Consider the following 51,774-nt stretch of genomic DNA (forward strand, 5'->3'; position numbering starts at 1 on the left):
GGCTTGACCATCCATAGGAGCATCTTGGGGCCCCTCGCGGCGTGGTGGGGCCGGCTCCGCCGGCAGGAAGAGCACCTGCCGGCCCGATAGGGGTACCACGCCGCACCCCAAGTCAAGGCCCAATCGCGCGGTGCCCACCACCCCGCACACTGCCGACGCGCACACTCCTTGCCTGATCACACCTGCCCGCCTGCCGCCGGGCCCGCCTTCCGTCGGTACACCGACCCACCTGCCGTCGGACTCGCCTTCCGCAATCACACCAGCCCACCTGCCGTCGTGCCCGCCTTCCGTAGACACCGACCCGCCTGCCGTCGGCCTCACCTTCCGTCGGCACACCGACCCACCCGCCGCCGGGCCCGCCAGCTCGACCCACCCGCGGCTGGGCCCGCCAGCTCGACCCACCCGCGGCTGGGCCCGCCTTTCGCCCGATGCGACACACCCCTGGCCCTGCGGGCCGCCGCTCGCGGCCGCGTCCCAGGCTCGCGCGGGCGTCCCCCGCGCACGAGAACCCCCCGAATCGATGCTCCCAGCCAGCACCGACAATCCCCGGCCCCACAGACAGGTCAGCCACGAACCGGGGGGTGCGGAAGCCCGCAACTTCCACGGCGCAGCGTGGACCCCGCGAGCGAAGCGAGGCCAGCACGCCAAGCAACCCACCACGAAACCGGCAGAAGCAAAGGCGACCCACACCCCAACCGGCACGAACCAAAGGGGCACCGACCAAACCGGCAGGCACCAAGAGAGCAGGGCGAAACCGGCAGGTACCAAGGAAAGGAGCGCCCGCCGCACTGGCGAGCACCGCACCGCCCAACGGGCGCGGCCCAACTACGGAACCGGCAGCCGACCGTTCCTCAACACACTTCGGCCCCAGCCCGGCCCCGCTCCCAACCCCCGGAGCCACAGCCCCAGAGACGAGCAGCTACAGCTTCGTCATCGGCACACCGCCGATGAGCATGAGCCGAACAGTCCCGGCCGAGCCGAAGTCGATGGTCGCGGTGGCCCTGGGCCCGACGCCGTCGACGGCTACGACGGAGCCGAGGCCGTACTTGTCGTGCGTGACGCGGTCGCCGACATCCAGCTTCATCGCCGGGGTGTCCTGCCAGCCGCGTGAAGGCGCGGGGCGGGAGCCCAGGCCGCCGGAGGCGGTGGATCCGCGGCGCCAGGTGGTGGCTGTCGTGGGAGCCGCGCGCGTGGGTTCGACGCGGCGCCAGTCGAGCAGGTCGGCTGGGATCTCGCCGAAGAAGCGGGATGCGGGGTTGGCCGACGGCTGGCCCCACGCCGAGCGGACGAGTGCGCGGGACAGGTACAGGCGTCGCTGCGCGCGGGTGATGCCTACGTAGGCGAGGCGGCGTTCCTCGGACAGCTCCTGGGGGTCGCCCAGTGCGCGCATGTGCGGGAACACGCCGTCTTCCCAGCCGGTGCAGAACACGACCGGGTACTCGAGGCCCTTGGCGGTGTGCAGGGTCATCAGGGTGACCACGCCGTCGGACTCGGCGTCCGGGATCTGGTCCGCGTCCGCCACCAGCGACACGCGCTCCAGGAACGCGGCTAGCGAGCCCTCCACCACGACCGTGTCCTCCTCGGACGCGGGGGGCTGCTCGGTGAACTCGCGGGCGACGGTGACTAGCTCGTTCAGGTTCTCGATGCGGGTGTGGTCCTGCGGGTCGTCCGACGCCTCCAGCTCGGCGCGATAACCCGTGCGGGACAACACTTCTTCGAGGATGTCCGCCACGTCGTCGCCGCGGGTGACCATCTCGCCGAGTGAGTCCATCAGCTCGACGAAACCGGCGATCGCGTTGCGGGAGCGGGGGTTCAGCATCGGCACGCGGTCGTGCACGGCCTCGCGCAGGGCGGCGGCGAAACTGATGCGTTCGCGTTCGGCGTAGGTGGAGACGCAGGCCTCTGCGCGGTCGCCGATGCCGCGCTTCGGCACGTTGAGGATGCGGCGCAACGACACCGTGTCCTCGGGGTTCGCGAGGGTGCGGAGGTACGCGAGTGCGTCGCGGACCTCGCGGCGCTCGTAGAAGCGCACGCCGCCGACCACTCGGTACGGCAGGCCGAGGCGGATGAAGATCTCCTCGAACACGCGCGACTGGTTGTTCGTGCGGTAGAAGACGGCGATCTCGCTGTTGTTGAACTCGCCGCTGTCGATCAGGTGGTCGATCTCGCGTGCGACGAACGCGGCCTCGTCGTGCTCGTTGTCCGCGACGTAGCCGACGATCTTCTCGCCCTCGCCGAGGTCGCTCCACAGGCGCTTGTCGCGGCGGTTCGGGTTGCGCGAGATGACGGCGTTCGCGGCCGTCAGGATGTTCTGCGTCGAGCGGTAGTTCTGCTCGAGCAGGATCGTGGTCGCCTGCGGGTAGTCGCGCTCGAACTCGACGATGTTGCGGATCGTCGCGCCGCGGAACGCGTAGATCGACTGGTCCGCGTCGCCGACGACGCACAACTCGGCGGGCGGGACCTCGCCGCCCGCGACGCCGACGAGCTCGCGCACCAGCGTGTACTGCGCGTGGTTCGTGTCCTGGTACTCGTCGACCAGCACGTGCCGGAACCGGCGGCGGTAGTGCTCGGCGACGTCCGGGAACCGCTGCAGCAGCTCGACCGTCTTCATGATCAGGTCGTCGAAGTCCATCGAGTTCGACTCGACCAGGCGCCGCTGGTACACGGCGTAGACCTCGGCGACGCGGCGCTCCAGGTCGTTGGTCGCGGCGTCGGCCGCTTCCTGCGTGGAGATCAGCTCGTTCTTGAGGTTCGAGATGTGCACGGCGAGCGTGCGGGCCGCGTAGCGCTTCGGGTCGAGGTCCAGGTCTCGCGCCACGAGCGTGATGAGCCGCCGCGTGTCGTCGGAGTCGTAGACCGAGAAGTTCGACGACATGCCAAGGGTTTTGGCCTCGCGGCGCAGCACCCGGACGCACATCGAGTGGAACGTCGACACCCACATCGACCTGGCGCGGCCGCCGACCATGTCGGAGACGCGCTCCTTCATCTCCGCGGCTGCCTTGTTGGTGAACGTGATCGCCATGATCTGGCCGGGGTGCACGTCCCGTTCCGCCAGCAGGTAAGCGATTCGCCTGGTGAGCACACGGGTCTTGCCCGAACCGGCACCGGCGACCACGAGCAGCGGTGCACCGCTGTGCTCGACGGCACGGCGCTGCGCCGGGTTCAGGTCGGCGAGCAGGTGATCGGACCGGGAAGGGGTGTGACTTGCGGGCAAGTCGAACAAGGCGCTCATCGTGGGTCCACGTTACCGGGCGGCACCGACAGTCCGGTGCCACCCGGCGACGAGCACGTCAGACGCGAGTGTTGGTCTGGAACGGGACGCCTTCGTGCGCCGGCCCGAAATCGCCAGTGGTGGCGTACACGTCGATCGAACCGACGTCGTCCATGTGGTCGTGCACGTACAGGTGGACGGTCAGCGTCGGCCACGCCTCGCCGGGCACCATGAGCTGCGGGTTGTGGCACTCGATGCCGCCGTCGACGTCCCAGCAGTCCCAGTCGTCGCCGCTGTAGTCGGCCACCTCGACCGCGTCCGGAACCGACACGAACACGGACACCTCGTCGAGGTTCTCGTCGGCGGCGTCGCTGAGGTCGACCGTGAAGTAGCCGAACGTGTTAGCCGTCCAGGTGCCTTCGCGGTCCACCCCCATCCCCATCCCGCGGTCGAGGTCGATCGACACCGGTGACGGCTCGTCAGAGGCGTGGGCGAGCGGTGACGCAGCAAGAGAAAGAGCCGCGGCAGCGCACACGGCAGCAGCAGTCTTGAACATCGAAAATCCCCCAAAGCGAAAAGAATCGGATCAGACGGTCTGGAACGGCACGCCTTCGTGCGCGGGCCCGTACTCGCCGGTCGTGGCGTACACGTCGATCGAGTCGGGCGCGTCCATCTCGTCGTGCACCCTGGCGTAGATCAACAGGTCCGGCCACGACTCACCGGGAACCATCAGGCGCGGGTTGTGGCACTCGACGCCGCCGTCGACGTCCCAGCACTCCCACTCGGCGGAGATGGTGAACAGCTCGATCTCGTCGGGAATCGAGACGAACAGCGTCAGCTCGTCCAGGTTCTCGTCACCGGCGTCGCTGGTGGACACCCTGAAGTAGAAGTCGTCCTGGTCGGCGATCCAGGTGCCGTCCTCGTCCACCCGGAGCCCGTCGCGGGGTGTCAGCTGGATGGCCACCGGCGACGGCTCGGACGCCTGGGCGGCTGGTGAGACAGCGAGAGAAAGGGCCGCGGCAGCGCACACGGCGGCGACAACCTTGAACATGGAAGATCCCCCAGTGGTCTGAACAACTTACGCCCCAAGGGACGTACCACTGGGGGATCGGTTGCGTCAGGTGCTGGTGTTCGTCTTGAACGGAACCCTCTCGCCCGCCCAGCCGTACCGGCCGGTGGTCACCCAGACCTCGATGGCGCCCGGCTCGTTCATGTGCGAATGAACCTGGTTGCGGACCGTCAGCGTCGGCCACGCCTCACCCGGCACGACCAGGTGCCCGGTGTGGCACTCGATGCCGCCTTCAACGTCCCAGCAGTCCCAGCCCTCGCCGCTGAAGCCGGTCACCTCGACCTCGGCGGGGACGAAGACGTAAGCGTCCATCTCGTCCAGATCACCGTCTCCCTTGTCGGTGACCTTGACCGAGAACTCGGCGGACGACCGGGCCTCCCAGTAGCCGTACGTCTTGTTGATCGCCACACCCTTGCCGGGCGTGAGCTCGATGGACACCGGAGGTCTCTCACCCGATTCGGCGAAGGACGGTCTTTCGGCCGCGCTCGCCGGTAGTACCGCGACGGCCAGGCAAGCTGCGGCTGCCAGCACGGCGCTGGTGGTTTTCACGTTGTGTCTCCTGTTGGCCACGTTCTGTAGTTGACATGGACCCCCACGATCTGGTGATCGTATGGCACACTGTCGACGTGCGCGCGACTCACTTCGAGTTTTTCTACGGGATCCGGACTCCGGCTCCCGTGGTCGCGTAGCGCAGACAAGCCACCACGAAGCCCCGGAGTCCTCGGACACCGGGGCTTCGCTGCTGCCGGGCCAGGACTCGCAGAGTCGAAAGGTTCACCTCCATGAGCACCACCGCGCCGGACATCGACGAGCTGCGCCAGGAGATCGACCACCTGGACGCCGAGATCCTGCGGCTCGTCGCACGTCGCGTCGAGGTCTCCAAGATCATCGGAGCCACCCGCATCGCCAACGGCGGCACGAAGATCGTGCACAACCGCGAGATCGACGTGCTGAACCGCTACAAGTCGCTCGGCCCCGAGGGCAAGGACCTCGCGATGATCCTGCTCAAGATGGGTCGCGGTCCGCTCGGCCGCTAGAGGACGCCTGGCCAGTGCGGGCCCACCGCGGCCCGCACCAGGTCGAGATCTCGGTCGACGAGCTGGCTGTCATCCGGGACGTAGGCGAGCGGGTCGGTCAGCAGCGAGAGCCCGAGCAGCCCCTCGACCAGCGCGTGCAGGCACAGCGCCGAGTACCCGCGCAGGTAACCGCCCTCCTGGGTGAGCACGACGCGCGTGCCGAACGCCGCGACCCTGCGGCCGATCTCGCGGTAGCCGGCCGCGGTCAGGTTGTGCCGCCCGTTCGGGTCGAACGCCGAGCCGTCGAACCCGGAGGCGCACACCAGCAGGTCCGGTGCGAACTCCCGCAGCACCGGGAACGCGATCTCGTCCAGCGCGCGCAGGTAGGCGGTGTCCCCCGCCCCCAGTGACAGCTCGATGTTGACGTTCACGCCCGCGGCGCCTACTTCGGACGGCGCGCCCGTCTGCGGGTGGTTGGGCCCCCACGAGCCGTGCCGCATGTGCACGGACACCGTCAGCACGTCCGGCTCGGCGAAGAACACCTCCTGGGTGCCGTTGCCGTGGTGGACGTCCCAGTCCAGCACCGCGACGCGCAGGCCGGACCGCCGCGCGGTCTCGGCGACGAGCGCGGCGTTGTTCACGAAGCAGTACCCGTCCGCCATGGTCGGCTGCGCGTGATGCCCAGGCGGCCTGACCAGCGCGTACGCCAGTGGCGCCCCGGACTCCAGCGCCGCCAGCGCCGTCCCGGCGGCGGCCAGCACCGAACGCCACGTCGACGGCCCGGCGACCGTGTTGACCTCCAGCGCCACGCGCGAGGACACCCGCAACGTGGACAAGTAGGAAGCGGAGTGCACGCGCAGCAGCTCGTCCAGGACGGCGTGCCTGCCCTCTCGCCACGTCAGGTGAGGTGCGACGGGCCCGTGGCGCAGCGCGTGGCGGAACGTCCGCAGCCGCGCCGCGTTCTCCGGGTGCGGTTCGAGCACGTCGAGCCACGGCCAGGAACCGGGGATCTCCCACAGGCCGGCACCCGCGTCGTGCTCCAGGCAGTCGTCATGCCAGAAGATCTCCACGTTCCCATTAGATATCAGGGGTGTCACCGATGGTCCCCAGCGGAAAATCGCAGGCACACTGGACGCATGGTCATCGGTCTCATCGCGGCACTCATCGCCATCGTCGGGCTGCTCGCCGCGCTGGCGCACGACGGATACCTCGCCATGCTCGGCTCCGCGGCGAAGAACAAGCGCGCCGCGGGCGCACCGATCGCGAACTACGTGCGCAGCCGCTGGACGGTCGCGGGTGTCACCACTGCGGGCGCACTTCTCGGGTTGTTGATCACCACGGGTGACAGCACCACCGCGGACGTGCTCGGCGCGCTCATCGCGGGCGGCAGCGGTCTCGCCGCCACGCAGGCGCTCCAGACGGAGCGCAAGAAGCTCAACAGCGGAACCTGAAAGTTCACACTTACGGGTGTCACTCGTCTTGAAACCACCCTTCCGGTTGGTTCGACACCGCTGAACGGCCCTACTCTGAGGAGGTCGCAGAGGGGTCTTTCGGAATGGACGAACAGCCGGGCAAACACCGCCTGGACGCGGGGGCGGCGGCCCCGGTCGCCGGTGGTGGGAACGAAGTGCCGCAGCCGCGCCGCCGTCCGGTCGATCCGCTGTCGGACACCGATGGCCTGCGCAAGTTCAACATCGGCCTCGTCCCCGCCTCGGTCACGCCGCCGCGCACCTGGAAGCGCGCCGCGTGGTTCGCCGTGCTCTCGTCGGCGGGCGTGCTGATCGGCCTCACGATCGCCGCGGCCAAGCTCGTCGGCGCGAACGGCCCGGTGGAGCGCATCGGCCTGCCCGGCTACCCGTCGGACATCCCGATCATCACCGGCATCCGGGAGAACAACCCGCCCGCGTCGACGGCCGGTCAGCGGCCGACGGGCACCCGCGCGCCCGCCTCGGCGCCCGTTCAGGGCACCGGCGGGTCGTCGGCCGCGCCGGACCGCACGGGCGGTGCGACGGCGCGCCCGACCACCCAGCCGCCGATCGTCACCACGCTGCCCGGCGGCCAGGTGCCCGTCGTGGACGGCGGCAAGATCGCCGAGCGGACCGAGAAGTTCTACCGGGAGATGGCGACCAACGCGGACACGGCGATGGCGCTGACGACGGACAACTTCAAGGCGAACACCGAGGCGCTGCTGGAGGGCAGGCTCGCGGACGTGTCGCTGATCGAGGTCAAGGAGATCGCGGTCGACCCGTCGCAGGGCCTGACCGTGAGCCTGCTCCAGGTCACGAAGAAGGACGGCTCGGTCAGCACCGAGAAGCGCGAGCTCCGGTTCACGCTGACCGACCTGCCGCTCATCAACGGCGAACGTCTCTCGTCCGGCGGCTAAAGGTCAGCACCGCATCAACCGACAGTAGTTATCGACACCATCAGGCGATGTTGAGCGACCGCTGACCGCCACGAACGACTGAAGTCCGCCAACGAGCTGGCGTTGACGCGTGAGGTCACGGTACGTCTTCTGGTGACCACGAAGAGTACGGAGGCCAGGCCAGTGCAGCGTCCCGCGACGACCGGCAGGCGGCACACCCGCGCCGGATCGATCAGCGTGGCTGAGCTCATCAAGCAGCAGCCGACCCCGATCCGCATCCCCACCCCGGACGAGGCCGCGACCGAGACGCTGGTCCTCGACCTGCTCGGCCCGCGCGAGCCGGAGAACAACCGCCGTCGCCGCAAGTCGAGCGGCCGGGCAGCCAAGGCGGCCGGCCTGATCACCGGCGGCGTCGTGCTGTTCGCGTCGGTCGCCGCCGCCGCGATCCTGGCGGGCAACCGCCCGGTGAACACCGGCGTCCCGCACACCGAGCGCCCGGTCGCGCTGTCCGGCGCGAGCGCGCTGCGTCCGGACGTCCTCGCCGCGAAGCTGCCAGGTGACCACCAGCAGTCGCTGCCGACCAGTCAGCTGCCGCCACCCCCGGCGCTGGTCATGGAGCCGTCGGCCGCGCCGGCCACGGACATCTCCGCACCGCTGGTCTCCACCGGCCCGCAGCCGCAGATCGACGTGGTGCGCCGGTTCTACGAGCTGCTCACCACCGCGCCCGCGTCGGCGACGAAGCTGCTGTCGCCCGACCTGGTCGGCGCGGACCCCGAGGAGTTCGTCCGGTCCTGGGGCATGATCCAGGCCGTCAACGTGGACCAGACGGTCCTCCGGCAGGACGGCTCGGTGCTCGCCGTGGTGTCCATGCAGGAGCGCGACGGGAGCTGGCTGAGGCTCGAGCAGCTCTTCTGGCTGACTGACACATCGACACCGCGCATCATCGGCACCGAGGTCCTTTCAGCCCAGCGCAGCTGACCATTCGCAGTCGAACGGTGACCGCTCGTCGCCGAAACGCTGTTTCTTTCGAGAAAATTGCCCCAAAGGGGTTACGCCCAGGGTCACGATTCGGTATCCATGATCCCGCCAGTGCGCAGACGCAACCTGGAAGGGTGAACGAGCGGTGCCGAACGAGGACAAACGACGTCGGCTGGATGGTGCCACCACCACACAGCTGTCGGTCGCAGAGTTGATCGCCCGGCGCGAGGCCGAGACCCAGGAGATCCCCGTCATCACCGACGCGGTGATCGCGGACATCGAAGACGACACGAACGAGCCGACCATCCGGTTCACCGCGGTCACTCCGAAGCCCCGCAAGGCCACCACTCCCGGTGGTCGCGAGCTGCACATCACCGAGCTCCTGCGCCGCGAAGGCCGCGCTGAGGACGCCGCCGAGACCGGCGGTTTCGCGGTCGGCAAGCTCGTCGCGGCGGCCAGCGGTGGCGTCGTGCTCTGCGGCACGGTCGCGTTCGGCGCGTCCAGCTGGCTGTCCTCGCCGGACGAGCGCCCGCTCGCCGAGGTGCGCTTCGACGAGCGCGTCCAGGCCCGCGGTTCCAGCGACAACGGCGTCGTGAAGATCCCGACGAAGACGCAGGACCAGCAGGTTCCCGGCACCGAGAGCGCGGAGGAGACGCAGCAGGCCCAGCCGCGCGTCGCCCCGTACACGCAGCAGCAACAGCAGCAGAAGCCCGGCACGCAGACGCCTGCTCCCACCGAGGAGCAGACCTCGAACCAGACGCCGAGCGAGCCCTCGACGCCGCCGGCCACCACCACGCCGCCGTCGAGCGAGACCCCGACGCCGCCGAGCAGCACCAGCCCACCGCCGCCGCAGTCGAGCAGCACGCCGACCCCGCCGCCCTCATCGTCGACGCCGCCTCCGAGCAGCACGCCGACCGCGCCGGTCAAGGTGGACCTCGGCGTCCTCGACCCGCTCCTCGGCGGTTTCGACTTCTTCGCCCCCGCCTAGTAGCGGGTACGCCTACGATGCGGTGACGCCGGGCCCGGAGACATCTCTGGGTGGCGTCACCGCAGGGGTACTCTTTGCGGGCACATCGCCCGAGACCACCGCACGAGGAGCCACAAGCGTGAAATCTGCTGCCGCAGCCGCAGTCACGCTGCCCAGCTCAGAGTTCATCTCTTCCGAGGTGGTCGAGTGACGACCTCCGACGGCCGGCTGGTCGCTGATCGCTACCGCTTCCTCGACCGCATCGGCTCCGGCGCCATGGGCGTCGTGTGGCGCGCGCAGGACGAGCGCCTCGGCCGCGTCGTCGCGGTCAAGCAGCTGCTCCTCCAGCCCGGACTGGACGCCGCCGAGAAGGACGAGGCCATCCAGCGCGCCATGCGCGAGGGCCGGATCGCCGCGAAGCTGCACCACCCGAACGCCATCGCCGTGTACGACGTCGTCGAGGAAGACGGCGTCCCGTGCCTGGTCATGGAGTACCTGCCGTCGTACAGCCTCGCCGACGCGCTGTCCGAGGGCGGCCCGATGGACCCGGTCGAGGTCGCCCACATCGGTGCCCAGGCCGCGGCCGCGCTGTCCGCCGCGCACGCGGCCGGGATCGTGCACCGCGACGTGAAGCCCGGCAACGTCCTGATCGCAGAGAACGGCGTCGTCAAGATCACCGACTTCGGCATCTCCCGCGCCAGCGACGACATCACGGTCACCAAGACCGGCCTCATCGCGGGCACGCCCGCCTACCTCGCGCCGGAGATCGCCAGGGGCGCGGACCCGACGCCCGCGTCGGACGTCTACTCGCTCGGCTCCACGCTGTTCGCGGCGATGGAGGGCGAGCCGCCGTACGGCGTCAGCGAGAACACCCTCGGCGTGCTGCACGCGGTCGCCGCCGGCCGGATCAACCCGCCGACCGTCGACCACCCGCTCGCCGACGCGCTGCTCTACCTGCTCAACTACGAGCCGGACGACCGGCCGACCATGGGCCAGGCCCGCGACCTGCTCAACGCGGTCGCGGCGGGCCGGGCGCCGACGTTCACCGGGCTGCCGGCGCCGGTGGGTCCCGCGGCGACGACCGTGATGGACGCGGACCGCACGCGCGTCGTCCGCCCGACGCCGCGCACGGCACCGCCGATGCCGCCGGTCGCGAAGCCGTCGAACAACCGGCCGCTGGTGATCGCCGCGATCTTCCTGGCGACGCTGCTGGCGCTGGGTGGCCTGCTGTTCGCACTGGGCGTGTTCAACGGCAAGCGGAACGACACGCCGCCGGTCACGAACAGCTCCACCTCGGTCACGACCACCGACGCGACGCCAAGCTCACAGGTGACGACGACCACGTCCGAATCGACCCCCACCAGGGAAACGACGACGACCACCACGACGACTACAACCACGACAACGACCACAACCACCACGACGACGACTACGACGACCACGACGAAGCCGTCCGTGTCGACGCCCCCCACGACGACGAGCGTCGTGGTCGGGCAACCTACGGGGCGTTGATTCTCGTAAGGTGGGTAACCGCACTGTTGGGTGAACTGAACCCGGCAGCGTGATGAGACGTTGAACAGAGAGCCAGATTCCGTACGACTTGGAGCAACCGTGACCGACGATGGCCGCTTGGTCGCTGGTCGCTACCGATTGGGTCAACGAATCGGTAGCGGCGCCATGGGCATCGTCTGGACCGCTCACGACGAACGCCTGCACCGGACGATCGCGATCAAACAGCTGCTCCTGCAGCCAGGGCTCGCCGCGGCGGACACCGACGAGGCGAAGCGCCGTGCCATGCGCGAGGGCCGGATCGCCGCGCGCCTGCAGCACCCGCACGCGATCGCGGTCTACGACGTCGCGGAGGACGACGGCCAGCCGTGGCTGGTGATGGAGTACCTCCCGTCCAAGAGCCTCTCCACGGTCCTGTCCGAGCGCGGCACGCTGCCGCCGCTGGACGTCGCGTCGATCGGCATGCAGGTCGCGTCCGCGCTGGCCGCCGCCCACATCGCGGGCATCACGCACCGCGACATCAAGCCGGGCAACGTGCTGCTCGGTGACGAGGGCACCGTCAAGATCACCGACTTCGGCATCTCCCGCGCGACCGGTGACGTCACGGTCACCGCGACCGGCATGCTCGCCGGCACCCCCGCGTACCTCGCTCCCGAGGTGGCCAAGGGCTACGACCCCGGCTCGCCGTCGGACGTGTTCTCGCTGGGCTCGACGCTGTACGCGGCCGTCGAGGGCACCCCGCCGTTCGGTCTGAGCGAGAACACCATCGCGCTGCTGCACCAGGTCGCGGCGGGCAAGGTGACGCCGCCGCGCAACGCCGGTCCGATGACCGCGCTGCTCATGCGCCTGCTGCGCGCCGACCCCGAAGAGCGCCCCACGATGGCCGAGGCCCGCGACGGCCTCGCCGCGGTCGCGAACGGCAAGGCCGCACCCGCGTTCACGCCGGCCGTGGTCGCGCCGATGAACCCGCCGTCGTGGCGCGGTGCCCCGGTGTCCTCGCCTGCGGGCCCGACGCGCGAGATCCTGCCGCCGAAGCCGCACCACCAGCCTCAGCCGCAGCACCAGGGCAACATGCCCAACCCGACGCGCGTCGACCTGCGCACCCCGCCGCGTCCGACGCCGCAGCCGATGAACGGCCGTCCCGCCGCGGCGCCGCAGTACTCGTCGTCGCGGCCCGGCGGCAAGGAGCCCAAGAGCAAGCGGTCGACGATGGTCACCGCGCTGGCCATCGTGATCGCGGCCGCGGTGGGCATCATGATCGCGAGCCTCATCTCGGGCAACGGCGACGACAACAACAACACGGCGAACGGCAGCACGCCGACCGGGTCGGAGCAGACCCAGCAGCAACAGCCGTCGTCGAAGTCCAAGCCGGCGGGCCCGAAGGCCGGCGAGTGGACCACGCAGCCGACTCCGGACGACATGGAGAACATGCTGCGGGAGTACTTCCAGACCGTGACGGACAACCCCGAAGAGGGCTGGACCTACCTGAACGAGTCGTTCCAGGGGAAGGTCAGCGGCGGCTTCTCCGGTTACCAGAACTGGTGGAAGAACATCGACAAGGCCGAGATCGTCAACGCCCAGTACGACGGCAACTTCTACTGGAACGTCGAGGTCAAGTACACGAAGAAGGACGGGTCGTCGACGGTCGAGCCCAAGGGCTACTCGTTCCAGTGGGCGAGCCCGAACCTCCTGATCAGCGCGGAGAGCTCGCTCGGCCCCGCGCGGCAGGGCTGAAGGCTCAGCCGAGCGCGGCCGCCTGGAGCGCGGTGATGAAGTGCCGCACGGCCGGGTTCTCGCTGATGTCCTCGCGGACCAGCGCGTAGATGTTCCTGATGGGCTCGGGCCTGCGCAGCTTGCGCACCACGACGCCCGCGTGCGGTGAACCGAGTCCGAGCTTCGGCACGATCGAGACGCCCAGGCCTGCGGCCACGAAGCCCTGCGCGGTCAGGTAGTCGTCGCTCTCCACCACGAACTGCGGGCTGAACCCGGCCGCGGCGCAGTAGTCCAGCACGATCTGGCGGCACGGCCCCGGCGGCAGCATCGAGTCGACCCACGGCCGGTCGGCCAGGTCGCCGAGGTCCAGCACGCGCTTGCGAGCCAGCTCGTGACCGCGCGGCAGCACCGCGAGGTACGGGTCGGCGAGCAGGTGGATCAGCCGCATGCCCTTCGGCGACGCGGCGTCGCGCGGCAGGACGGTGATCGCCACGTCCGCGCGGCCGCACTCGATCTCGACCAGCGGGTCCGTCGGCTCGGTGAGCTTGAGGTCCAGCTTCACGGACCCGTGCGCGGCCTGGAACGCGGCCACGGCGGGCGGCACCAGCGCGGCGCCCGCGGTGGCGAAGTAGCGGACGCGCAGCCGTCCGGTGCGACCGGCGCGCAGGTCGGCGAGCGCGGTCTCGGCCAGGCACAGCTGGTCGGCGATGGTGGCCGCGTGCTCGGTCAGCAGCCGTCCGGCCGCGGTGGGCCGCACGCCCCTGCCGACGCGCTCCAGCAACGGCAGTCCGGCCTGCTTCTCGAGACCGGCCACCTGCTGGCTCACGGCCGACGGCGTGTAGCCGAGGTTGGTCGCCGCGGCGGTGATGGAACCCGTGGTCACGACCGCCCGGAGCACCTGCATGCGTCGCACGTCCAACATGACCCGACCTTACAGCTGGGCTTAAAGGTTGTGCAGATCAATTAAATTGTTTTTACGCGTTTCCGGACGCATGGTGGACGTGTGAACAAGCCAGGCACGCTGATCAGGATGGGTGTACTCGCCCTGCTGTGGGGATCCAGCTTCCTGTGGATCAAGATCGCGCTGACGAGCTTCAGTCCTGTTCAGATCTCGCTGATCAGGACCGTTCTCGGCGCCGTGGTGCTGCTCGTGCTCCTGCGCACCATGCGGCAGTCGCTGCCGCGCCAGGCCGCCACGTGGCGGCACATGATCTTCGTCGCGACGTTCGGCTGCGCGATCCCGTTCACGCTGTTCGCCGTCGGCGGCCAGACCGTCGACTCCGGCGTGTCCGGTGTGCTCAACGCCACAACGCCGCTGTGGGCCGTGTTCATCGGCCTGACCCTGGGCTCCGAGAAGTGGAGCAACCCGGTCCGGCTGATCGGACTGGTGCTCGGTTTCGCGGGCGTCCTGCTGATCTTCGCGCCGTGGGAGAAGAGCGGTCTGGCCAGCTGGGGCGCGGTGTGGTGCCTGGTCGCCGCCGCCTCGTACGCGATCGCGTACACCTACGTCGGCCGCTACATGGACAAGACGGGCCTCTCGACGCAGCAGCTGTCCGCGATGCAGCTGGTCAGCGGCGCCGGCCTCATCACGCTCGCACTGCCGGCGGGCGGGTTCCAGCCCATCACGCCGCACTGGTCCGGCTTCGTGGCCGTCGCGATCCTCGGCATCTTCGGCACCGGCGTCGCGTTCATCCTCAACTACCGCGTCATCGCGGACGAGGGCGCGACCACGGCGACGACCGTCGGGTACCTGCTGCCGGTCGTCTCGGTGCTGCTGGGCGCGGCGTTCCTCGGCGAGCAGCTGAACCTGCGCGTGGTCGCCGGAATGCTCGTGGTGCTACTCGGCGTGGCCATGACCCGTCGGCAGACGGCCCAGTCCAAGGCGGATGCCGTCTCACCAAACGAGATGCATGACCTGGTAAAACGCTGACAAGTGAGACGGCCGTCTCCCCCAATAGGATGGTTCCAAGACAAATCGCGTCCGTATCCGGTCACTTGGCCGTCTCCTCATGTGAGAGCGGTTCGAACGGCTGGGAAGGACAGTGACAATGAGCAACGAAAACCTGACGGTTCGTGCTAACACCACGTTCCACCTGCTGGCCCCCGGCGTGGCACCCGCACCGGTCGAGGCTGAGCTCGTCTACGACCCGGAGGACCCCTACGCCGTGGCCGTCGTGTTCCACACGGGCCAGGGCAGGGTGGAGTGGATGTTCGCACGGGATCTGCTGGCCGACGGCCTGCTGACGCCGTCCGGCGAGGGCGACATCCTGGTCAGGCCGGCGACCGACGACCCGGAGCGGGTTCTGGTCGAGCTGAACGCGCCGACCGGCTTCGCGATCCTGAGCGCCGTCGCCGAGGAGGTGGCCGAGTTCCTCGACCAGTCCTACGACGTCGTTCAGCCCGGCGAAGAGGATCTGTGGATCGACTTCGACCGCGAACTGCAGAAGCTGGTCTCGACCATTGATTAGTCTGCGTGTGTGACACCTGTTGGGGGCCGCTACTCGCTGCTGGAACGCATCGGCAGTGGAGCGATGGGGGTGGTCTGGAGGGCGCGGGACGAGGTGCTGGGCCGCGAGGTAGCGGTGAAACAGCTCGTCACCCCAGATCACCATCGGGCGATGCGTGAGGCGCGGAACGCCGCGCGACTGCACCACCCGCACGCCGTAGCCGTGTACGACGTGCTCGACGACGACGAGGCGTCGTGGCTGGTCATGGAATACCTCCCGTCCCGCAGCCTCTCCGCGGTCATCGCGGAGGACGGACCGCTCACCCCGGAGGAAGCGGCGCGGATCGGCGGCCACGTGGCATCGGCACTGGCCGCCGCGCACGAGGCGGGCATCGTGCACCGCGACATCAAGCCGGGCAACGTCCTCATCGGACGGGACGGCACCGTCAAGATCACCGACTTCGGCATCTCCCGCGCGACCGGCGACGGGACGCTGACCGAGACGGGCATGATCGCCGGAACCCCCGCCTACCTGCCACCCGAGGTCGCGCGCGGCGAGCAGCCGAACACCGCGTCGGACGTGTTCTCCCTGGGTGCGACCCTGTTCGCGGCGGTCGAGGGCACCTCGCCGTTCGGGCACAGCGACAACAGCTTCGGCCTGCTCTACCGGGCCGCCAGCGGTCTCGTGCAGGAGCCCAAGAAGGCGGGCCCGCTCACCGACACGCTCAAGCGCCTCCTGTCCGTCGACCCGGCCGCACGGCCGAGCGCGCTCGAGGCCGCCGTGCTGCTGACACCCGAGCAGATCTCCCAGCCGCTGCCGGTGCCCGCCAAGCCCCGGAGGAAGCTGCCGCGCACGCGGACCCTCGTGGTGCTCGGCGCGGTCGCGCTGCTGGCGATGTCCGGCACGGCGGCAGCGGTGTGGTGGCCCGAGCACACCGCCTCCACGTCCTCGGGTGCCCAGTTCCCGACGACGGCGCCGGAGGACAGGTTCTACTCCCCGGCCGAGGCGTCTCAGTTCGTGGCCGAGCACTACGCCCTGCTGCCGGAGAACCCCGACCGGGCGTGGGAGAACCTCGCCCCGCAGGGCCGTCAGTCGCTGGAGGACTACCGGGCCGTGTGGAAGATCTACGACTTCGTGGGGTGCACCGACCCGAAGACGGTGCGCAGCCACGGCCCCAACTGGGTGGTCCAGGCGAACCTCACGATGACCACCAAGCAGGGCACGGAAAAGGGCCTCTTCGAGATCGAGGTCGCGCGGATCGACAACAAGATGAAGATCTTCACGACCCCGACAAGAGTTGGTTGAGCGCCCAGAAGCTGCCGCCGCCCACGACCACGCCCATGACCGAACCGGCGAGAACCTGCGCGGTCGTGTGATCGCCGAGCTCCACGCGTGACCACGCCACGAACGCCGCGGGCAACGCGATCAGCAGCAGCCACGGGCCGTAGATCAGGGCGAGCGTGACGACCGCGGCGAACGCGACCGCCGCGTGCAGCGAGATCTTCCACTTCGCGCCGAACGTGATGGCCATGCTGACCAGCAACGACGCGAACATGCTCCCGGCGAGCGCGAGCATCTGGTGCGGCGCTCCGCCGAGCACGAGGATCACCATGCCCGCCGTCAGCGACGCCCCGGCCACGAGGAGCGGGACGAGCCTGCCCTCGCGGTTCGTGACGTGGTGGCCGTCCCACTTGCCCTGGCGTGCGCCGCGCACGATGACGGCCATCGGGATGACGCTCGCGGTCATCGCCACGACGAGGCCCCACAGCAGCGTCTGCCAGAGCCCTTCGGTGGCGGCCGCGACGGCGAACGGCAACGTGAGCACCCAGACCCACGGCGCGAGCACCTCGGTGGCGCCGCGGGCGATTCTCTTGATCAACGTCAGACCAGCCTGCGGTCCGTTGCCCAGCGGGACAGCTCGTAGCGGTTGGACAGCTGCGTCTTGCGCAGCACGCTCGACACGTGCGTCTCGACCGTCTTGACGCTGATGAACAGCTCGGACGCGATCTCCTTGTACGCGTACCCGCGCGCCAGCAGCCTGAGCACGTCCCGCTCGCGCGGCGTCAGCAGGTCGAGCTCGGGGTCGCTGATCGGCGCCGCACCGGGCCGGTCCGCGAACGCGTCCAGCACGAACCCGGCGAGCCGCGGCGAGAACACCGCGTCGCCTTCGCTGACCCGCACGACGGCCTTCACCAGCTCCTGGCTGGAGATCGTCTTGGTGACGTAGCCCCGCGCACCGGCGCGGATGACGTTGATGACGTCCTCGGCGGCGTCGCTGACCGACAGCGCGAGGAACACGACCTCCTGCTTGGAGGCGCGGATCTGCCGCAGCACCTCGGCGCCGCCGCCGTCCGGCATGTGCACGTCGAGCAGCACGACGTCCGGCTTGTGGTGGTTGATCCCGGCCACGGCCTCACCGACACTGCCCGCCTCACCGACGACTTCGACCTCGTCGGTGATGCTGTCGAGCTCGGCGCGCACCCCGGCGCGGAACAACGCGTGGTCGTCCACCAGGAACACCCTGACGCTCACGTCCTGGCCTCCGTCTTCCTCGGCATCTCGAGCTGCACCTCGGTCCCCTCTCCCAGGGCCGTGCGCAACCGCACCTCCCCGCCGTGCCGGTCCATCCTCCCCCGGATGGACCCGGAGAGGCCATGCCGGTCCTCCGGAACGGCGTCCGGGTCGAACCCCTTGCCCCGATCCCGCACGAACACGGTCACCTTCTCGGGCTCGACCTCGGCGTACACGCTGACCTCACTGACCCCGGCGTGCTTCGCTGCGTTGACCATCGCCTCCCGCGCGGCCTGCACGAGCGCGAACAACCCGTCCTCCAACTCGCAGTCCCCGACCACGACCTGCGGCACCGCGATGGCGAAGTCGTCCTCCACCTCGGCACAGGCCTGCGCGATCGCCAAACTGATCGTCTGCGGCTGCTCCCCCACCTCACGCCCGTACAACCAGCTGCGCAACTCCCGTTCCTGACTGCGCGCCAGCCGCTTCACCTCACGCGAACTCTCCGCCTGCTTCTGAATGAGCGCCAACGTCTGCAACACCGAGTCGTGCAGGTGAGCCGCGATCTCCGCCCGCTCCTCGGTGCGAATGCGCTTGGTGCGTTCCTCCCCGAGATCCCGGACCAACCGCATCCACAGGGGCACCGTCAACACCGCAACCCCGATGAGCGTCGCCACCACGGCCACCAACGCACCGGGCAACACGTCGAAGCTGATGTTGTTCAACAGGAACGCGGCAATCCCCACACCCACCAGCAGCGCTCCAGCGACGGCCCGCACGATCCCCGCCCTTCCCCGGCTGAGAGCACCGTCGGTCCACCTCCTCCGCTGCGCTTCGTCGGCCTCGCGCCACACCACAGCCGCACCGACCAGCGCCACAGCGATGGGCCCGGTGATCCACGCACTGGCAGTGTTGGCCAGCAACCCGGTGAACACCGCGATCCCGAGCCCCAGCGCCGCGAGCCCAACGGCCTGCTGCCACTCCCGCCGATCGGTGACCGGCTCGGCCTCCGTGACCGGCTGCTGCTGCACGAACATCCACAGCAGCGCGTAGGCCGCAATACCGACACCACTGATGGCCGTCAAAAGGGCGAACACCGCGCGCACCCAGAAGACCGGGGCGCCGAGATGGTCAGCCAGGCCGCCTGCGACGCCCGCGACCACCCGGCCGGAACGCCTGCGGCGCATCGGCTCGATGCGTGCACTCACAGTTCGATGGTCACACGAGTGAGCTGCGAAGACATCAGGGATGCCCCTGGTTGATCGCACAGGGGTGGGTGTACGGGCTCACATCCAGCGGCTTCGCACACACCCGCCAACCCGCGATGCCGAAAGCGAGCCGTCCCAAAACCAGCGATCACCGAAGGCACGATGCCGAAGGCGAGCACCCCAAGCCCGCGATGCCGCAGGCGAGCCGTCTCAAGCTTGTAGTGCCGAAGGCACGAAGCCGAAGGCGAGCACCCCAAAGCCCGCGAAGCCGAAGGCGAGCCGACCAATGAAACCAGCGGGTGGTGGGGTCTCCGTACGGCGCAGGCGAAGCCCTGCCGCATTTCGAGGGTGGGGTCAAGACGCCTTTTTGTCTTGACCCCACCCTCGAAATGCGGCTGCCTCAGGTGCGCCGTACGGAGACCCCACCACCAAAGCAACCATCTACGGAAACCAGCCCGAGGCCTCCGGTGGTGCCGGGGTCCGGGGCGGAGCCCAGGCGGGGGCAGGGGCGGAGCCCCAACCAAAGGAACCCAAGAGCAGCACACAGCAATACGTCGCCAACCAACCCTGAGCCCCCGAATCAGGGCTGCTCCCTGATGTGCGCGAACACAACGCCAGGCAAGCTCAACATCGTGAGCGGGACAGTCGGAGCAGCAGGCGTGGGAGACACGCTGAGAGATTTCTGGGCGCACCGACCGATCAGACCCAAGAGGGGCCGAAAGATCGGCGGCGTCGCCACGGGTATCGCACTGCGGTACCAGATCGACCCGGTGATCGTACGGATCGCCTTCGTAGCCGCAGCCCTGACAGGCGGGGCGGGCTTCCTCCTCTACGTACTCGGCTGGCTGTGGCTACCGGAAGAGGGCGACACGGTGTCGCCCGCGGAAGCACTACTCCACCGCGGCCACAGCTCGATGGCATCGGGCACCACGGTCCTCCTGGGCCTGCTGCTCTTCCCGGCGACGGGAGCCATCCTCGGCGGCGGCTTCGAGGTGTTCCTGACGGTCGCACTCGCCGGGGCAGGCATCTACCTGCTGCAGAAGAACCGCGGCCACCTGGAACCGGCGACCATCACGACCGAGATGCCCATCACGCCGGCGCCGGGCGCACCGAGCTGGGATCCGCTGGGCGCGGCCCCGTTCGCGTGGGACCTGCCGGAGCCGTCGGCTCCTCCGCCGCCGCCCGCGCCGAAGCGGAAGAAGTCGCGGATCGGGCTCGCGACGCTCGGGATCGCGGTGCTGGTGGTCGCCGGGTCCGCGGTCGCGGGGGCGTGGTCGAGCTGGTTCTCGCCGGTGCACGTCATCGGGCTGATCGTGGGTGTGCTGGGGCTCGGGCTGATCGCCGGGGCGTTCGCGGGCGGTACGCGCGGGTTGATCGGGCTGGTGCTGCCGTTGTCGATCGTCGGGCTGATCATGACGTCCGTCGAGTTCGACAGCCAGGCGCAGTTCGGCGACCTGAACGCCTCGCCGTCCTCGATCGCCGACGTGAAGGAGCGGTACGAGGTCAGCGCCGGCTCGGTCGTGCTCGACCTGCGCAAGCTGCCGAACTCGGGCGAGGTCAAGACGGCCGTCGAGGTGTCGGTCGGCGAGGCGCGGGTGCACGTGCCGAAGAACGCGGACGTGCAGGTGACGTGCGCGTCGAACGTCGGCGCCACGGTCAAGTGCCTCAACGAGTCCGCCGAGGGCAGGTCGCCGCGGCTCGACGTGACCGACAACGGGCCGGACGGGCCCGGTGGTCTGAAGATCGAGCTGGACGTCTACGCGAACGTGGGAGAGGTGAGTGTGATCCGTGACTGACGGCGAGATCAAGCGGCCGGTCGACCTGGTGGGACTGCTGTTCGGACTGGGCGCGTTGGGCGCGTCGGCGTTCATCCTCACCGACGGGGCGTTCTCCTTCGACCCGCGCTGGGCGCTCGCGACGATCGCGGTCGTGATCGGAGTCGGGCTCCTGGCGAACTCACTCAGACGCCGCCGCAACTAAGAGAGACAAGGAAAGGGCCGCCTCGCTGAGGCGGCCCTTTTCACGTCACTCCCACTCGATGGTGCCCGGCGGCTTCGACGTCACGTCGAGAACCACGCGGTTCACGTCGGGCACCTCGTTGGTGATCCGGGTCGAGATGCGCTCCAGCACCTCGTACGGCAGGCGCGTCCAGTCCGCGGTCATCGCGTCCTCGGACGACACCGGGCGCAGCACGATCGGGTGACCGTAGGTGCGGCCGTCGCCCTGGACGCCGACGCTGCGGACGTCCGCCAGCAGCACGACCGGGCACTGCCAGATCTGCCGGTCCAACCCGGCGAGCGTGAGCTCCTCGCGGGCGATCGCGTCGGCCTGGCGCAGGAGCTCCAGCCGCTCGAAGGTCACCTCGCCGATGATCCGGATGCCGAGGCCGGGGCCGGGGAACGGCTGGCGCTGCACGATCGTCTCCGGCAGGCCCAGCTCGGTGCCGACCCGGCGCACCTCGTCCTTGAACAGCGCGCGCAGCGGCTCGACCAGCTCGAACTGGAGGTCGTCCGGCAGGCCGCCGACGTTGTGGTGGCTCTTGATGTTCGCGGTGCCCGCGCCGCCGCCGGACTCGACGACGTCCGGGTACAGCGTGCCCTGGACGAGGAACTTGTAGTCGCCCTCGGCCTTCAGGTCGCGTTCGGCCTGCTCGAACACGCGGATGAACTCACGGCCGATGATCTTGCGCTTCTCCTCGGGGTCCGAGACGCCCTTCAGCGCGTCCAGGAACCGCTCGCGCGCGTCGACCGTCACCAGGTTCACGCCCGTCGCCGCGACGAAGTCGCGCTCGACCTGGGTGCGCTCGCCCGCGCGCAGCAGGCCGTGGTCGACGAACACGCAGGTCAGCCGGTCGCCGATGGCGCGCTGCACGAGCGCGGCCGCGACGGCGGAGTCGACACCGCCGGACAGGCCGCAGATGGCCTTGCCGTCACCGACCTGCGTGCGGATGCGCTCGACCTGCTCGTCCACGATGGACGCAGTGGTCCACTGTGGACGGATGCCCGCGATGTCGTGCAGGAACCGGCGCAGCACCTCCTGGCCGTGCGGCGAGTGGTGCACCTCCGGGTGGTACTGCACGCCCGCGAACCGGCGCTCGACGTTCTCGAACGCCGCGACCGGCGCGCCCTCGCTGGTGGCGGTGACGGTGAAGCCCTCGGGTGCGCCCGTCACGCAGTCGCCGTGGCTCATCCACACCGGGTGGTGGCCGGGCAATTCCTCGTGCAGCGCGCCCGGCTCGGCGGTGACGCCCAGCTCGGTGCGGCCGTACTCGCGCGTGCCGGTGTGCTCGACGACGCCGCCGAGCGCGCGGGCCATCGCCTGGAAGCCGTAGCAGATGCCGAAGACGGGCACGCCCGCCTCGAACAGCTTCGGGTCGACCTGAGGGGCGCCCTCGTCGTACACGCTGGACGGACCGCCGGACAGCACGATCGCCAGCGGGTTCTTGTCGAGCAGCTCACTCACGGAAGCGGTGTGCGGGACGACCTCGGAGTACACCTGCGCCTCGCGGACGCGACGGGCGATGAGCTGCGCGTACTGCGCGCCGAAGTCGACCACGAGCACCGGGCGGTTGCTGGTTTCGGACACCGCGCAAGGATGTCAGATGTGGAACGAGAACTCTTGACCGGTGGCGGCCTCAACCAGGTGTTCAAGGTCGGTGACGCGGTGCACCGGCCGGTCGCGTCGTGGACGCCGCGGGTGCACGAGTTGCTGGGAGTCTTGGCACCGCTCGGTTTCACCCCGAACGTGCACGGCGTCCAGGACGGCCTCGAGGTGCTCGACTTCATGCCGGGTGAGGTTGGCCACCCGCCGCTGCCGCCGCACCTGCGCGGTGACGACGTGCTGGTCGAGGCGGCCCGGATGCTGCGGCAGATGCACGACGCGTCGGTGGGCCTGGTCGACCGGGACGGCTGGCAGTTCGAGCGGCGCGAACCCGCCGAGGTGATCTGCCACGGCGACTTCGCGTCGTACAACATCGTGTTCGCCGACGGGCGCCCGGCCGGGGTGATCGACTTCGACACTGCGCACCCGGCGCCGCGCTGGTGGGACGTCAGCTACGCGTGCATGACGTTCACACTGGACTTCGGCACGCCCGCCGAGCAGCTGCGGCGCATGGAGCTGTTCTGCGTCTCATATGGCTGCACGACCGACGGCCTGATCGACCAGATCCTCGTCCGACTGGACGACATGGTGCACATGATCAGGGAGAACCCGGCGTTCGTGATCCAGCGCGCGGAGAAACACGACGAGCACTATCTGCGGCTGACCGAGTACGTGCAGGCAAACCTGGCCTAACGTGGACGCATGGACGCGTTCACCCCGCAGCCCAGGCCGTGCTGGATCGCCGGCCGCCCCGAGCAGGGCGAGCAGGCGCTGCCGGTACGCCACCCGTTCGACGGGACCGAGGTCGCCTCGGTGGCGGTTCCCGGCCCGGAGCAGATCGAGCGCGCGGTCGCCGCCGCGGCCGCGGTCGCCAAGGAGTTCCGCCGCACCCCGGCGCACGAGCGCGCCACCGCGCTGATGCACGTGTCGGACGCGCTGCGCGAGCGCGCCGAGGAGATCGCCGAGACGATCACCGCCGAGAACGGCAAACCGCTGAAGTGGGCGGAGATCGAGGTCTCGCGCGCGGTGAACACGTTCCGCTTCGCCGCGGAGGAAGCACGCCGGTTCACCGGCGGGCTGCAGCGCTTGGACACCGACCCGAACGGCGTCGGCAGGATGGCGCTCATCCGCCACGTGCCGCGCGGCCCCGTGCTCGCCGTGGCGCCGTTCAACTTCCCGCTGAACCTGGTGGCGCACAAGGTCGCGCCCGCGCTGGCGGTCGGCGCGCCGGTGATCGTGAAACCCGCGTCCGCGACGCCGCTGTCGGCGTTGCTGCTCGGTGAGATCCTGGCCGAGACCGATCTGCCCGCCGGTGCTTTCTCGGTGCTTCCCGTACCGGGCAAGGCGATGGACGTGCTGGTGCGCGACCCGCGACTGCCGGTGATCTCGTTCACCGGCTCGACGTCGGTCGGCTGGTCGCTGATGGACGCCGCGCCGCGCAAGCACGTCGTGATGGAGCTGGGCAGCAACAGCGCCGCCATCGTCTGTCGTGATTGGACGGACCTGGACCACGCCGCGGCGCGCATCGCGACGTTCGGCAACTACCAAGCAGGCCAGTCGTGCATCGCCGTGCAACGCGTGATCGTGGACGCCTCGGTGGCCGCGGACTTCGTGCCGAAGCTGGTGTCCGCGGTGTCCGCGCTGCGCACCGGCGACCCGCACGACCCCGAGGTCGAGGTCGGCCCGCTGATCGACGAGGACAACGCGCGCCGCGTCGAAGACTGGATCAACGCGGCCGTCGACGGCGGCGCCGCGCTGCTGACCGGCGGCAAGCGCACCGGCACGTCGATCGAGCCGACCGTGCTGCGCGACGTGCCGTTCGACTCCCAGGTGTGGCGCGACGAGGTGTTCGGCCCGGTGCTCGTGGTGTCCGTCGTGTCGGACGTCGCGGAGGCGTTCGAGCAGGCCAACGACACCGACTACGGCCTGCAGGCGGGCGTGTTCACCCGCGACGTGCAGGTCGCGTTCGACGCCGCCGCGTCGCTGGAGGTCGGTGGCGTGATCATCGGCGACGTGCCGTCGTACCGCGCGGACCAGATGCCTTACGGCGGCGTGAAGGGGTCCGGCACGGGGCGCGAGGGCGTGCGGTCCGCGATGGAGGACTTCACCGAGGAGCGCGTCACCGTGCTCACCGGCATTCAGCTGTAGCCGAGCGCTTTTCGTTTGGCGGCTTCGGTGTCCGGCCCCGCGGCGTGTCCGTCGGGCCGGATCAGCACGCCGTTCTCCGCGCGGAAGTCCGGTCCGAACCGCCTGCTGTTCGGCTGGAGCTCCCCGCCTCGCGTGGTGAGCGGTGATTCGGTGTAGCTGAACGGGGTGAACAACTTCCCGGAGTCGATGCCCTCGCCGGTTTCCAGTGCGCGCTCGCGCGTTTCGCGTTCCTCGGGCGTGCGCGGCACGAGGAACCGCATCGTCTCCCCGGTGATCCGCAGGTTCTCGTCGGCCGCCGCACCCCGCTCGACGTCGTACGACGCCAGTAGGTTCGGCCCGGCCTCACCGCGCCGGTCGAACGCGATCTTCCACGCGGCGTTGTCCGCGTCGCAGATCCCCGAGTTCAACCCGCGCGCCCCGAACGGGCTCATCACGTGCGCCGCGTCGCCCGCCAGCAGGATCCTCCCCACCCGCAGCCGCTCCGCGCGGCGCTGGTGGAACCGGTACGTCGACTGCCACACCACCTCGTACGGCCGCTCGCCGACGATGGCGCGAATGCGCTCGTCGGTGAGCCGCACGTCCTCGGCCACCTGCCAGTCGATCCGCCACACGCCGTCCGGCTGCGGGTGCAGCAACACCTGGCGTCCGGGGTTCCACGGCGGGTCGAAGTAGAACCGGCGCTCGGGCGTCTCGGCGTCCAGGTCGACCCGGACGTCCGCGATGATGAACCGGTCGTCGAACGAGTAGCCGTCGAAGCGCAGTCCCAGCAGCTCGCGGATCTTCGAGTGCACGCCGTCCGCGGCGATGCAGTGCGTGCCCCGCACACCGTCCTGCGTGGACACGCCGTCGTCGCCCTGCGTGATGCCGGTGACCGGGCGCCCGTAGCGCAGCTCCACCAACGGCTCCGCGCGCACCCGTTCCTCGAGCAGGCGCTCGACCACGGTCTGCGGCGTGTTCACGAACGGCGGGAACCCCGGCACCGCGGGGAACGTGATCGTCAGGACCTGCCGGTCGCGGTGGTACGTGCGGCCGGTGTACCAGGTGACACCGGCATCGGCGACGGCCTCGCCCACGCCGACGCGCTCCAGGATCTCCAGCACGTCGCGCTGCACGCAGATCGACCGGCTGCCGACCGCGCTGCGCTCCTCCGCCGCCTCCAGCACCACGCTCGGCACGCCCGCGCGGGCCAGCAGCAGCGCCGCGGTCAGGCCCACCGGGCCGGCGCCGACCACGAGCACCGGGGTCACCGCGGCAGCACCTCGCTCGCCGGCCGCCCCCCGCGCTTCCTCATTGCGGGACGCTCGAGGTTGCTTCCGGTGCCGCGACAAGTCGCGTGAACGGCCCGTTCACCACACCAGAACCCATGACCGCAGGTCACTGCAGAGCCTCCCACACGGCGCGGTCGCGTTCGGCGGTCCAGATCTCCGGCCAGTCGACCCCGTCGCACTCGTCCCAGTAGCGCTTCACGTTGAACGGCAGGCAGTGCTCGAAGATCGGCCACCGGCCGTAGCGTGGTTCCAGTGCCTTGTGCGCCGACTGGAAGGCCTGCTGCAGGGTGCCGCCCTCGGCGTGCACGGTGCCGACGCAGCGGCGCATCTCGTTCAGGAAGTGCCGGGACTGGGTGATGGCCGCGTCGACCTCGTAGCGATCACGAGCCACCGCGCCCCGGCCGCCGACCAGGATCTCCGCACCCAACGCGGCAACGTTGTCCAAAGTGGAGGAAGCCCAGTCGTCGTGGAACGCGTCGCCCGTGTACAGCGCCGCCTGCGACTCGACCAGGTCACCCGCGAACAGGATGCGCTGCTGCGGCAGCCACGCGACGATGTCGCCCGCGGTGTGGCCGCGGCCGAGGTGGAGCAGCTCCAGGTCACCCCGCTCGCCGCCCAGCGGGATGGTCATGCGCTCCGAGAACGTCAGGGTCGGCCACGTCAGGCCGGGGATGCCGGAGGGCTCGAGGAACAGGCGCGGCATGCGGCCGTACTCGCTCGCCCAGTCCTGCTTGCCGCGCTCGGCGATCAGGGTGCGGGTCATCTCGTGCGCGACGATCTCCTGCGCGTCGAACGCCGACGCGCCCAGCGTGCGCACCGCGTGGTAGTGGCTGAGCACCAGGTAGCGCACCGGCTTGTCGCAGACGGTGCGCAACCGGGTGAGCCACTGACGAGCCGCGGCGGGCGTGGCGCGGGCCTCGAAGCAGACGACGAAGTCCTCGCCCTCGATCGCACCCACGTTCGGGTCACCCTCGGCGGTCAGTGCGTGGACGCCGGGTGCCAGCTCGACGTACACCTGGTCCTTCGGCGTGAGGTCGGCGCTGGAGGCGAAGGGCTTGGTGGCCATGCCTCCACCGTGTCAGGAGACCTTCACGACCGGCAACCGCAATGCGGCTGGAGCTGTGGACGGCACGGCCGGGTGCTTCGGCTTGGCCGGGTTCACCCGGCGGTACGGCTGGTCCTGCGCGGGCCGGGCGTCGGCGTCACCGGCGTTCGGCCACAGCGAGAACGCGCGCTCGGCCTGGGCGGTGATGGTGAGCGACGGGTTGACGCCCAGGTTCGCCGAGATCGCCGCACCGTCCACAACGGACAGCGTGGGATACCCGAAAACCCGGTGGTACGGGTCGATGACACCTTCCGCGTCCGACGCGCCGATCGGGCAGCCGCCGATGAAGTGCGCGGTCAGCGGGACGTTGAACAACTCGCCCCACGTGCCGCCCGGCATGCCGTCGATGTGCTTGGCCGCCAGCAGGTTCGCCTGGTGACCGGCCGGGATGAACGCCGGGTTCGGGTCGCCGTGGCCCTGCTTGGACGTGAGCTTGCCGCGCCTGAGGAACGTGGTGATCGAGTTGTCCAGCGACTGCATCACCAGCAGGATCACCGTCCGCTCGCTCCACCGGTGCACCGACAGCAACCTGAGCAGCCGCAACGGGTGCCGCACGGACTCGCGCAGGAACTGCAGCCAGCGCGGCATCGACGCGGCGCCGTCCGTGGCCAGCGTCTGCAGCATGCCCATGGCGTTGCTGCCCTTGCCGTACCGGACCGGCTCGATGTGGGTGATCTCGTCCGGGTGGATGGACGACGTGATGGCGACGCCGCGGGTGAAGTCCTGCTCGGGGTCCACGGTGAAGCGGGCCGCGCCGATGATCGACTCGGAGTTCGTGCGGGTCAGCTCGCCGAGCTTCGGCGAGATGCGCGGCAACGTCGACGCGCGCGCCCGGTGCAGCAGCTGCTGCGTGCCCCAGGTGCCCGCGGCGAGCACGACCTGGCCCGCCGTGAACGTGCGCTTCGCGCGGCCGCCGGTGCGCTTGGTCTCGATGGTCCAGGTGCCGTCGCGCTCGGACAGGCCGGTGACCGTCGTCAGGGGGAACACCTGGGCGCCGTTGTGCTCCGCGAGGTACAGGTAGTTCTTGACCAGCGTGTTCTTCGCGCCGACCCGACAGCCGGACATGCAGGCGCCGCACTCGGTGCACCCGGTGCGCGCCGGTCCCGCACCGCCGAAGAACGGGTCTTCGGCCGGCTTGCCCGGCTCGCCGAAGAACACGCCGACCGGCGTCGGGTGGTAGGTGTCGGACACGCCCATGTCCGCCGCGACCTTCTGCATCACGACGTCGCTCGGTGTGGTCGTCGGGTTCGTCACGACGCCGAGCATCCGGCTCGCCTGGTCGTAGAACGGGTCGAGCTCGGCTTCCCAGTCGGTGATGTGCGCCCACTGCCGGTCCTGGTAGAACGGCTTGAGCGGGCGGTAGAGCGTGTTCGCGTAGACCAGCGACCCACCGCCGACGCCCGCGCCGGCGAGCACCATGACGTTGCGCAGGGTGTGGATGCGCTGGATCCCGTAGCAGCCGATCTGCGGCGCCCACAGGTAGCGCCGCAGGTTCCACGACGTCTTGGCGAACTCGTCGTCGGCGAACCGGCGACCGGCCTCGAGCACCGCGACCTTGTAGCCCTTCTCGGTCAGGCGCAGCGCGGCGACGCTGCCCCCGAAACCGGAGCCGACGACCACGACGTCGAAGTTACTCGCGAGTTCACCCATGGATCGGAGAGTAGGCGTTACCGGCGGTAACGCCTAGTCCTCCGAACCGGTTCAGCCCCGAATGGTGAGCCCGACCTTCTGGAACTCCTTCAGGTCCGAGTAGCCGGTCTTGGCCATGGCCCGCTTCAACGCGCCGAACAGGTTCGTCACGCCGCGCGGGTCCGCGGACGGCCCGAACAGCAGCGACCGCAGGTCCAGCTCCTGGTCGACGGCCTCGGACACGAACGAGCGCGGCACGGACGGGTGCGCGGACGCGGCCGTCCAGTACAGGCCCTGACCGGGCGCTTCGGTCGCGGCGGCCAGCGGCTCGCCCAGCATGACGGCGTCCGCGCCGCACGCGATGGACTTCGCCACGTCGCCCGACGTCATCACGCCACCGTCGGCGATGACGTGCACGTACCGGCCGCCGGTCTCGTCGAGGTAGTCACGACGTGCGGCGGCGGCGTCCGCGATGGCGGTCGCCATCGGCACGCCGATGCCCAGCACCGAGTCGGTGGTCGTGACGCCCGGCGAGTAGCCGTAGCCGACGATCACGCCCGCCGCGCCGGTGCGCATCAGGTGCATCGCCGTGCGGTAGTCGCCGACGCCACCCGCGATCACCGGGATGTCGAGGTCCGCGATGAACGACTTCAGGTTCAGCGGCTCGCCGTCGCGCGACACGTGCTCCGCGGAGATGATCGTGCCCTGCACGACCAGGATCTCCACGCCCGCCGCCAGCAGGTCCGGGGTCAGCTCGGCCGCGCGCTGCGGGCTGACCCGCGCCGCGACGGTCACACCCGACTCGCGGACCTGCTTGATCGCCTCGGCGACCAGGTCCATCCGCAGCGGCGCGGAGTGCAGCTCCTGCAGCACCCGCACGGCCGCGGCCGGGTCCTCGTTGTCCTCCGTGGCCCGCACGAGGCGGAACAGCGCCTCCTCGACGTCGGCGTGCCGCGCCCACAAACCCTCGGCGTTCAGCACGCCGAGGCCGCCCAGCTCACCGACCGCCACCGCCACGCCCGGCGACACGATCGCGTCGGTCGGGTGGGTGATCAGCGGGATGTCGAAGCGGTAGGCGTCGATCTGCCACGTCGTCGAGACGTCCTTCGACGAGCGCGTACGCCGCGACGGGATGATCTCGATGTCGTCCAGCTCGTAGGCCCGCCTCGCGGTCCGGCCCATGCCGATCTCGACCAGATCGCGCACTTGTTGTTCCTCTCCTTTGTCCGGGGGTCTGGGGGCCGCCCCCAGAAATGACACGGCGAGCGACCCGGTCCGCGCTTTCCGCGGACACACTTCTCCCAGAGCGAGCGTCTAGCGGGTTGTGTAGTTCGGGGCTTCGACGGTCATCGTGATGTCGTGCGGGTGGCTCTCCTTGAGCCCCGCTGCGGTAATCCGCACGAGCTGCGCGTCCTGCAGCTCCGGGATCGAACGCGCACCGGTGTAGCCCATGGCGGCGCGCAGGCCGCCGTTGAGCTGGTGCACGACCTGCGACAGCGGGCCGCGGAACGGCGTGCGACCCTCGATGCCCTCGGGGACGAGCTTGTCCTCGTTGAGGACGTCGTCCTGGAAGTAGCGGTCCTTGGAGTACGACTTGGCGTCGCCGCGGGACTGCATGGCGGCGAGCGAGCCCATGCCGCGGTAGGTCTTGAACTGCTTGCCGTTCACCAGGATCAGGTCGCCAGGCGCCTCGGCGGTGCCGGCGAGCAGGCTGCCGAGCATGACCGCGGACGCACCGGCGGCGATGGCCTTCGCGATGTCACCGGAGTACTGGATGCCGCCGTCACCGATCACCGGCACGCCTGCGGGACGGCAGGCGAGCGACGCCTCGTAGATCGCGGAGATCTGCGGCACGCCGACACCCGCGACGACGCGCGTGGTGCAGATCGAGCCGGGGCCGACACCGACCTTCACGCCGTCTGCGCCCGCGTCGACGAGCGCCTGCGCACCCGCGCGCGTCGCGACGTTGCCACCGACGATGTCGACCGAGTCGCCGAGCTCCTTCTTGAGCTTCGCGACCATCTCGACCACGCCGCGCGAGTGGCCGTGAGCCGTGTCCACCATGATCACGTCCACGCCCGCGTCGGCGAGCGTCATCGCGCGGACGAACGAGTCGTCGCCCACACCGACGGCGGCGGCGCACAGCAGGCGGCCGTCCGGGTCCTTGGTGGCCATCGGGTACTGCTCGGTCTTGACGAAGTCCTTCACGGTGATCAGGCCGCGCAGCTTGCCGTCGCCGTCGACGATCGGCAGCTTCTCCACCTTGTGGCGGCGCAGCAGGCCCAGCGCGGCCTCGGCCGAGACGCCGACCTGCGCGGTGACCAGCGGGCCGTTCGTCATGACCTCGCTGACCTTCTTGTTGTGGTCCACCTCGAAGCGCATGTCGCGGTTCGTGATGATGCCCACGAGCTTCCCGGCCGGGTCGGTGACCGGCACACCGGAGATCCGGTAGCGGGCGCACAGCGAGTCGACCTCGGCGAGCGTGTCGTCCGGCGCGCAGGTGACCGGGTCGGTGACCATGCCCGCCTCGGAGCGCTTGACCGTCTCGGCCTGACGAGCCTGGTCCTCCACGCTGAGGTTGCGGTGCAGCACACCGATGCCACCCTGGCGCGCCATCGAGATCGCCATCCGGCCCTCGGTCACCGTGTCCATGGCGGCGGAGGCGAGCGGGATCTTCAGTGAGATGTTGCGGGAGATCCTGGTCCCCGTGTCGACGCCGCTGGGGACGACGTCGGACTCGGCGGGCAGCAGGAGCACGTCGTCGAAGGTCAGCCCCAGCATGGCGAACTTGCTCGGGACTCCGTCAGCGTTGAGCTCGCTGGTCATAGCGGGTGGCATGCCTTCCGTCGTGCGGTGGGCGCTCCACCGGCGGACGCGGTTTCCGCAGGCGGAGGCGGTGCGACCCATGGTATCTGGACGCATCCCGGGGTCCGCCCGGTACCGTGCAGGGTCGTGCCGCACGACGCGTTGCCACCAGACCCTTTCGCGGGCGACCCCGAGGACCCCGCACTGACCCTCGGTGAGCCTGATCACGACCATCCGCCGATGGACGACGACGAGCGCGCCGAGCTCGTCAGCGACCTCAGCGATCTCGCCGTCTACCAGGCGTTGCTCCAGCACAGAGGGGTGCGCGGGATCGTGGTGGACTGCGGCGAGTGCCAGGAGCCGCACTACCACGACTGGGCGTTGCTGCGCTCCTCGCTGGAGCAGCTGCTGGCCGACGGGCGGATGCGTCCGCACGAGCCCGCGTTCGACCCCGACCCCGGCTCCTACGTGAGTTGGGAGTACTGCCGCGGTTACGCCGATGGTGTGACAGCGACCGAATCAGCCAGGTGAGACGAACTCCACACGTGTGAACGGCCCCTGACCTCGCTGGTCAGGGGCCGTTCACCTGTTGTCTCAGTTGGAGGGAGTGCCCTCGTTGCCGGCACTGGTGCTGCCGCTCTCGCTCGCCGGCGGGTCAGCCGGTGGCGGGGGTGGCGGAGGCGGCGGGTCCTCCGCGTTGCTGGAAGGGTCCGGCGGCGGCGGTGACTGCGACGACGACGGAGGAGTCGGGTCCGGCGTCGAGGACGACGGCGGAACACTCGGTGTCGCCGACGGCGTCGACGGGTGCGTGGACGGCTTCGGGGACGTCAACGGCGGCGTCGCGGGCGGCGTCGTCGTGTTGGTCTTGAGCTCCTTCTCGAGCTCCTTGTGCTCGGTGGAGAGCTGCGCCTTGCCCTCGTCGGCCTGAACCGCGGGGAGCACGTCCTCCACCTTGCTGAGCTTCTCGCGCGCCTCGTCGACCCTGCCCTCGCGCAGCGCGAGCCGCGCGGAGTCGAGGTCGTAGCGCACGGCGACCGCTGCTTCCACGGACCGGGCGTGCTCGGAGTAGAGCACCCTCGTCAGCCCCCAGAGCGCGTCACCCGGCTGGGCGTCCCGCGCGACCAGGCTGACCCCGGTGAACGCGATCGCGAGCACTGCGGCGGCACTCGCGAGCGGAATGAGGAAGCGATGCCTGTGGCGTTCCATCGGGCGTGCTGCCGCGATGGTCGCGATTGCTGTGTCGGTGTCGACGAGCTCGCCGTACACCTCGGTGTCCACGTCGTGGCGCCAGGCCAGCAGCAGTGCGTTCAGCTCGTCCTCGACGAGCGTGCCCTGCGCCTTCGGCTTGGCCGCGCCCAACGCGTCCAACAGCCTGTCATCGGCCTGCACTGCCGACAGATCGTCACCTACAACGGGATCGTTCGAGGTGAGCGGGGTTCTCTCATCCTGTCCGCGCACGACTACGTCGTCACCCTTCTCGTGCTCGTCGGCCACTCAGACCACCTCCTCCGCTGCCAACGACTTGCGGAGCCGGGCCAGCGCGCGATGTTGCGCGACCCGAACCGCGCCCGGCGTCGAACCGACTGCCTCGGCAGTCTCCTCAGCCGACAGCCCGACGACCACCCGCAACAGGAGGATCTCTCGTTGCTTCTCAGGGAGGATTCGCAGGAGCTGAGCCATTCGTTCGGACAGCTCACCCTGCATTGCTCGCTGCTCCGGACCAGCTTCGGTCTCCGGTGCGTCGGGAACCTCCGGGACTGGCTCGGAGCGGTTCCTGGCGGCAGACCGATGCGCGTCGGCAACCTTGTGCGCCGCGATGCCGTAGACAAACGCGAGGAAGGGCCGACCTTGGTCGCGGTAGCTGGGCAATGCCGTGAGCACCGCGAGACACACCTCCTGGGCGACGTCGTCTGCCGAAGCGAAGGATCGCTCCTGCCTGCCAACTCGGGCGCGGCAGTACCGCACCACCAGGGGACGAATGTTCGCCAGCAAGCGCTCTATCGCCTGGCGGTCGCCGTCGACGGCCGCGCCCACTTCGGCGTCCAGTCCGTCCCCCAAGTTGGTCATCGCAGACAACAGCCCTGGTGTTACTTGTAGGCGTACCGACATCACACTGCACAAGTCCCTAACGATGACTCAACGCAGCGGCACTCACCGTACCGGTCTTAGAGCCATCTGTTCATCAGTGGGGTGTCGACACCCGCCGTGAGCAGGCGACACGCCGAACGGCCGCAGCCCGGCGACAATGTCACCGGGCTGGGTTAGCAAACGCTTGCTTACCTTATGAGACAAGCCCGCGTCGGAAACCGTGTGCGACGGCCTGTGCGCGGTCCCGCACGCCGAGCTTGCGGAACAACCGACGCGCGTGCGTCTTCACCGTGTCCTCGGACAGGTAGAGCTCGCGCCCGATCTGTCCGTTGCTCTTGCCCTGGCTCATGCCGCGCAGCACCTGGAGCTCCCGCTCGGTGAGCTGAACTCCGGGATCCGACGGCTGTCGGGGCGCGGGCACCGAGGTGCTGGCGAGCGTGTGCGCGAGAGCAGCGACCAGCTCGGGGCGTGACGCGTCCCACCTGAGGTAGCCGCGCGCACCTCCCGCGATTGCGGCCGCGATGCTGCCGGCGTCGTCAGGGGCACCGAATACGATGACGTTCGCCTGCGGATTCGCCGAGACGAGTCGCCGGGTTGCCTCCACCCCGGTCGGGACGGCGCGCTGGGTTCCCACCAGAACGACGTCCACCGGCTGCCGAGAGAAGCGAGCCAACAACTCGTCACCGTGCGCTACGCAGTCGATGCGGCTAACCCCTGGGACAGCCGACATCACGCGGGTCAGACCTTCCCGCACACTGCGCCGGTCGTCGCAAATAAGGACCGTGGTCACGGGGACTCCTTCCTGCAGCCGAGTGACGTTCCACTTCCCCTATCGGACGCTAGGAGCCCAACCTTGACACGATCCGGTGCTTAATCCGTCAAGAAGTTCGTCTGAGGGTCTGCGTTCGGGGGTTCCCCGGAACGGAGCAGCCACGTAGGCACCCACGGGGACTCAAACGCCACCCGTCGGCTGATGGGATCAGCTCTCCGTAACACGCAGCTCAGAGCCTGCATCGCCCGGTCGATGACGTCGGACGCCACCGTGGGGTCATGACCCACCAGGACGAGAGCGCTCGGCCAGATCAACGAAAACAAGCCGTGGGTGACACTGTGATTTAGGTCACACTCGACTAGTTCAACCCCTCTTGTCAACCCCTCGGGTGTCCCCCACACGACCAACGCGGTACCCAGCACCAGGTCGGATTTCACCTGGTGGCGAATACTGTCGCGCCCGTCGGCCTCCCGTTTGGCGGCCTCCGCCGGTTGCACCGCGTGGTCGGGCCGGCCGGCCGCGAGCTCGATCTCCGCGGCCACCCAGCCGTGCCGGACGCGCGTGCGCCAGGTCGCCGGATCGGCCCTGGCGTGGAGACGGCGAGCCTCTACGAGGTCACCTTTGCCGATCGCGTCCGCCGCCAGGCCGAGCAGTGCGTCCGTTCGGGCACCCGCGGGGTCGACGCCGTCCGGATCGGTCGACGTTCCGGTCCGAACGCGGCCCAAAGCGGCCGCGTCGCGGTGGCGGGCTCCGGCGTGGTTGCCCAGTTGGCGGCAGTGGGACGCCCTCGTGGAGAGGGCCAGGGAGGCGATCGTCGCGTCCGGGGTGTGCCGCAGGTCGTCCAGGAGCGTGGCCGCGGCCGCGTAGTGGCCCTGGGCGCCCAGGGTGACCGCGGCCAGCCAGCGGGTCCTCGGGTCCGGGGATCGGGTCGCCTGCCAGACGTTCGCTCCTGGTTGGTCGCCGAATGCCGATCTGCGCAGGTCCGCCTCTTCCACGCCGGCCATTCTCCGGTCACGCGCCGAGCAGCTCGCGGACGGTCTCGGCGAACCGAGGCACGCACTTCGCAAACCCATCCAGGAATCCGTCCACTGACAGCGGCGGACGACGGTAGGCGGCGATCTGGTCACGCACGCAGGCCAAGGTCTGACGTAGATGCAGATCCAGCTGATCCAGGAGGAAGTCATCGGGATGCAAGGCTCGGATGCGATACGGAGACAACGCGTCGGGCGGGAAGTCGCGGAGGTTGGCGGTCACGATCACAGCGGCCTTGGCGTGCACAGCAGCCGCGAGCACGTGCCGATCCTTCGGGTCGTTGGTCATCGCCGAGACCAGATCGTCGTAGCCCGTGACCATGGCGTCCGGAAACTCGTCCAGCATGTGCTGGACGCGCCGCTGCGCCTTCGCCGGATCGACACCGAGGCGCGGCAGGTTGCGCCCGACCTCGGTCAGCACCTGAGGCGACCAGAGCGGGCGATACGTCTCGGCTTCTGCCAGACGCAGCAGCAGATCCGCGAGCCGGATGGGCACGAGCACACAGGCGTCGAGGAAGACCGGAAATCCCACGCGAGCAGTCTGCCAAACGGTCTAACGGGTCCGAATGAACCCGTCCGTCTTCTCGTAGTCGCCATCCTCCGCGGCTTCTCGCGTCATCTCGGCCAGCACCGCACGCCGCCGGGCGCGGGTCCGCTCGCGGTAGTCCAGCAGGTCGGCGAGTTGCACACGACGGTGCCGTCCGCGCATCTCGAACGGGATGTCGCCCTGTTCCAGCAAGCGGACGACGGTGGGCCGCGAGATCCCCAGCATGTCCGCGGCTTCCTGCGTGGTCAGCAGCGTGTTGTGCGGAGCGACCGTGATCGCCAGACCGTCTGACATCGCCTTCACGACGTCGCGCAGCACCTGGTAGACCTCGTCGGGCAGCACAGTCCTCGTGCCGTCGGAACCGACCAGCTCGCCGTGCGCTGCGCGCAGCACGGTCGCGAGGTGCGCCAAGGTGGCGTCCCCCTTCTCGGGCGGCAGGACGGTGTACTGCTCCAGCACGGTCATCGTTCGCCCCCTCCAGCCTGATCCGGTCCCTGCTGACACGACTACTTTAGCACTATTCGAAAAAAACGAACGCGCTCAGACGACCGCGGCCTCGATCGCCGCCGCCGCGGCCGCCAGGTCCTCCACCCGCTCCGACTGCGGAGGCACCACACCCCGCCGCCACCCCGGCCCACCCACGAACAGCCGCATCTGCTGCCGGGTCCGCGGCAGAGCCGTCAACGCACCCGGATCGGCGTAGCGGGGCAACTGGGCCCACAGCACGACAGCCGAGGGAGCAGTCCGCCGCACCGCGGCGAACAGGGCCTCGAGCGGCAACGCGGCCCCCAGCTGCCGGATGACGATGTCGCGCCCGGCCAGCTCAGCGGCCAGCGCGTACAGGGACAGGGTGTGCCGCTCCTCCGGCATGCACGCCAGGAGCACGGCCCGGTGGTTGCGCGGCGCCGTGACGATGGGCGTCGCCCTGATCAACGCGGCCAGCACGCACTCGTTGACGAGGTGCTCGACCTCGACGCCCGCGCCGGAGAGCTCCCAGCGGGCGGCCACGGCCGTCAGCACCGGGCGGATCACGCCGTCCCAGGTGTCGATCACGCCGTCGGAGGCGATGGCGTCGGCGAGGAGCTGCTGGACGGCGACGGAGTCCATGGCCAGTGCCGCACGGTCCAGGCCGCGGGCCCGGCGGGACGCGCCGGGCATCTTGAGGCCGCGGCCGCCGGACGCGGCCTTCTCCGGCAGTTCGCCGCCGGTGAGCGAGGCCTTGCTGGACAGCGCGAAGCGCGCGGCCTCCGCCGACGAGGCGCCGCGCAGCAGTGCGCGTTGCATCAGCTCGAGCCGGGCCACGTCGCGGGTGTCGTACTTGCGGTGCCTGCCGGTCGTGTGCGCGGTCGGGCCCAGTCCGTACCGGCGGTCCCAGGTGCGCAGGGTCGCTGGTGCCACGCCGAGCCGTCTGGCGACGGCGGCCACCGAGAGCATGGGCTCACTCGTATGACTACCGGTGGATCTGTACTCCGGTTGCGTCATCACGGAGCCATCGTGCGTTCACCTCATCCGGGCGGCAACTCCAGTCGGTGAGTGATCGAACACGTGCTTCGTCACCCATCAGTTGATAAGGGTCTTCTGACTCTTGAACAAGCATTGGCGCGGTTCTACGGTGGATCATCGTTAAGCCGAATGGAGCAGTCGTCACGGAGGCGGTCTCGATGGCGGACACCCGAAGGCTCCCTGGTCCCAACGCTGATCTGTGGGATTGGCAGATGCGTGGCTCCTGCCGCGGGATGGACAGCGCGTTCTTCTTCCACCCGGACGGTGAACGGGGCCCGGCGAGAGCCAGGCGGGAAGCACGGGCCAAAGCCGTCTGCCTGGCCTGCCCGGTACTGGAGATGTGCCGCAGGCACGCTCTGGCCGTGCAGGAGCCCTACGGAATTTGGGGCGGGCTCTCGGAATCAGAACGCGATCACATCATCAAGGCGCGCAAGCGGCAGTTGACCCTCGTGTAACGCGAAAAGGGCCGGCACCCCGAGGGGTACCGGCCCTTTCACGTCAGCAACGCGAGGTCGCGTCGGTGTCTGGACTGAGTCATTTCGTGCGGCCGGTGCCCCCTCGGGGCGCCGGCCGCACGAAATCACGAGGGAAGACACCGACTTCAGGCGACCTCGCCGCCGTCTGCGGAGCAGCGGCCAAACAACTCAGTGGCCGTGGCCATGCCCGTGGCCGTGGCCACCGGCAGGAGACTCGTCCGCCTTCTTCTCCACGACGGCGCTCTCCGTGGTGAGCACCATGCGGGCGATGGAGGCGGCGTTGGCGACAGCCGAACGCGTGACCTTGACCGGGTCGATGATGCCCTGGTCGAGCAGGTCGCCGTAGGTCAGCGTGGCGGCGTTCAGGCCGAAGCCCCAGTCGCCCTCGCGGACCTTGTTCACGACGACGGCACCCTCGAGGCCGGCGTTCGCGGCGATCCAGTACAGCGCCGAGGACAGCGCCTTCGCGACGAGCGCGACACCGGTCGCCTCGTCACCGGTCAGGCCGAGGCCACCGTCGAGCACCTTGGCCGCGTGCACCAGAGCGGAACCGCCACCGGGGACGATGCCCTCCTCGACCGCTGCCTTGGTCGCGGCGACCGCGTCCTCGATGCGGTGCTTGCGCTCCTTGAGCTCGGTCTCGGTGGCCGCGCCGACCTTGATGACGGCGATGCCGCCGGACAGCTTGGCCAGCCGCTCCTGCAGCTTCTCGCGGTCCCAGTCGGAGTCGGTCGCCTCGATCTCGCGGCGCAGCTGCTCCGCGCGACCCGCGACGTCGGCCTTGGCGCCGCCGCCGTCGACGATCGTGGTGTCGTCCTTGGTCACGACGACGCGGCGGGCGGAGCCCAGCGAGTCGAGGGTGGCCTCGGACAGCTTCATGCCGATCTCCGAGGAGATGACCTCGGCACCGGTGACGACACCCAGGTCGTCGAGGAACGCCTTGCGGCGGTCACCGAAGAACGGGGCCTTCACCGCGACGACCTTGAGGGTCTTGCGCAGCGCGTTGACCACCAGCGTGGACAGGGCCTCGCCCTCGACGTCCTCGGCGATGATCAGCAGCGGCTTGCCGGCCTCTGCCGCCTTCTCCAGCACCGGGAGCAGCTCGGCGAGCGCCGAGATCTTCTCGCGGTGCAGCAGGATGCGGACGTCCTCGAACACCGTCTCCTGCGACTCGAGGTCGGTGGAGAAGTGCGAGGAGATGTAGCCCTTGTCGAACTGGACACCCTCGGTGATCACGAGCTCGGTCGCCAGCGTCGAGGACTCCTCGACGGTGATGACGCCGTCCTCGCCGACCCGCTCGATGGCCTCGCCGAGCAGGTTGCCGATCGACGCGTCACGGGACGAGACGGTGCCGACCTGCGCGATGTTGTCGCGGCCCTTGACCGGCGTGGCCTTGCCCTTGAGGGCGTCCACGACGGCGTCGGACGCGGCCTGGATGCCGCGGCCGAGCGAGGTCGGGTTCGCGCCGGCGGCCACGTTGCGCAGGCCCTCGCGGACGAGCGCCTGTGCCAGCACGGTGGCGGTGGTGGTGCCGTCGCCCGCGACGTCGTTGGTCTTGGTCGCGACGGACTTCGCCAGCTGCGCGCCGAGGTTCTCGAACGGGTCGTCCAGCTCGATCTCGCGAGCGATGGTGACGCCGTCGTTCGTGACCGTCGGGCCGCCGAACTTCTTGTCGAGCACGACGTGGCGCCCACGCGGGCCAAGGGTCACCTTGACCGTGTCCGCGAGCTTGTTGACGCCGCGCTCCAACGCCCGACGAGCGTCCTCGTCGAAGCTGATCTGCTTGGGCATTAACTAACCTCTCTCAAAGCGAAACGCCCCGGTAGCCCCGGTGTGGGGCGCCGGGGCGTCAGGCATGTCAGCCGCAGCGTCAGTTGACGACGGCCAGCACGTCGCGGGCGGAGAGGATCAAGTACTCCTCGCCGTTGTACTTGACCTCGGTGCCGCCGTACTTCGAGTAGATGACGACGTCACCGACAGCCACGTCCAGCGGGACGCGGTTGCCCTTGTCGTCGATCCGGCCGGGGCCAACCGCGAGGACCTTGCCCTCCTGGGGCTTCTCCTTCGCGGTGTCCGGGATCACGAGGCCGGAGGCAGTGGTCGTCTCGGCCTCCGAGGCCTGAACGACGATCTTGTCCTCGAGCGGCTTGATGTTCACGCTCACCGGGATGACCTCCACGGGTCGTTGGCAGGTTCGATTTAACGGCTCCTGCCACCCCGCCGTCGCGGGGGTCGGGGCGGTGCTGGTGCCGTGCAGCTAGCACTCTACCCACGAGAGTGCCAACGCTTCAACGAGACCCCCGAACCGGTGACCCCGTCCCAGCCGTATTGATGGCATGGGCTCCGTGACCAGACGCACGCTGATCATCGGCGGGGTGGCCGTCACGGCACTCACCGCAGCATCCGCCAGACCCTCCGATCCCTTCACACTGGGGGTCGCTTCCGGCGACCCGACGCCGGACGGCGTGGTGCTGTGGACGCGCCTGGCCCGCGACCCGCTCGCCGAGGACGGACTCGGCGGCATGCCGTCCCGCTCGACCGAGGTGAGGTGGGAAATCGCAGGTGACGAGCGGTTCCGCGGGATCGTCCAGCGCGGCGTCGCGACCGCCCGGCCGGAGTCGGGGCACAGCGTCCACGTCGACGTGCGCGACCTTGCGCCCGGCCGCGAGTACTTCTACCGCTTCGCGGCGCACGGCCACGTCTCGCGCGCCGGCCGCACCCGGACGGCACCCGGTCCGGCCGAGATGACCGGGCTGACCATGGCGTTCGCCTCGTGCGCGCAGTTCGAGCACGGCTACTTCACCGCGTACAAGCGGCTGGCCGAGGACGAGCCGGATCTGATCCTGCACCTCGGCGACTACCAGTACGAGTTCGAGAAGGGCGTCCACGTCGCGCCGAACGGCAACGTCCGCGTGGTGGACGGGCCGGCCACTGTGACGCTCGCCAACTACCGGCAGCGCTACGGCCAGTACAAGGCCGACCTCGACCTCCAGGCCGCGCACGCGGTGGCGCCGTGGTCGGTCGTGTGGGACGACCACGAGGTCGACAACAACTGGGCGGGCGGGATGCCGGACAAGCCGCAGGCCCACTTCCCGGAGCGCCGCCGGGCCGCGTTCCAGGCGTACTACGAGAACATGCCGATCCGGCGCGCACCGCAGGGCGACGAGCTGCGGCTCTACCGGCGGCTGCCGTGGGGGCGGCTGGCGACGTTCCACATGCTCGACAGCAGGCAGTACCGCGACGACCAGGCGTGCGGCGACGGGCTCAAGGACTGCCCTGACCGGCTGCTCCCGACCCGCACGATGCTCGGCACCGCGCAGGAGAACTGGCTGCTGAACGGGCTGCGCACGTCGTCGGCGCGCTGGGACGTGCTCGGCCAGCAGGTGTTCTTCTCGCAGTACGACCACACGATCGGCACGGGCGAGACGCTCCTGCTGGACGCGTGGGACGGCTACGCCGCGGCACGGGACCGCGTGGTCGCCGGGTTCGCGCCCGTCCGCAACCCGGTCGTGCTCACCGGCGACGTGCACGCGGCGTGGGGCGCCGAGATCAAGGAGCGCTGGGACGACCCGGCGTCGAAGACCGCGGGCACCGAGCTCGTCTCGACGTCCATCACGGCCGGTGGCGACGGGTCCGAGGAGTATCCGGAGACTCCGTCGTGGCTGGCCGAGAACCCGCACGTGAAGTACTTCAACAACCGGCGCGGCTACGTGCTGACCCGGTTCTCGGCCGGCGAGCTGCGCGCGGACTTCCGCGGTGTGGAGTACGTCTCACGTCCAGGCTCACCCGTGTCGACCAAGGCGAGCTTCGTCATCGAAGACCGCGTGAGAGCGCTGCATCGCGTCTAGCTGGAGTTCACTCACCGGCCATGACGGTCGGTCAGTGTCAGCGGCATGACTCATGTGACGCGACGCGCACTGATCATCGGCGGACTGGCGCTCACCGCGGTGGGTGCGGGATCACCGAAGCTCGCTGATCCCTTCACGCTGGGGGTCGCTTCCGGCGACCCGACCTTCGACGGCGTCCTCCTGTGGACGCGCCTGGCACCCACCCCTCTCGCCGAGGACGGACTGGGCGGCATGCCGTCCCGTGCGATCGAGGTCCGGTGGGAGATCGCACTCGACGAGCGCTTCCGCCGGGTCGTCCGGCGCGGCACCGCATGGGCCCGGCCCGAGCTCGGGCACAGCGTGCACGTGGACGTCCGCGGCCTGCGGCCCGGCGCCGAGTACTTCTACCGCTTCTCCGCCGACGGGCACGTCTCGCGCGTCGGCCGCACCAGGACCTCGCCAGCGCCGTGGGCTCTCGGCGGTGCGCTGACCATGGCGTTCGCGTCTTGCTCGCAGTTCGAGCACGGCTACTTCACCGCGTACAAGCGGCTGGCCGAGGACGAGCCGGACCTCGTCCTGCACCTCGGCGACTACCAGTACGAGTACAAGAAGGGCTCCTACGTCGCGCCCGGCGGCAACCCGCGCGACCACGAGGGGCCGGAGACCGAGACGCTCGCCAACTACCGGCAGCGGCACGCCCAGTACAAGACCGACGCCGACCTCCAGGAAGCGCACGCCGTGGCGCCGTGGTCGGTCGTGTGGGACGACCACGAGATCGACAACAACTGGGCGGACGAGGTCTACGAGAAGCCGGAGATCCCGCAGCCGAACTTCCTGGCGCGCCGGGCGGCGGCCTTCCAGGCGTACTACGAGAACATGCCGATCCGGCGGCGTCCGGACGGCATCGACCTGAAGCTGCACCGGCGGGTGGAGTGGGGCAGGCTCGCCACGTTCCACATGCTCGACACCCGGCAGTACCGCGACGACCAGGCGTGCGGCGACGGGCTCAAGACGTGTCCCGAGCGACTGAACCCGACCCGGTCGATCACCGGTGCGGCGCAGGAGAAGTGGCTGCTCGACGGGTTCCGCTCCTCGTGCGCGCGCTGGGACGTGCTGGGGCAGCAGGTGTTCTTCTCGCAGCTGGACTTCATGGCCGGTGCGGGCGAGCGCAACAACATGGACGCGTGGGACGGGTACGCGGCCAACCGCGACCGCGTGGCGGCGGGCTTCTCCTCGGTGCGCAACGCCGTCGTGCTCACCGGTGACGTGCACGCCGCGTGGGGTGCGGACGTCAAGGCGCGCTGGGACGACCCTGCGTCGAAGACCGTCGGCACCGAACTCGTGTCCACGTCGATCACCTCGGGTGGTGACGGGTCGGAGGAACGTCCGGAGACCGCGGCGATCCTGGCCGAGAACCCGCACGTGAAGTACTTCAACAACCGGCGCGGGTACGTGCGGACGCGGTTCACGTCGCGTGAGGTGCGCGCCGACTTCCGGGGTCTGGACTACGTGTCGCGGCCCGGCGCGCCGGTCTCGACCAAGGCGTCGTTCGTGATCGAGGACCGGCGGCCGGGGCTGCACCGCGTCTAGGGAGCGGCGAGCGCTTCTGTGGGCGCCAGACGGGATGCGCGCACGGCCGGGTACACACCCGCGAGCACGCCGACCAGCAGGGCCGCGCCGATGCCGGTGAACACCGCGTTCAGCGGGATCACCGTCGGCCAGTCCCGCCACGCGGCGTACCCGGCCGTGCCGAGCACCCCGAGCACGGCGCCCGCGAGGCCGCCGAGCAGGCACAGCGCGACGGACTCGGTGAGGAACTGCCACCGGATGTGGCCGCGGTTCGCGCCGAGTGCCCTGCGCAGGCCGATCTCGCGCTTGCGTTCCAGCACCGAGATCACCATCGTGTTGGCCACGCCGACGCCGCCGACCAGCAGCGCGACCCCGGCGAGCCCGAGGAACAGCGCGGAGAACGTGTTCTCGGTGAGGCGTTTCGCGGCGAGCGCGTCGGACGGCCTGCTGACCCTGATCTCGCCGGGACTCTCCGGGAAGACCGTGGCGGGCAGCACGGCCCGGACGTCCTCGATCGCCGTCTCGTCGACCTTCACGTAGATCACCGTGGGGTGGCCGGAGAACCCGAGCTGACGGCGCGCGGACTCCCAGCCGATCAGCACCGAGCGTTCGACGTCCGGCGCGAGCGGCATGGCTTCGAGGATGCCGACGACGGTGAACCAGCTCTTGCCGACCCAGACCTGCGGGGCGGGCGCGCCGGGCGTGAGCGAGGTGATGCCGAGCCGGGTCGCGGCCTTGTCGCCGAGCACGACCGTGGGAAACGCGCTGTTGGCAGCGTTGAGGAAGGTGCCGGAGTGGACTCGGCCGTTCAACGCCTCCAGCAGGTTCGGCTTGGCGACCAGCACGCTCAGCCCGGAGTTCTCCTCGACGCGGTCGGTGCGGCTGACGAACGTCTGCGCGTTGGCGAGCGCACTCGCCATGTGCACAGGACCGATCCGGTCGGCCATCTCCGCGGAGTTCTCCGGCACCGGCGGCAGCTGCCCGGTCGTGCTGTCCGGGGCGACCTCGGCGCGCAACAGGTTCGTGCCGAGCGCGGACAGCTCGTTCATCAGCTGCCGGTGGCTCGATGCCGGGATGCCGACGACGACGATCAACGTGGCGATGCCGATGGAGATGCCGAGTGCGGACAGCACCGCGCGCATCGGCCGGGTGCGCAGGCCCAGCAGGCCCGTTTGCAGCAGGTCGACCAGGTTCACTCGGACACCCGCCCATCCCGCATGTGCACGCAGCGAGGCAGCGTCGCGGCGATCTCCCGGTCGTGGGTGATGATCGCGATGGTGGTGCCTGCGCGGTTGAGGTCGCGCAGCAGTTGCAGCACCGCATGGCCGTTCGCGGTGTCGAGCGCGCCGGTCGGTTCGTCGGCGAGAACGAGCTTCGGGCTGTTCACCAACGCCCTGGCGATCGCGACACGTTGCTTCTCGCCACCGGAGAGCTCGTGCGGCCGGTGGTCCCTGCGGTGCGCGAGACCGACCCTGGTCAGCGCTTGGACCGCGAGCGCCGCGCGCCACTTGCGCGCGACGCCCGCGTAGAGGAGGCCGGTGGCCACGTTCTGGGTCGCGGTGAGACCGTCGGTGAGGTGGAACTGCTGGAAGACGAACCCGAGCGTGCGGCCGCGCATCGTGGACAACGCCTTGTCGGACATGGACATCACGTCCTGGCCTGCGACCCGCACGGTGCCGCTGGTCGGCCGGTCGAGCGTGCCCATCAGGTTGAGCAGCGTCGACTTGCCGGACCCGGACGGACCGACGATGCCGATCAGCTCACCCTCCTCGATCGTCAGCGAGACGCCGGCCAGCGCCTGCACACCGCCGGGATAGGACTTCACCGCGTCGCGGATCTCCAGCACCGGGGTCACGAGGTCGTCACCACTTCCATGCCCTCGGTCAAGCCGTCGCCGGTGACCTCGACCATGCCGTTCGAGAACAGCCCGGTGGTCACGGCGAGGAAGCCGCCTTCCTCGCGTTGCAAGGCGTAGCCGCCTTCCTTCAACGCGACCAGCGCGCCGACCGGCACCGCGAGCACACCGGTCTTGGTCTCGCTCGCCACCTTCACCTTGACCGGACCGGACATCAGTCCGCCCGCGTCAGCGAGTGCGACGGTGGCGACGACCTTCGGTTTGTCGTTCTTGTTGCCTTCGGCGCTGCTCGCGGACGTGCCGACGGACGTGACGGTGCCCTTGGCCTGCTTGCCGTCCGGCAGCTCCACGGACACCTCCGTGCCCTGCTTCAGCGCGTCCGTCTGGTCGGCGGGCACGTCCACGGTCACCGCGCGGTCGGCGCCGGTCAACGACATCAGCTCGCCTTCGGCTTTGCCGCCTAACGAGATCTTCGCCGACTCGACCCTGACCTTGCCCGGCAGCACCACGACGTCACCCGGCTCGATGTGACCGGTCTCCGGCAGCTTGTTCGTCTTCTGCCAGCGCTTGAGCGCCGCGGCCGTGACGGAGCCGTACTCGTCACCGTTCAGCCCCAGGTTGGCGTTCACCACCTCGGCGTCCGGTCCACGCGTACCCGGCGTTTCCAGCTTGCGGAACAGCGGGGTCTCACCTGCGAACAGAAGCACCGGCCGATCGTCCACCTTGTACAGCGGCTGGCCGGGCTCGATCACCGCACCCGCGGCGGGCAGCCAGGTGACGGTGCCGGGCTTGCGACCGGTCAACGTGGTGGCGGGGCCGTAGCCGAGGCTGCCCTGGAACTGCGCGGTGTTCATGAGGTCGGTCTTGGTGACCTCGACCGTCGTGGCCTGCTGCGGACCGGTGGCCGCGGGCGCGGCCCGCGGGCGGTTCGACCACGCGAAGCCGATTCCGCCGAGCAGTGCCACGACCGCGACGCCGGTGATGACCCACTTCTTCACTTCCGCAGACTCTCTTTCTCACACCGCTGGGTGAGCTCCATGCCCTCGAGCGTGCCGATGTGCGAGTTGTCGCCCACGTACGCCCAGCTGTTCTGCTGCTCACCGGGACCCGCTGGACGCTCCTCAGCCTTCGCTCCGGCCGCGCGCAGACACTCGACGACGCGGTGGATGAAGTCGAGCGACTCCGGGTTGGACTTGTCGTACTCCCACGGAGGCAGGAGGTAGAGGTGCTCGCACTTGGCGAACGCGATCGGCTGGAGGCGCTTGTACTCCTCGGCCGGCATCGCCGCGGCTTCTTCCTTGGTGTCCGGCATGCCGTTGGCGGACATGCAGTCGCCGTACGGCTTGGAGCGCGCCCTGGCCTGCTCCGGGGTGTCGTCGATGCGCGCACGCTGCTGCTCGGGCTGCGCCGCGCCGGTGGCCGTCGTGCCGCTCGTCTGCAACGAGGCGACCTGAGGAGTGCTGTTCTCCGCGGTTCCGCACGCGGTCAGCACGAAGACCGCGGCGATGATCAACCTTTTCACTTGTTCAGGCTCTCCTTCTCGCACCGGGAAGAGAGCTCCATGCCTTTGCCCTCAGCGAACTGCGGGTTCTCACCGACGAACTTGTAGCCGTTGAAGTCGACGCCGGGAGCAGCCGGAATCTCCTCGACCTTGGCGCCCGCCGCACGCATGCACTCGACCACGCGGTGGATGAAGTCCATGGACTCCGGGTTGTTCCTGTCGAACTCCCACGCCCGCAACGGGAAGAAGTGCTTGCACTTCTCCCACGCGATCGGCTGGATGCGCTTGTACTCCTCGCTGGACATCGCCGCGGCTTCCGCTTTGCCGAACGGCACACCGTTGGCCTTCATGCAGTCGCGGTACGGCTTGGAACGCGCCTGCGCCTGCTCCGGGGTGTCGTCGATGCGCTCGCGTGGCTGTTCGGAGGACGGCGGGGCAGCCGAGGTGGCGCCCGAATCCGAGCCCGAGGTCTGCAGGGAGGCGACTTCGGGGGTTGCTCGTTCCGCCGACCCGCACGCGCTGAGCGCGAGGGCCGCGGCCATGCACAGGATTAGTCGCATGCCCCAAAGGCTCTGCGGAACTTGTCAAGAACTCGTGTGATCCCTATGCGGGTAGCTTCAGAGTGAACGTCGTGCCCGCGCCGAGCCTGCTGCGGACCTCGACGGTGCCGCCGTGCAGCTCCACGAGGTTGCGCACGATGGCGAGGCCGAGCCCGGAACCGCCGGTCTGCCTGCTGCGCGACGAGTCCGCGCGCCAGAACCGGTCGAACACGTGCGGCAGGTCCTCCTCCGCGATGCCGGTGCCGGTGTCGGCGACCTCGATGACCACCTGGCCGTTGCGCCGCTCCCCGCTGACGACGACCTCGTTCTCGCTGTGCCGCAAGGCGTTCGTGACCAGGTTGCCGACGACCTGGCGCAACCGCACCGGATCGGCGTCGAGGTCGAGCTGCGGTGCACGGCGCACCGTCACGCGGTCGTGGCCGGCGAACTGGTCCAGCACGTCGGCGGCGTTGATCTGCTCGCGGTGCAGCTGCAGCTGGTCGGCGTCCGCCAACGCGAGTTGCTGCAGGTCGTCGACGAGGTGTTGCAGCAGAAGGGTTTCCTCCAGCAGCGAGCCCACCAGCTCCTGGTCCAGGTCGGCCACGCCGTCCTGGGTGGCGATGAGCCAGCCGCGGATGTTGCCGACCGGCGTGCGCAGCTCGTGCGAGACGTCGCTGATCATCGCCTTGCGCTGGCGTTCGGTGCGGTCGAGGTGCTCGGCCATCTCGTTGAACGCGTCGGCGACCTCGCCGATCTCGCCTCGCGCCTTGGTGCGCACACGTGCCTGCGTGTCGCCCGCGCGCATCTGCTTCGCCGCACCGGTGAGCGCCTTGAGCGGTTCGACGAGCCTGGTCGCGACGAGGAAGCTGACCAGCACGGTCAGCAGCAGCACAGCCAGTGCGGCGAGCACGATCGGCGTGGTGCCCGCCCTGGTGAGGCCGATCTCGGGAGCGCCGTCGTCGTTGCTGACGAACAACAACGCGGACGGCGCGGCGTACTGGTCGAGCTGCTGGCGGCGGCTCTCCAGCAGGCACTTCTCCGCCTTCTCGCCGCCCTGCGACTTGGGGCTGAGCACCGGCACCCCGGCCGCGTTGACCAGCAGCGGCGGCTCTTTGAGCGCGCAGGTGGCGAAGATGCGCTGGAGGTCGGCCAGTGCGGCGCTCTCGGTGTCCACAGGGGTGACGATCGTGCCGGCGGTGATCTCACCGCACCGCGACGGCGTCGACCCGGTCTGCCGCCCCGGCGTCTCCACCAGCCAGCGCCTGCTGGGCGTCTCGACCAGCACCGCGCCGATGCCGTTGGTGGCCAGGCAGTCCCGGCGCAGCTCCGCGGACTTCTTCAGCGCCTCCGACTCCGCGTCGCTCAGCCGGAACGGCCCGGCGAGCCGGTCGTCGATCGGACCTCCCGGCCGCAGCGCCGGGTCGACGTTCAGCGGGTCGATGCGCGCGGATGCCTTCAGCGGCAACGGATCCAGCCGGTATCCAGCGACGTGCACGCGGCTGTCGGAGGTGAGTGTGATGCGCCTGCCGGTCTTGCGGGTGAGCTCCGCGATGACCTCTTCGGTCTTCGCGTCCCAGATCGGCCTGGTGCCCGCGTGGTCCAGCAGCACGTCGTAGATCTCCTGGTCGGACGCGATCGCCTGGCCCTGCTGCTGGCGGATCGCGCCCGAGGTGCCCTGCACCACGAGCCACGCCGTCGCGGCGATCGAGCACACCGCGACCAAAACCGAGCTGACCAGCAGCCGGACCAGCAGACTCGACCTCATCGGGACCCGTTGGTGACCTTGTAGCCCACTCCGTAGACCGTGACCAGGTAGACGGGTTTGCGCGGCGTCTGCTCGATCTTCTTGCGCAGGTTCATCACATGCACGTCGACCGTGCGTTCGGTGATGAACCCGTCGATGCCGCGCGCCTGCTCGAGCAGCTGCCCCCTGGTGAACACCCGGTCCGGACTGGCGGCGAGGGTGGCGAGGATCTTGAACTCGACCGGCGTGCAGTCGATCCGCTTCGACCCGACGTGCACCTCGTGCCGCATCGGGTCGATCTTGATGGCGCCGACCTGGATGGCCTGGCTGGTGGTTCTCCGGCTCCGCTGGAGGATCGCCCGGACCCGCGCCATCAGCTCGCGCGGGTCGTACGGCTTGGTGACGTAGTCGTCCGCGCCGAGGTCGAAGCCCAGCAACAGGTCGTCGGCCGTGCTCCTGGCCGTGAGCATGAGGACCGGGACGTCGCTCTCCCTGCGCAGGATCCGGCACACGTCCAGACCGTCAACACCGGGCATCATCACGTCGAGGACCAGCAGGTCAGGCCGGGCGCTGCGCACCTCGTCGATGGCGGATCTGCCGTCGTGGACGACCTTCACGTCGTGACCTTCGCGGTCGAGGTACCGCTTGATCAGCTCCGCGTTCTTGTGGTCGTCGTCGGCCACCAGCACGTAGGCGCACACGCGGTCATGGTGCCTGAGTGCTCCGTTCGGCGCGCGTGAGCCCGGACCGCTCGTCCAGGGTCGGCGTGCCGTCCTCGATCTCCACGAGGTCGCCGGTGAACGGCCCACCACCCGAAGAGCACTGTGTTGTCATCACCGAGTTCGGTCTCTCGGTCGAGCACAGGCCCGGACACGTCTTCCTCTCAAGCCTTTCCGGCGGTTCCACTGCGCGATAGTCCAGTCGCGCTGGCCGGCTCAGCCCGCGTACGTCTTGTCTTCCGTGAGATTTCCGTCCTTGTCCCACCGTTGGCGGCGAGCACGCCTGCCGTTCTCATTGAAGACCGTGTGCTCAGCGAGCTGCCCGTTCGGATGCCACGCTCGCCAGTCACCGACGGCAAGTCCCCAGTCGACTTGCCCTTCCTTCTTGTTCGAGCCGTCCGCATACCACTGCCCTTGCGGTCCGTGCGGAACACCTTCGAAATAGGTGACCAACCCGACGATGCGCCCCTCAGCATCACGAGTGATGACCTCACCCGTGAAGAGCTCATCTTCATGGAGAACACGCATGGTGTCATCCATGTACGAGTCCTGCTTCTCAATACGCATTTTCATTCCGTCACTGGAGGTTCGAGCGTGGCATTTCGCCGGTGATCACCCGGCGGGAAGTGATAGCGACCGCTGTAGCTCGGCACATCTCTCAGTATACTGTTGCAGTTTCCGCAGGCGGGAGCTTCACCGCCGAGTTCGCGGACGACATTGCCCTTCTTGACCACTTCGTCGGTCCACCGCGGGTCGAACCGCATTTCGTCCAGCACCTCACGGCTGAGCGGAGGCGGTACTGAATCCGCGCCGTGCTGCTTGCGCCATGCGTCCTCGAAGGCACGTTGACGTTCCCAGAGAAGCTCGTTGACCGCCTTGACCTCGGCGTGCCGCATGGGATCGTCGAAATGCGCCCTACCGTCGAGAACGGCGTCCTTCGTGATCACCTTGCCCTCGGCGTCCTTGAGCGCCTTGCCGTTCTCACCTAGCACGGGCATCTGGGCAGCGTCGGTTTCGGACCGCATGATCGGGTGTTTCCACTCGGCCATGTCCATGTAGTTGTCACGCAGGAGCGGGTGCAGGTTCTCCGGCTCGATCAGGTCGTCGGCCTGACCATTGACGCCCTCGGTGATCAGGCCGGTCTTGCGGTCGATCGCGACAGCCGAGCAGGGGCCGTCGCCTGATTCCATGTTCGGGGCGTGCTGACTGACCGCCCGACTCTTCGAGAGGTCCTGCACGTATTCCTTGACCGGCTTCCCATCGATGGTTTCGATCAGGCCGTTCTTGGTCGTGACCCTCGAGGTGTCGGTCGGATCGATCTGCTCGACGATCGCTCCACGACTCTTGTCCCGTTCGAACTCGGGATCCCTGGTGTCGGGCGCTCGGCCAGGGTCCTCCGCATCCGGGAAGTGCGGAGGATCGTCCACACGCTCGTCTCCGGCCGACAGCGGCTTGGGACGCTCCTCGGGTTCCTCGTCCCCTTTCGACCCCGTGTCCTCGCCGCGGTCTTTGGCGTCGGCGCCGTCGGTGTTCTTGTCGCTGCCGGGTGCGTAGCCGTCGTCGCTGGCTTTGGTTTTGCTGCCGTCGGGGTGGTGGGTTTCCCATTCGCCGTTGGGCGGGATCTTCGGCTGCCTGGTGCCGTCGGGAGTGATGTCGACGTCGCTGGTGAAGACGCGGCCGTTGGCGTCGGTCCAGGCGGGTTTGGTGGGCGCCACGACGGGGGCGTCGAGGTGTCTGGACAGTTGTTGGGCGAAGTCGTTGCTGGCGGCGTCGCAGCCGATGAGGCGGACGGGTTTGCTGCCGTCGTAGCCGGAGCGGCGGAGCATGTCGGCGTATTCGGCGGGGGTGTAGTCGTGGCCGCCGATGCGGGCTCTGCCGTCGGGGGTGATGTGGACGTCGGCGGTGAAGAAGCGCGGGTCGTTGGGGACGCGGTGCGGGAGGTCGCCCATGTCGGGGTCGCCGCCGTGGTGGCTGACGCCGGCCGGGGTGGGTTCGGCGTGCCGGGCGTGGGCCTCGGCGGGGTCCGGGCGCGGCTCGTCGGCGTGGGTGTGGGGGGT

Annotated in this window: 50 protein-coding genes and 2 pseudogenes; 18 read left to right on the forward strand and 34 right to left on the reverse strand. The window is 69.5% G+C overall.

Translation table 11 applies throughout. The features are described 5' to 3' along the window. Positions 1-919: 919 nt before the first annotated feature. The 4 genes from pcrA to FKR81_RS39610 form a co-directional block, all read right to left on the reverse strand. A complete protein-coding gene (pcrA, locus tag FKR81_RS39595) occupies positions 920-3,232 on the reverse strand; it encodes a DNA helicase PcrA (protein WP_146360151.1) in 2,313 nt (770 codons plus the stop codon). Between the two features lie 58 nt (positions 3,233-3,290). Continuing rightward, positions 3,291-3,767: a hypothetical protein gene (locus FKR81_RS39600; protein WP_146360153.1), complete on the reverse strand. Its 477-nt coding sequence runs from the start codon at positions 3,765-3,767 to the stop codon at positions 3,291-3,293. Positions 3,768-3,797: 30 nt separating this feature from the next. Next, complete coding sequence (locus FKR81_RS39605; RefSeq protein ID WP_146360155.1) at positions 3,798-4,262, reverse strand: hypothetical protein; 465 nt, start codon at positions 4,260-4,262, stop codon at positions 3,798-3,800. A 66-nt stretch (positions 4,263-4,328) separates the two neighbouring features. Further along, positions 4,329-4,829 (reverse strand): hypothetical protein, encoded by a 501-nt coding sequence (locus tag FKR81_RS39610; RefSeq protein WP_146360157.1) that lies wholly within the window; start codon positions 4,827-4,829, stop codon positions 4,329-4,331. A gap of 200 nt (positions 4,830-5,029) precedes the next feature. Between FKR81_RS39610 and FKR81_RS39615 the strand changes: the two are divergent. Beyond that, positions 5,030-5,317: pseudogene (locus FKR81_RS39615) on the forward strand (chorismate mutase); the annotation flags it as partial. Here the strand turns inward: FKR81_RS39615 and FKR81_RS39620 are convergent. Then, positions 5,314-6,366, reverse strand: coding sequence for an arginase family protein (locus FKR81_RS39620; RefSeq protein WP_235922179.1), 1,053 nt, complete (start codon positions 6,364-6,366; stop codon positions 5,314-5,316). The pseudogene FKR81_RS39615 and the gene FKR81_RS39620 sit on opposite strands and share 4 nt — an antisense overlap. A gap of 66 nt (positions 6,367-6,432) precedes the next feature. Between FKR81_RS39620 and FKR81_RS39625 the strand changes: the two genes are divergently transcribed. The 6 genes from FKR81_RS39625 to FKR81_RS39650 all read left to right on the forward strand — a co-directional run bounded on the left by FKR81_RS39625 (position 6,433) and on the right by FKR81_RS39650 (position 12,846). Then, positions 6,433-6,747, forward strand: a complete 315-nt coding sequence (locus FKR81_RS39625) for a hypothetical protein (RefSeq protein WP_146360160.1) — start codon at positions 6,433-6,435, stop codon at positions 6,745-6,747. A gap of 104 nt (positions 6,748-6,851) precedes the next feature. Continuing rightward, positions 6,852-7,679 carry a hypothetical protein gene (locus FKR81_RS39630; RefSeq protein WP_146360162.1) on the forward strand — a complete coding sequence of 276 codons (828 nt, stop codon included), beginning with the start codon at positions 6,852-6,854 and terminating at the stop codon, positions 7,677-7,679. Positions 7,680-7,811: 132 nt separating this feature from the next. Beyond that, complete coding sequence (locus FKR81_RS39635; RefSeq protein WP_146360164.1) at positions 7,812-8,636, forward strand: hypothetical protein; 825 nt, start codon at positions 7,812-7,814, stop codon at positions 8,634-8,636. Positions 8,637-8,781: 145 nt separating this feature from the next. Continuing rightward, positions 8,782-9,624 carry a hypothetical protein gene (locus FKR81_RS39640; RefSeq protein WP_146360166.1) on the forward strand — a complete coding sequence of 281 codons (843 nt, stop codon included), beginning with the start codon at positions 8,782-8,784 and terminating at the stop codon, positions 9,622-9,624. Positions 9,625-9,810: 186 nt separating this feature from the next. Continuing rightward, complete coding sequence (locus FKR81_RS39645; RefSeq protein WP_235922180.1) at positions 9,811-11,115, forward strand: serine/threonine-protein kinase; 1,305 nt, start codon at positions 9,811-9,813, stop codon at positions 11,113-11,115. A 99-nt stretch (positions 11,116-11,214) separates the two neighbouring features. Next, positions 11,215-12,846, forward strand: coding sequence for a serine/threonine-protein kinase (locus FKR81_RS39650; protein WP_146360168.1), 1,632 nt, complete (start codon positions 11,215-11,217; stop codon positions 12,844-12,846). A gap of 4 nt (positions 12,847-12,850) precedes the next feature. Here the strand turns inward: FKR81_RS39650 and FKR81_RS39655 are convergent, their stop codons facing one another. Next, on the reverse strand, positions 12,851-13,747 hold the full coding sequence (locus tag FKR81_RS39655) for a LysR family transcriptional regulator (protein ID WP_146360170.1): 897 nt from the start codon (positions 13,745-13,747) through the stop codon (positions 12,851-12,853). Between the two features lie 108 nt (positions 13,748-13,855). Here FKR81_RS39655 and FKR81_RS39660 point away from each other — a divergent pair, with 108 nt between their 5' ends. From FKR81_RS39660 to FKR81_RS39670, 3 genes are all read left to right on the forward strand, one after another. Beyond that, positions 13,856-14,755: a DMT family transporter gene (locus FKR81_RS39660; protein WP_146360172.1), complete on the forward strand. Its 900-nt coding sequence runs from the start codon at positions 13,856-13,858 to the stop codon at positions 14,753-14,755. A 118-nt stretch (positions 14,756-14,873) separates the two neighbouring features. After that, a complete protein-coding gene (locus tag FKR81_RS39665; protein ID WP_146360174.1) occupies positions 14,874-15,293 on the forward strand; it encodes an SsgA family sporulation/cell division regulator in 420 nt (139 codons plus the stop codon). A 9-nt stretch (positions 15,294-15,302) separates the two neighbouring features. After that, complete coding sequence (locus FKR81_RS39670) at positions 15,303-16,577, forward strand: serine/threonine-protein kinase (RefSeq protein WP_268891607.1); 1,275 nt, start codon at positions 15,303-15,305, stop codon at positions 16,575-16,577. Here the strand turns inward: FKR81_RS39670 and FKR81_RS39675 are convergent. From FKR81_RS39675 to FKR81_RS39685, 3 genes are read right to left on the reverse strand one after another with little or no spacing between them, the layout of a single operon-like run. After that, on the reverse strand, positions 16,552-17,148 hold the full coding sequence (locus FKR81_RS39675) for a phosphatase PAP2 family protein (RefSeq protein ID WP_146360234.1): 597 nt from the start codon (positions 17,146-17,148) through the stop codon (positions 16,552-16,554). The genes FKR81_RS39670 and FKR81_RS39675 overlap by 26 nt on opposite strands. A 5-nt stretch (positions 17,149-17,153) precedes the next feature. Continuing rightward, a complete protein-coding gene (locus FKR81_RS39680; RefSeq protein WP_146360176.1) occupies positions 17,154-17,804 on the reverse strand; it encodes a response regulator in 651 nt (216 codons plus the stop codon). Next, positions 17,801-18,970 carry an ATP-binding protein gene (locus FKR81_RS39685; RefSeq protein WP_146360235.1) on the reverse strand — a complete coding sequence of 390 codons (1,170 nt, stop codon included), beginning with the start codon at positions 18,968-18,970 and terminating at the stop codon, positions 17,801-17,803. Before FKR81_RS39685 ends, FKR81_RS39680 begins: the two co-directional genes overlap by 4 nt. 617 nt (positions 18,971-19,587) lie before the next feature. On the opposite strand from FKR81_RS39685, the gene FKR81_RS39690 reads away from it, so the two are divergent. Together FKR81_RS39690 and FKR81_RS39695 are read left to right on the forward strand one after the other, a co-directional pair. Then, positions 19,588-20,787 (forward strand): PspC domain-containing protein, encoded by a 1,200-nt coding sequence (locus FKR81_RS39690; RefSeq protein WP_146360178.1) that lies wholly within the window; start codon positions 19,588-19,590, stop codon positions 20,785-20,787. Then, entirely contained in the window at positions 20,780-20,971 is a 192-nt protein-coding gene (locus FKR81_RS39695; RefSeq protein WP_146360180.1) for a hypothetical protein, read from the forward strand. Before FKR81_RS39690 ends, FKR81_RS39695 begins: the two co-directional genes overlap by 8 nt. 45 nt (positions 20,972-21,016) lie before the next feature. Here the strand turns inward: FKR81_RS39695 and guaA are convergent, their stop codons facing one another. Then, positions 21,017-22,576 (reverse strand): glutamine-hydrolyzing GMP synthase, encoded by a 1,560-nt coding sequence (gene guaA, locus FKR81_RS39700; protein WP_146360182.1) that lies wholly within the window; start codon positions 22,574-22,576, stop codon positions 21,017-21,019. Positions 22,577-22,594: 18 nt separating this feature from the next. Here guaA and FKR81_RS39705 point away from each other — a divergent pair, with 18 nt between their 5' ends. Both FKR81_RS39705 and FKR81_RS39710 read left to right on the forward strand, forming a co-directional pair. After that, positions 22,595-23,284: an aminoglycoside phosphotransferase family protein gene (locus FKR81_RS39705; protein WP_146360184.1), complete on the forward strand. Its 690-nt coding sequence runs from the start codon at positions 22,595-22,597 to the stop codon at positions 23,282-23,284. Between the two features lie 9 nt (positions 23,285-23,293). Next, on the forward strand, positions 23,294-24,739 hold the full coding sequence (locus FKR81_RS39710; RefSeq protein ID WP_146360186.1) for an aldehyde dehydrogenase family protein: 1,446 nt from the start codon (positions 23,294-23,296) through the stop codon (positions 24,737-24,739). Here the strand turns inward: FKR81_RS39710 and FKR81_RS39715 are convergent. From FKR81_RS39715 to guaB, 5 genes are all read right to left on the reverse strand, one after another. Continuing rightward, positions 24,730-25,986 (reverse strand): FAD-dependent monooxygenase, encoded by a 1,257-nt coding sequence (locus tag FKR81_RS39715; protein ID WP_235922183.1) that lies wholly within the window; start codon positions 25,984-25,986, stop codon positions 24,730-24,732. The two genes, FKR81_RS39710 and FKR81_RS39715, sit on opposite strands and share 10 nt — an antisense overlap. A gap of 127 nt (positions 25,987-26,113) precedes the next feature. Further along, complete coding sequence (locus FKR81_RS39720; protein ID WP_146360188.1) at positions 26,114-27,073, reverse strand: MBL fold metallo-hydrolase; 960 nt, start codon at positions 27,071-27,073, stop codon at positions 26,114-26,116. Between the two features lie 12 nt (positions 27,074-27,085). After that, the gene (locus FKR81_RS39725; protein ID WP_146360190.1) at positions 27,086-28,762 is read right to left on the reverse strand and encodes a GMC family oxidoreductase; all 1,677 of its coding nucleotides are present in this window, start codon (positions 28,760-28,762) and stop codon (positions 27,086-27,088) included. Positions 28,763-28,813: 51 nt separating this feature from the next. Beyond that, a complete protein-coding gene (locus tag FKR81_RS39730) occupies positions 28,814-29,947 on the reverse strand; it encodes a GuaB3 family IMP dehydrogenase-related protein (RefSeq protein WP_146360192.1) in 1,134 nt (377 codons plus the stop codon). A gap of 108 nt (positions 29,948-30,055) precedes the next feature. Beyond that, positions 30,056-31,567 carry an IMP dehydrogenase gene (gene guaB, locus FKR81_RS39735; protein WP_146360194.1) on the reverse strand — a complete coding sequence of 504 codons (1,512 nt, stop codon included), beginning with the start codon at positions 31,565-31,567 and terminating at the stop codon, positions 30,056-30,058. A gap of 126 nt (positions 31,568-31,693) precedes the next feature. On the opposite strand from guaB, the gene FKR81_RS39740 reads away from it, so the two are divergent. Further along, on the forward strand, positions 31,694-32,077 hold the full coding sequence (locus FKR81_RS39740; protein WP_186763449.1) for a DUF5319 domain-containing protein: 384 nt from the start codon (positions 31,694-31,696) through the stop codon (positions 32,075-32,077). A 63-nt stretch (positions 32,078-32,140) separates the two neighbouring features. On the opposite strand, the gene FKR81_RS39745 is transcribed toward FKR81_RS39740, so the two are convergent. From FKR81_RS39745 to FKR81_RS39775, 7 genes are all read right to left on the reverse strand, one after another. Then, positions 32,141-33,040, reverse strand: a complete 900-nt coding sequence (locus FKR81_RS39745) for an anti-sigma-D factor RsdA (protein WP_146360196.1) — start codon at positions 33,038-33,040, stop codon at positions 32,141-32,143. Next, on the reverse strand, positions 33,041-33,613 hold the full coding sequence (locus FKR81_RS39750; RefSeq protein WP_146360198.1) for a sigma-70 family RNA polymerase sigma factor: 573 nt from the start codon (positions 33,611-33,613) through the stop codon (positions 33,041-33,043). Between the two features lie 214 nt (positions 33,614-33,827). Next, positions 33,828-34,424, reverse strand: coding sequence for a response regulator transcription factor (locus FKR81_RS39755; RefSeq protein ID WP_015805222.1), 597 nt, complete (start codon positions 34,422-34,424; stop codon positions 33,828-33,830). Between the two features lie 80 nt (positions 34,425-34,504). After that, on the reverse strand, positions 34,505-35,410 hold the full coding sequence (locus FKR81_RS39760; protein WP_235922184.1) for a hypothetical protein: 906 nt from the start codon (positions 35,408-35,410) through the stop codon (positions 34,505-34,507). A gap of 7 nt (positions 35,411-35,417) precedes the next feature. Then, the gene (locus FKR81_RS39765; RefSeq protein ID WP_146360200.1) at positions 35,418-35,969 is read right to left on the reverse strand and encodes a PIN domain-containing protein; all 552 of its coding nucleotides are present in this window, start codon (positions 35,967-35,969) and stop codon (positions 35,418-35,420) included. 21 nt (positions 35,970-35,990) lie between these two features. Beyond that, positions 35,991-36,449, reverse strand: coding sequence for a helix-turn-helix domain-containing protein (locus FKR81_RS39770; protein ID WP_146360202.1), 459 nt, complete (start codon positions 36,447-36,449; stop codon positions 35,991-35,993). Positions 36,450-36,524: 75 nt separating this feature from the next. Continuing rightward, entirely contained in the window at positions 36,525-37,418 is an 894-nt protein-coding gene (locus FKR81_RS39775) for a MerR family transcriptional regulator (protein WP_235922185.1), read from the reverse strand. A 227-nt stretch (positions 37,419-37,645) separates the two neighbouring features. Between FKR81_RS39775 and FKR81_RS39780 the strand changes: the two genes are divergently transcribed. Then, the gene (locus FKR81_RS39780; RefSeq protein WP_146360205.1) at positions 37,646-37,942 is read left to right on the forward strand and encodes a WhiB family transcriptional regulator; all 297 of its coding nucleotides are present in this window, start codon (positions 37,646-37,648) and stop codon (positions 37,940-37,942) included. Between the two features lie 189 nt (positions 37,943-38,131). On the opposite strand, the gene groL is transcribed toward FKR81_RS39780, so the two are convergent. Next, complete coding sequence (gene groL, locus FKR81_RS39785; RefSeq protein WP_146360207.1) at positions 38,132-39,754, reverse strand: chaperonin GroEL; 1,623 nt, start codon at positions 39,752-39,754, stop codon at positions 38,132-38,134. A gap of 79 nt (positions 39,755-39,833) precedes the next feature. Next, positions 39,834-40,127, reverse strand: a complete 294-nt coding sequence (gene groES, locus FKR81_RS39790) for a co-chaperone GroES (protein WP_030478362.1) — start codon at positions 40,125-40,127, stop codon at positions 39,834-39,836. Between the two features lie 172 nt (positions 40,128-40,299). Between groES and FKR81_RS39795 the strand changes: the two genes are divergently transcribed. Continuing rightward, positions 40,300-41,811: an alkaline phosphatase D family protein gene (locus FKR81_RS39795; protein ID WP_146360209.1), complete on the forward strand. Its 1,512-nt coding sequence runs from the start codon at positions 40,300-40,302 to the stop codon at positions 41,809-41,811. Positions 41,812-41,856: 45 nt separating this feature from the next. Further along, on the forward strand, positions 41,857-43,380 hold the full coding sequence (locus FKR81_RS39800; RefSeq protein WP_146360211.1) for an alkaline phosphatase D family protein: 1,524 nt from the start codon (positions 41,857-41,859) through the stop codon (positions 43,378-43,380). Here FKR81_RS39800 and FKR81_RS39805 read toward each other — a convergent pair. The 10 genes and pseudogenes from FKR81_RS39805 to FKR81_RS39845 all read right to left on the reverse strand — a co-directional run. After that, positions 43,377-44,501 (reverse strand): ABC transporter permease, encoded by a 1,125-nt coding sequence (locus tag FKR81_RS39805; protein ID WP_146360243.1) that lies wholly within the window; start codon positions 44,499-44,501, stop codon positions 43,377-43,379. The two genes, FKR81_RS39800 and FKR81_RS39805, sit on opposite strands and share 4 nt — an antisense overlap. 50 nt (positions 44,502-44,551) lie before the next feature. Continuing rightward, the gene (locus tag FKR81_RS39810) at positions 44,552-45,214 is read right to left on the reverse strand and encodes an ABC transporter ATP-binding protein (protein WP_146360213.1); all 663 of its coding nucleotides are present in this window, start codon (positions 45,212-45,214) and stop codon (positions 44,552-44,554) included. Next, entirely contained in the window at positions 45,211-46,212 is a 1,002-nt protein-coding gene (locus tag FKR81_RS39815) for an HlyD family efflux transporter periplasmic adaptor subunit (protein ID WP_146360215.1), read from the reverse strand. Before FKR81_RS39815 ends, FKR81_RS39810 begins: the two co-directional genes overlap by 4 nt. Beyond that, positions 46,209-46,736 carry a hypothetical protein gene (locus tag FKR81_RS39820; protein ID WP_146360217.1) on the reverse strand — a complete coding sequence of 176 codons (528 nt, stop codon included), beginning with the start codon at positions 46,734-46,736 and terminating at the stop codon, positions 46,209-46,211. The genes FKR81_RS39815 and FKR81_RS39820 overlap by 4 nt, the downstream gene beginning before the upstream one ends. Further along, positions 46,733-47,275, reverse strand: coding sequence for a hypothetical protein (locus FKR81_RS39825; RefSeq protein ID WP_146360219.1), 543 nt, complete (start codon positions 47,273-47,275; stop codon positions 46,733-46,735). The genes FKR81_RS39820 and FKR81_RS39825 overlap by 4 nt, the downstream gene beginning before the upstream one ends. A gap of 43 nt (positions 47,276-47,318) precedes the next feature. Beyond that, positions 47,319-49,019 (reverse strand): sensor histidine kinase, encoded by a 1,701-nt coding sequence (locus tag FKR81_RS39830; protein WP_146360221.1) that lies wholly within the window; start codon positions 49,017-49,019, stop codon positions 47,319-47,321. Continuing rightward, positions 49,016-49,699, reverse strand: a complete 684-nt coding sequence (locus tag FKR81_RS39835; RefSeq protein WP_146360223.1) for a response regulator transcription factor — start codon at positions 49,697-49,699, stop codon at positions 49,016-49,018. Before FKR81_RS39835 ends, FKR81_RS39830 begins: the two co-directional genes overlap by 4 nt. Before the next feature lie 4 nt (positions 49,700-49,703). Further along, a complete protein-coding gene (locus FKR81_RS45740) occupies positions 49,704-49,832 on the reverse strand; it encodes a hypothetical protein (protein WP_268891608.1) in 129 nt (42 codons plus the stop codon). Positions 49,833-49,933: 101 nt separating this feature from the next. Further along, a complete protein-coding gene (locus tag FKR81_RS39840; protein WP_146360225.1) occupies positions 49,934-50,257 on the reverse strand; it encodes a toxin-antitoxin system YwqK family antitoxin in 324 nt (107 codons plus the stop codon). A gap of 29 nt (positions 50,258-50,286) precedes the next feature. Continuing rightward, positions 50,287-51,774 (reverse strand): annotated as a pseudogene (locus tag FKR81_RS39845) (YwqJ-related putative deaminase); the annotation flags it as partial.

It is taken from the genome of Lentzea tibetensis (assembly GCF_007845675.1).
Taxonomy (GTDB): Bacteria; Actinomycetota; Actinomycetes; order Mycobacteriales; family Pseudonocardiaceae; genus Lentzea; species Lentzea tibetensis.

Coding starts and splice junctions, on each gene's coding strand:
- FKR81_RS39825 (WP_146360219.1), bottom strand. CDS start 47,275: ATGCGACTAATCCTGTGCATGGCCGCGGCCCTCGCGCTCAGCGCGTGC.
- FKR81_RS39655 (WP_146360170.1), bottom strand. CDS start 13,747: ATGTTGGACGTGCGACGCATGCAGGTGCTCCGGGCGGTCGTGACCACG.
- FKR81_RS45740 (WP_268891608.1), bottom strand. CDS start 49,832: ATGACAACACAGTGCTCTTCGGGTGGTGGGCCGTTCACCGGCGACCTC.
- pcrA (WP_146360151.1), bottom strand. CDS start 3,232: ATGAGCGCCTTGTTCGACTTGCCCGCAAGTCACACCCCTTCCCGGTCC.
- FKR81_RS39605 (WP_146360155.1), bottom strand. CDS start 4,262: ATGTTCAAGGTTGTCGCCGCCGTGTGCGCTGCCGCGGCCCTTTCTCTC.
- FKR81_RS39780 (WP_146360205.1), top strand. CDS start 37,646: ATGGCGGACACCCGAAGGCTCCCTGGTCCCAACGCTGATCTGTGGGAT.
- FKR81_RS39795 (WP_146360209.1), top strand. CDS start 40,300: ATGGGCTCCGTGACCAGACGCACGCTGATCATCGGCGGGGTGGCCGTC.
- groL (WP_146360207.1), bottom strand. CDS start 39,754: ATGCCCAAGCAGATCAGCTTCGACGAGGACGCTCGTCGGGCGTTGGAG.
- FKR81_RS39690 (WP_146360178.1), top strand. CDS start 19,588: ATGTGCGCGAACACAACGCCAGGCAAGCTCAACATCGTGAGCGGGACA.
- guaB (WP_146360194.1), bottom strand. CDS start 31,567: ATGACCAGCGAGCTCAACGCTGACGGAGTCCCGAGCAAGTTCGCCATG.
- FKR81_RS39805 (WP_146360243.1), bottom strand. CDS start 44,501: ATGCGCGCGGTGCTGTCCGCACTCGGCATCTCCATCGGCATCGCCACG.
- FKR81_RS39725 (WP_146360190.1), bottom strand. CDS start 28,762: ATGGGTGAACTCGCGAGTAACTTCGACGTCGTGGTCGTCGGCTCCGGT.
- FKR81_RS39600 (WP_146360153.1), bottom strand. CDS start 3,767: ATGTTCAAGACTGCTGCTGCCGTGTGCGCTGCCGCGGCTCTTTCTCTT.
- FKR81_RS39775 (WP_235922185.1), bottom strand. CDS start 37,418: ATGCTCTCGGTGGCCGCCGTCGCCAGACGGCTCGGCGTGGCACCAGCG.
- FKR81_RS39760 (WP_235922184.1), bottom strand. CDS start 35,410: ATGGCCGGCGTGGAAGAGGCGGACCTGCGCAGATCGGCATTCGGCGAC.
- FKR81_RS39625 (WP_146360160.1), top strand. CDS start 6,433: ATGGTCATCGGTCTCATCGCGGCACTCATCGCCATCGTCGGGCTGCTC.
- FKR81_RS39665 (WP_146360174.1), top strand. CDS start 14,874: ATGAGCAACGAAAACCTGACGGTTCGTGCTAACACCACGTTCCACCTG.
- FKR81_RS39630 (WP_146360162.1), top strand. CDS start 6,852: ATGGACGAACAGCCGGGCAAACACCGCCTGGACGCGGGGGCGGCGGCC.
- FKR81_RS39660 (WP_146360172.1), top strand. CDS start 13,856: ATGGGTGTACTCGCCCTGCTGTGGGGATCCAGCTTCCTGTGGATCAAG.
- FKR81_RS39710 (WP_146360186.1), top strand. CDS start 23,294: ATGGACGCGTTCACCCCGCAGCCCAGGCCGTGCTGGATCGCCGGCCGC.
- FKR81_RS39750 (WP_146360198.1), bottom strand. CDS start 33,613: ATGACCAACTTGGGGGACGGACTGGACGCCGAAGTGGGCGCGGCCGTC.
- FKR81_RS39770 (WP_146360202.1), bottom strand. CDS start 36,449: ATGACCGTGCTGGAGCAGTACACCGTCCTGCCGCCCGAGAAGGGGGAC.
- FKR81_RS39830 (WP_146360221.1), bottom strand. CDS start 49,019: ATGAGGTCGAGTCTGCTGGTCCGGCTGCTGGTCAGCTCGGTTTTGGTC.
- FKR81_RS39720 (WP_146360188.1), bottom strand. CDS start 27,073: ATGGCCACCAAGCCCTTCGCCTCCAGCGCCGACCTCACGCCGAAGGAC.
- FKR81_RS39800 (WP_146360211.1), top strand. CDS start 41,857: ATGACTCATGTGACGCGACGCGCACTGATCATCGGCGGACTGGCGCTC.
- FKR81_RS39840 (WP_146360225.1), bottom strand. CDS start 50,257: ATGGATGACACCATGCGTGTTCTCCATGAAGATGAGCTCTTCACGGGT.
- FKR81_RS39685 (WP_146360235.1), bottom strand. CDS start 18,970: ATGCGCCGCAGGCGTTCCGGCCGGGTGGTCGCGGGCGTCGCAGGCGGC.